Source organism: Gemmatimonadota bacterium (assembly GCA_026706345.1).
Taxonomy (GTDB): domain Bacteria; phylum JAAXHH01; class JAAXHH01; order JAAXHH01; family JAAXHH01; genus JAAXHH01.
The window spans coordinates 1-42,707 of the sequence record JAPOYX010000002.1 but is presented as its reverse complement, the minus strand read 5'-3'; the positions used below and the strand labels follow the sequence as shown (position 1 = coordinate 42,707).

38 protein-coding genes are annotated in these 42,707 nt (G+C 60.7%); 24 read left to right on the top strand and 14 right to left on the bottom strand.

What is annotated here, in order from left to right:
* Nucleotides 1–832, bottom strand: an 832-nt coding sequence (locus OXG98_00205) for a hypothetical protein (protein MCY3770435.1), incomplete at its 3' end; no start/stop codon positions are given.
* Nucleotides 833–1,054: 222 nt separating this feature from the next.
* On the opposite strand from OXG98_00205, the gene OXG98_00200 reads away from it, so the two are divergent.
* The 4 genes from OXG98_00200 to bshA are packed head-to-tail and all read left to right on the top strand — an operon-like array spanning nucleotide 1,055 to nucleotide 7,129.
* Nucleotides 1,055–3,595 (top strand): MMPL family transporter, encoded by a 2,541-nt coding sequence (locus OXG98_00200; protein MCY3770434.1) that lies wholly within the window; start codon nucleotides 1,055–1,057, stop codon nucleotides 3,593–3,595.
* Nucleotides 3,596–3,648: 53 nt separating this feature from the next.
* Complete coding sequence (gene bshC / locus OXG98_00195) at nucleotides 3,649–5,283, top strand: bacillithiol biosynthesis cysteine-adding enzyme BshC (GenBank protein ID MCY3770433.1); 1,635 nt, start codon at nucleotides 3,649–3,651, stop codon at nucleotides 5,281–5,283.
* Complete coding sequence (gene bshB1, locus OXG98_00190) at nucleotides 5,280–6,011, top strand: bacillithiol biosynthesis deacetylase BshB1 (GenBank protein ID MCY3770432.1); 732 nt, start codon at nucleotides 5,280–5,282, stop codon at nucleotides 6,009–6,011. The genes bshC and bshB1 overlap by 4 nt, the downstream gene beginning before the upstream one ends.
* Nucleotides 6,008–7,129 (top strand): N-acetyl-alpha-D-glucosaminyl L-malate synthase BshA, encoded by a 1,122-nt coding sequence (bshA, locus tag OXG98_00185; protein MCY3770431.1) that lies wholly within the window; start codon nucleotides 6,008–6,010, stop codon nucleotides 7,127–7,129. The genes bshB1 and bshA overlap by 4 nt, the downstream gene beginning before the upstream one ends.
* A 73-nt stretch (nucleotides 7,130–7,202) precedes the next feature.
* Here bshA and OXG98_00180 read toward each other — a convergent pair whose 3' ends face one another.
* Both OXG98_00180 and OXG98_00175 read right to left on the bottom strand, forming a co-directional pair.
* On the bottom strand, nucleotides 7,203–7,649 hold the full coding sequence (locus OXG98_00180; protein MCY3770430.1) for a rhodanese-like domain-containing protein: 447 nt from the start codon (nucleotides 7,647–7,649) through the stop codon (nucleotides 7,203–7,205).
* A gap of 100 nt (nucleotides 7,650–7,749) precedes the next feature.
* Entirely contained in the window at nucleotides 7,750–9,648 is a 1,899-nt protein-coding gene (locus OXG98_00175) for a hypothetical protein (protein ID MCY3770429.1), read from the bottom strand.
* 307 nt (nucleotides 9,649–9,955) lie between these two features.
* Between OXG98_00175 and OXG98_00170 the strand changes: the two genes are divergently transcribed.
* The 5 genes from OXG98_00170 (at nucleotide 9,956) to OXG98_00150 (ending at nucleotide 15,242) form a co-directional block, all read left to right on the top strand.
* Nucleotides 9,956–10,933, top strand: a complete 978-nt coding sequence (locus OXG98_00170) for an NAD-dependent epimerase/dehydratase family protein (GenBank protein ID MCY3770428.1) — start codon at nucleotides 9,956–9,958, stop codon at nucleotides 10,931–10,933.
* Nucleotides 10,934–11,028: 95 nt separating this feature from the next.
* Nucleotides 11,029–11,823 carry a phytanoyl-CoA dioxygenase family protein gene (locus OXG98_00165; protein MCY3770427.1) on the top strand — a complete coding sequence of 265 codons (795 nt, stop codon included), beginning with the start codon at nucleotides 11,029–11,031 and terminating at the stop codon, nucleotides 11,821–11,823.
* 307 nt (nucleotides 11,824–12,130) lie between these two features.
* Complete coding sequence (locus OXG98_00160; protein ID MCY3770426.1) at nucleotides 12,131–12,955, top strand: hypothetical protein; 825 nt, start codon at nucleotides 12,131–12,133, stop codon at nucleotides 12,953–12,955.
* A gap of 214 nt (nucleotides 12,956–13,169) precedes the next feature.
* Nucleotides 13,170–13,856 (top strand): hypothetical protein, encoded by a 687-nt coding sequence (locus OXG98_00155; protein ID MCY3770425.1) that lies wholly within the window; start codon nucleotides 13,170–13,172, stop codon nucleotides 13,854–13,856.
* A 132-nt stretch (nucleotides 13,857–13,988) separates the two neighbouring features.
* A complete protein-coding gene (locus tag OXG98_00150) occupies nucleotides 13,989–15,242 on the top strand; it encodes a DUF4097 family beta strand repeat-containing protein (GenBank protein MCY3770424.1) in 1,254 nt (417 codons plus the stop codon).
* A 37-nt stretch (nucleotides 15,243–15,279) separates the two neighbouring features.
* Here OXG98_00150 and OXG98_00145 read toward each other — a convergent pair whose 3' ends face one another.
* Together OXG98_00145 and OXG98_00140 are read right to left on the bottom strand one after the other, a co-directional pair.
* Entirely contained in the window at nucleotides 15,280–16,239 is a 960-nt protein-coding gene (locus OXG98_00145; GenBank protein MCY3770423.1) for a threonine/serine dehydratase, read from the bottom strand.
* Nucleotides 16,240–16,354: 115 nt separating this feature from the next.
* Nucleotides 16,355–16,645 carry a hypothetical protein gene (locus OXG98_00140; protein ID MCY3770422.1) on the bottom strand — a complete coding sequence of 97 codons (291 nt, stop codon included), beginning with the start codon at nucleotides 16,643–16,645 and terminating at the stop codon, nucleotides 16,355–16,357.
* 72 nt (nucleotides 16,646–16,717) lie between these two features.
* On the opposite strand from OXG98_00140, the gene OXG98_00135 reads away from it, so the two are divergent.
* Together OXG98_00135 and OXG98_00130 are read left to right on the top strand one after the other, a co-directional pair.
* On the top strand, nucleotides 16,718–19,138 hold the full coding sequence (locus OXG98_00135; GenBank protein ID MCY3770421.1) for a DUF5916 domain-containing protein: 2,421 nt from the start codon (nucleotides 16,718–16,720) through the stop codon (nucleotides 19,136–19,138).
* A gap of 156 nt (nucleotides 19,139–19,294) precedes the next feature.
* Entirely contained in the window at nucleotides 19,295–20,200 is a 906-nt protein-coding gene (locus OXG98_00130) for an outer membrane beta-barrel protein (protein MCY3770420.1), read from the top strand.
* A gap of 108 nt (nucleotides 20,201–20,308) precedes the next feature.
* On the opposite strand, the gene OXG98_00125 is transcribed toward OXG98_00130, so the two are convergent.
* From OXG98_00125 to OXG98_00100, 6 genes are all read right to left on the bottom strand, one after another.
* Complete coding sequence (locus OXG98_00125) at nucleotides 20,309–21,679, bottom strand: FAD-dependent oxidoreductase (protein ID MCY3770419.1); 1,371 nt, start codon at nucleotides 21,677–21,679, stop codon at nucleotides 20,309–20,311.
* Between the two features lie 108 nt (nucleotides 21,680–21,787).
* A complete protein-coding gene (locus OXG98_00120) occupies nucleotides 21,788–23,617 on the bottom strand; it encodes an aldehyde ferredoxin oxidoreductase family protein (GenBank protein MCY3770418.1) in 1,830 nt (609 codons plus the stop codon).
* A gap of 111 nt (nucleotides 23,618–23,728) precedes the next feature.
* Nucleotides 23,729–25,576 carry an aldehyde ferredoxin oxidoreductase family protein gene (locus OXG98_00115; protein MCY3770417.1) on the bottom strand — a complete coding sequence of 616 codons (1,848 nt, stop codon included), beginning with the start codon at nucleotides 25,574–25,576 and terminating at the stop codon, nucleotides 23,729–23,731.
* Complete coding sequence (locus tag OXG98_00110) at nucleotides 25,573–26,064, bottom strand: 4Fe-4S dicluster domain-containing protein (protein ID MCY3770416.1); 492 nt, start codon at nucleotides 26,062–26,064, stop codon at nucleotides 25,573–25,575. Before OXG98_00110 ends, OXG98_00115 begins: the two co-directional genes overlap by 4 nt.
* 271 nt (nucleotides 26,065–26,335) lie before the next feature.
* On the bottom strand, nucleotides 26,336–26,656 hold the full coding sequence (locus OXG98_00105) for a GYD domain-containing protein (GenBank protein ID MCY3770415.1): 321 nt from the start codon (nucleotides 26,654–26,656) through the stop codon (nucleotides 26,336–26,338).
* Nucleotides 26,657–26,941: 285 nt separating this feature from the next.
* Entirely contained in the window at nucleotides 26,942–27,172 is a 231-nt protein-coding gene (locus OXG98_00100; GenBank protein MCY3770414.1) for a hypothetical protein, read from the bottom strand.
* A 215-nt stretch (nucleotides 27,173–27,387) separates the two neighbouring features.
* On the opposite strand from OXG98_00100, the gene OXG98_00095 reads away from it, so the two are divergent.
* The 4 genes from OXG98_00095 to OXG98_00080 all read left to right on the top strand — a co-directional run bounded on the left by OXG98_00095 (nucleotide 27,388) and on the right by OXG98_00080 (nucleotide 30,824).
* Nucleotides 27,388–28,209, top strand: coding sequence for a class I SAM-dependent methyltransferase (locus OXG98_00095; protein MCY3770413.1), 822 nt, complete (start codon nucleotides 27,388–27,390; stop codon nucleotides 28,207–28,209).
* Between the two features lie 63 nt (nucleotides 28,210–28,272).
* Nucleotides 28,273–28,872 carry an adenylate kinase gene (locus OXG98_00090; GenBank protein ID MCY3770412.1) on the top strand — a complete coding sequence of 200 codons (600 nt, stop codon included), beginning with the start codon at nucleotides 28,273–28,275 and terminating at the stop codon, nucleotides 28,870–28,872.
* A gap of 192 nt (nucleotides 28,873–29,064) precedes the next feature.
* A complete protein-coding gene (locus OXG98_00085) occupies nucleotides 29,065–30,249 on the top strand; it encodes an ATP-binding protein (protein ID MCY3770411.1) in 1,185 nt (394 codons plus the stop codon).
* A 32-nt stretch (nucleotides 30,250–30,281) separates the two neighbouring features.
* Nucleotides 30,282–30,824: a rhodanese-like domain-containing protein gene (locus OXG98_00080; protein ID MCY3770410.1), complete on the top strand. Its 543-nt coding sequence runs from the start codon at nucleotides 30,282–30,284 to the stop codon at nucleotides 30,822–30,824.
* Between the two features lie 32 nt (nucleotides 30,825–30,856).
* Here the strand turns inward: OXG98_00080 and OXG98_00075 are convergent, their stop codons facing one another.
* Both OXG98_00075 and OXG98_00070 read right to left on the bottom strand, forming a co-directional pair.
* Entirely contained in the window at nucleotides 30,857–31,675 is an 819-nt protein-coding gene (locus OXG98_00075; GenBank protein MCY3770409.1) for a class I SAM-dependent methyltransferase, read from the bottom strand.
* Nucleotides 31,676–31,688: 13 nt separating this feature from the next.
* Entirely contained in the window at nucleotides 31,689–32,471 is a 783-nt protein-coding gene (locus tag OXG98_00070) for a class I SAM-dependent methyltransferase (GenBank protein MCY3770408.1), read from the bottom strand.
* Between the two features lie 257 nt (nucleotides 32,472–32,728).
* On the opposite strand from OXG98_00070, the gene OXG98_00065 reads away from it, so the two are divergent.
* Entirely contained in the window at nucleotides 32,729–33,694 is a 966-nt protein-coding gene (locus OXG98_00065) for a phosphoglycerate dehydrogenase (GenBank protein ID MCY3770407.1), read from the top strand.
* Between the two features lie 62 nt (nucleotides 33,695–33,756).
* Here OXG98_00065 and OXG98_00060 read toward each other — a convergent pair whose 3' ends face one another.
* Nucleotides 33,757–34,158, bottom strand: a complete 402-nt coding sequence (locus OXG98_00060) for a ferredoxin:thioredoxin reductase (GenBank protein ID MCY3770406.1) — start codon at nucleotides 34,156–34,158, stop codon at nucleotides 33,757–33,759.
* Nucleotides 34,159–34,517: 359 nt separating this feature from the next.
* Between OXG98_00060 and OXG98_00055 the strand changes: the two genes are divergently transcribed.
* The 8 genes from OXG98_00055 to OXG98_00020 all read left to right on the top strand — a co-directional run.
* Entirely contained in the window at nucleotides 34,518–35,186 is a 669-nt protein-coding gene (locus OXG98_00055; GenBank protein MCY3770405.1) for a cytochrome c3 family protein, read from the top strand.
* Nucleotides 35,187–35,212: 26 nt separating this feature from the next.
* Nucleotides 35,213–38,233 (top strand): TAT-variant-translocated molybdopterin oxidoreductase, encoded by a 3,021-nt coding sequence (locus OXG98_00050; GenBank protein ID MCY3770404.1) that lies wholly within the window; start codon nucleotides 35,213–35,215, stop codon nucleotides 38,231–38,233.
* Between the two features lie 13 nt (nucleotides 38,234–38,246).
* Nucleotides 38,247–39,641: a polysulfide reductase NrfD gene (gene nrfD, locus OXG98_00045; GenBank protein MCY3770403.1), complete on the top strand. Its 1,395-nt coding sequence runs from the start codon at nucleotides 38,247–38,249 to the stop codon at nucleotides 39,639–39,641.
* 1 nt (nucleotide 39,642) lies between these two features.
* Nucleotides 39,643–40,191, top strand: coding sequence for a DUF3341 domain-containing protein (locus OXG98_00040; GenBank protein ID MCY3770402.1), 549 nt, complete (start codon nucleotides 39,643–39,645; stop codon nucleotides 40,189–40,191).
* Nucleotides 40,175–40,783, top strand: coding sequence for a cytochrome c (locus OXG98_00035; GenBank protein MCY3770401.1), 609 nt, complete (start codon nucleotides 40,175–40,177; stop codon nucleotides 40,781–40,783). Before OXG98_00040 ends, OXG98_00035 begins: the two co-directional genes overlap by 17 nt.
* Nucleotides 40,780–41,991 (top strand): hypothetical protein, encoded by a 1,212-nt coding sequence (locus tag OXG98_00030; GenBank protein MCY3770400.1) that lies wholly within the window; start codon nucleotides 40,780–40,782, stop codon nucleotides 41,989–41,991. The genes OXG98_00035 and OXG98_00030 overlap by 4 nt, the downstream gene beginning before the upstream one ends.
* Before the next feature lie 24 nt (nucleotides 41,992–42,015).
* Nucleotides 42,016–42,441: a hypothetical protein gene (locus OXG98_00025; GenBank protein MCY3770399.1), complete on the top strand. Its 426-nt coding sequence runs from the start codon at nucleotides 42,016–42,018 to the stop codon at nucleotides 42,439–42,441.
* Between the two features lie 4 nt (nucleotides 42,442–42,445).
* On the top strand, nucleotides 42,446–42,707 hold a 262-nt coding region (locus tag OXG98_00020), incomplete at its 3' end, for a hypothetical protein (protein MCY3770398.1).

The following is a 42,707-nucleotide window of genomic DNA, read 5'->3' as shown; positions in this document are numbered from 1 at the left end:
CCAGCGGCGGGAATCCCTCGCCGAATACAATGGGCGGCGCCGACCCGAAATAGGGGAACTGGGGCACGACCGGGGTGAAGAACCCGACGATGTTGTACATCATCACGCAGAATGGGATGGAAAACCCGATCCAGAACCGCTTCTCCGAGAGAAAGGCCGGGATTCGGCTTGGCGATTCCATGCCCCGGGTGAAGGCGAGGGGGATCTGCATCATGGGGAAGACCAGTTTCTCGTGTTCCACCCACTGTCTCCGCAGGATGACCACGAGGCAGAGCCCCATGAAGATCAGCGGGACGATGAAGGTCAGCCACCAGAACAGCGGAATGCCCCACACGCTCCAGGGTATGGACGCGCCGGGCGGCATACCGTCTACCAGCCACGTGAGGGCGTTGCCCTGGTTCGTGACGGTCGCCCAGGGTTTCAGATACGGGTAGAAGTACTCGGCCCACTGGTTCTCGGGCGTCGCCAGCAGGTAGGGGGCCATCAGCGTGGAGATGAACGGGGCGCCCATGCCGTTAGTCGTCAACCCCGAAGCCGCCATGCCCATGGCCAGGGGGATGACGAACTCATAGGGTGTGAGGGCCCAGTCCTTTTTCCACCTCGCCAGCACCACATTGAATATGACCAGGTACGCAAAGGCCAGAAACAGCGCGCCGATGTGGAGATGATCCGCGCCTAGCTGGGACGAGGCCATGGTGTACTGGAAATAGGGGACGATGAGGGAAATCAGGACGACGCTCGCCAGCCCCAGAAGAATGGATCGCGGCGTAATTATCCGAGTCGCCTTCACGGGGACGGCGGAGGTGGAAACACTTTGCTGTACTGAGGCCATGGAAGAGGCTGGAAACAGATTATGCGAATTTCGAGCAATGGTTCTGCACGATAGAATGGGTCCAGAATATGTAAGGACGCGCATGGGATAAGTCAAAGAAAAACAGCGTCCCCGAATGTCCTGCAGCGTCGCTGTTTCAATGGTTTTAGTGGTTGACACCCCAGTGGTTTACGGGGATATTTCCATACCTTGGATGTGCCCGTTTCACACGAGGGGATCATAGTGAAGGCCGAAACCAGAGCCGCCATAGACCGCTTTCTGAACAGGTACATCGCCTTCATCTGCCGCCATCCGGCGAAGATCGTCCTTGGTGCGCTGATAACGGCCCTGCTTTCCGTCCACTTCGCCTCCAGGCTTCAGCTGAAAACCGACTTCGTCGAACTGCTCCCCGAAGGCTACCGAAGCGTCGACGACATACACCGGCTCACGGAGCGCGTCGGCGGCATCGGCAACCTGACCGTCGTCATAGAGACGGAAGACCTGGCCGCCGCCCAGCGGTACGCCGACGACCTCGCCGGCAGGCTCCGGTCCGATCTCCCGGAAGGGTATGTCCGCTACATTGAGTACAGGGTGGACGACGAGAAGCGGTTCTACGAAGACCACAAGTACCTGTACGCGAACCTGGAGGACCTGGAAGAGATCCAGAGCCGGCTGAGCCGGCAGATCCTGAAGAAGAAACTGGAACAGAACCCCCTTTTCGTTTCCGAGGAAGACCTCGGTCTGGAGGTGGAAGACGAGCCGTTCACGGTGAGCGACCTGGAGGAGAAGTACGAGAAACAGGCGTCGGAGAAGCTGGACAAGTGGGTCGACGGGTATTTCACGGGACACGACGACCAGGGGCAGTTTCTGGTCATGGTCCTGAAACCCTTCGGCTCGTCGACCGGCGTGTCCTTCTCCAGGGATCTGTGCGAACGGGTCATGGCCATCGCGGAAGGCCTCGACCCCGCGTCCTACCACCCGTCGCTGAAGGTCGGCCTCACCGGCAAGTACCGCCTGATCCTCGACCAGTATTCGTCCGTCCAGCGGGAGATCTTCTCTTCCGCGGCCTTTACGCTTACGCTGGTCGCCCTGGCCATATTTCTCTACTTCCGGACTATCGTCCCGGTCATCAACATCACGCTGGTCGTGGTCGTCGGCATCCTCTGGACGTTCTGCATTACCTTTTTCCGCATCGGCTACCTGAACATGCAGACCGCCTTCCTGGGCGCCATCATCGTGGGGAACGGCATCAACTACGGCCTGATCCTGATGGCCAGGTACAAGGAAGAACGGCTGCGAGGCGAAAACGCCAGGGACGGCGTGCAGATCGCCTTCCGAAACACCCTCACTGCGACCATCACCTCCGCACTGTCGACCGGTCTCGCCTACGGTACCCTCATGATCACCGATTTCCGGGGCTTCAATCATTTCGGTTTCATCGGCGGCCTGGGCATGCTGTTGTGCTGGTTTTCGACCTTTTCCATCCTCCCCGCGCTGCTGATGCTCTGGGACCGTACCGAGTTCGGGCGGAAGACCTGGACCCGGAGAGTATCCCGGGGCAGGGCGCTGACCCGTCTCGCCAACCTGGTCCAGCGGGCTCCCCATGCAGTAGTGGGCACGAGTATCTCCCTGGTCGTGCTGGGTGCCGTCCTGCTGGTGTGGTGGCTTCCGAATTCCTTCGAGTACGATTTCTCGAAACTTCGAAACGAGCCGCGGGGCGACACCTACGAGCGAATTCTCAACCACCGCGTAAATGCCCTGTTCGGCATATCGCAGTCGCCCGCGGTCATCCTGGCGGACCGGCTGGATCAGGTTCCGGGCATACGCCGGGCAGTACTGGGCAAGAAAGAAGCGGAAAAGGAAGTCCCGAACCCAACCATCGACCGCGTGCGGACCATTTTCGACCTGCTTCCGGAGGACCAGGAGGACAAGATCGACGTCCTCTGGGACATCGAATACATGCTCGACACGAATCCGCCCGACGAACTCGGCATTCCGCCCGATCAGCTCGCCAGGATCAACGATTTCCGCGACAACCTCAGTTTGGAAGAGATCACCGTGGACGACCTGCCCCAGGCACTTACGCGTCCCTTCGAGGAGCGGGACGGGACGGTGGGCAGACTGGTCTACGTCTACCCGAGATCGGACGCCGGACTCTGGAACGGCAGAAATCTGATCCGGTTCGCGGAAGTCGTCCGTTCCAATCGTCTGCCAGACGACGAAGTCATCTATTCTTCCGGCGAGGCCGTGGTTTTCGCCGACATGCTGAAGGCCGTGGACCGCGACGGCCCCATCGCCACGGTCGCCTGTTTCGTGGGCGTGATCACGCTCCTCGTACTGGCTTTCCGAAGCATCCACGCGTCGGTCGTGATCCTGGCATCCCTGCTGGGCGGCATGCTGGTCATGGGCGGGGTCATCGCCGTCTTCGACATCAAGGTGAACTTCTTCAACTTTATCGTCATACCTACAACGCTGGGGATCGGCGTGGACTACAGCGTGAACCTGTATCAACGCTACCGCCTTGACGGACGCGGTTCCATACATAATATGGTACAGCATACGGGCGCGGCCCTGGTCATGTGTTCGTCCACGACGCTGATCGGGTATACCTCGCTGATGCTGACGTCCAACCGGGGCCTGCATTCCTTCGGGATCATGGCCAACGTGGGAGAGATCGCCACGCTGACGACGGCCCTGATCGCGCTGCCGGCCTATTTGCTCATCATGGAAAAGCGGACGGGGAACAGGGTGCCGGAACCGCGTAAGCCGGTCCCCGCCGCGTGACACCGCCTTCGCTGCCGTACCGTCAGGGAACGAGTCGAACAAGGCCGGCCAACATGAACTCTTATGCAGTGGACTACTGCCAGGTGTTGCCTGCACCCCTGCTGCATGCCTTTCTCGACGATTTCGAGTCGTTGCGGCCGTTCTACGCCTACGATCCCCGCGATCCGGATGTCTGGCCCCGCGCGATCGAGGCCGTAAGGTCCCGCACAACGCCCCCGCCGCGAAAGGTCCTCTCCCGGATACTGGAGGAACAGAACACCCGGTACGGCGCGGACGAGACGGTACTCGACAACGCCCGGTCCCTCGCCGTGGACGATACCTACGTGGTTTCCACCGGACAGCAGACGGGACTGTTCACCGGGCCGCTCTATACCATCTACAAGGCCGTCACGGCCGTGAGGCTGGCGAGGCGGGTGTCGGAGGAAACCGGCGTACGGGCCGTGCCCGTCTTCTGGATGGCCGCCGACGACCACGACTACGCCGAGATCAACCACGTCCACGTCTGCCGGGCGGACGGGGAGGCGCTTCGGTTCGAATTGAGTCCCGACGACCCCAATGACCGCCGGTCCGCAAGCGACCGGGAGCTCGGTCCGGGGATAGGACCGCTGCTCGGGCGATTCGAGGAGGCCCTGCCTGACTCGGAGTACAGCCCCTCCGCTATCGACGCGCTTCGGCAGCACTGTACCGCCGAGATCACGCTTTCCGATGCCTTCGCCCGGCTCATGACACTGCTCTTCCGGGGACAGGGCCTGGTCCTCGTAGACCCCACCGACCCGGCGCTTAAATTCCATATGAGTCCCGTTTTCGAACGGGAAATCCGGGACCCGCTCGCATCCACGCGCTCGGTCCTGGCGGTTTCAGGCAAACTGGCCGAAGCCGGGTTCCAACCCCAGGTCTCCCGGTCCCCGGACGCGGTGAACCTGTTTCTGTACCAGGACGGGCAGCGCAATGCCCTGCGCTACGAGAACGAACGGTTCAGCAACCGGGACCGCAGTCTGTCCTTTACCGAAAAGGACCTGCTGGAATTGCTCGATGAGGCGCCCGAGCGATTCACCCATAACGTCATCACCCGGCCCCTGGTGCAGGACACGCTGTTTCCGACGCTGACCTATATCGGCGGTCCGGCGGAAATCGCCTACTACGGGCAACTCGGCGGCGTGTACCGCCAGTACGGCCTGCCCTTCCCCGTGGTCTATCCCCGCGCGTCCCATACGCTGGTAGGCGCGAGGACCGCCCGGGTCCTGGAGAAACACGGCCTGGCCCTTTCCCATTTCGTCCAGGGTATCGAATCCGTGGTCGACCGGAAACTGCGGGATGACATGCCGGTGCATATCACCGAGGGATTACGGGCCGCCCGGGGAGACGTGAAAGCCCACTACCGGAACCTGAAGGGACACATGACGACCATCGACCCCGGGCTGATCCGGATCGTCGAAGCCTCGGAGCGGAAGACCAACTTCGCCCTGGGAAGGCTGGAAGAAAAGACCCTCCGGGCCCTGAAGAAGGCGGACGGCGTCATGCGCAGCCAGATTATCAGGGCGGACCGCCAACTCTATCCGAACGGACAGTTGCAGGAACGGATAGCCAACATCTGGCAGTATGTCGCCCTACACGGCTTCGACGTCATGAGGACGCTCTTCGAGGCCACTGACGAGACCGATTTCAGACACAGGATCACGCTCCTATGAAACTGGACATCCTGGCCGTATCCCCCCATCCCGACGACGTGGAACTGCACTGCGGAGGCCTGATGATCCGTTTCGCCGACCTGGGGTATGCCACCGGGATCGTCGATATGAGCCGGGGCGAGAAGGGGACCCGGGGGACAGTGGACGAGCGGGCCCGGGAGGCTGCGGCAGCGGCGGAGATCCTGGAGCTGTCCGAAAGGCTGAATCTCGAACTGCCGGATGCCCGCATCGGCGCCTGCGAGACCCACCGCGACGCCCTCGTGGACGCCATACGCCGATTCCGGCCCGAATTGCTGCTCGTTCCCCACGAAATCGCCCGTCATCCCGATCACGGAGCCACCGCCCGGCTGGCGAAAGACGCGGCCTTCCTGGCCGGCCTGGAGAAGATCGAAACGGAACACCCGGCTTTCCGGCCCCGGTACCTGGTCTTCTACCTCACTCACCACCGCTACCAGGAGCCCCGTCCATCGTTCATCGTCGACATCACCTCGACGTTCGGCCGCAAGATCGAGGCCGTGAAGGCCCACCGGTCGCAGTTCCACGACCCGGAGTCCACCGAGCCCGAAACGTTCATCAGCCGTCCGGAGTTCCTGGAAGAGGTCGAGGCCCAGAGCCGCTACTACGGACAGTTGATCGGCGCCCGGTACGGGGAGCCCTTCGTCGTCCGGGAATACCTCTCGATCGACGATCCGCTGGCTCACTTCGCGGGTAGAGGCGAGATCAAATGAACATCGGCATTACGTGTTACCCGACCTACGGAGGAAGCGGCGCCATCGCCGCCGAACTGGGACAGGCGCTGGCCCGGAAGGGGCACATGGTCCATTTCGTGAGCTATTCGATCCCCTTCCGCCTGCAGGAGTACAGCCAGAACATCTCCTTCCACAACGTGGAGGTCATGCCCTACCCGCTGTTCAAGTATCCGCCTTACACCCTCGCGCTCGCGGCGAAAATGGCCGATGTGGCGTCCGAGGCGGAACTGGACATCCTGCACGTGCACTACGCCGTGCCCCACGCCACCTGCGCCTTCCTGGCGCGGCACATGCTGCGCGAGCGGGACATCAAAGTCATCACGACCCTGCACGGCACCGACATCACCCTCGTGGGCAGCGACAAGTCCTTCTACCGGGTCACCCGGTTCAGCATCGAGGAAAGCCAGGGAGTCACCGCCGTATCCGAGTCCCTGAAGCGCGACACGCTGTCCCTCTTCGATATCGAGCAGGACATCCGGGTGATTCCCAATTTCGTGGATGTCGACCGGTTTCGCCGGGGGGACGGCCACTGCGACATCAGCAACTTCGTCGACGAGGACGAGAAGGTCATCGTGCACGTCTCGAATTTCCGGCCGGTCAAACGTATCGGCGATATCATCCGCATGTACGCGGAGGTCCGGCGCAAGGTCAAGTGCAAGCTGCTGCTGGTGGGGGAAGGACCGGAGCGTATCCCCATGCAGGAACTGGCCGGGGAACTGGGACTTCAGGACGGCGTTGTTTTCATGGGCGAGCAGGAAGGGGTGGACCGGATCCTCTCCTGTTCCGACCTTTATCTGCTTCCCAGCGAACAGGAGAGCTTCGGCCTGTCGGCCCTGGAGGCGATGAGCTGCGGCGTCCCGGTGATCGGCGCCAACGCCGGAGGCCTGCCGGAACTCGTGCACCACGGGGAGACGGGATACATCACCGAAGTGGGCGACATCCGGCAGATGGTCCGGCACGCCACGGTCCTGCTGTCCGACGACGCGTTCCGCCAGACCATCGGGAGGCAGGCGCGGCAGCGGGTGCTGGACAACTTCGCGGAAGAGGCCGTCGTCCCGCAGTATGAATCCTATTACGAAGAGGTGTTGCGGGGATAGCCTGCCGCCGCGAAAACCCAAGGTGCCAAACGGGCTGTCACCAAACGGGCCGTTCTGTTTCCACGGCCACCCATCAGTCCTCTTCCGACTTCGCCTCCAGCGACGCGTAACTCACGCCTTCACCGCTCTCGTAGCTCACCGGCAGGGCCACTTCCTCCCAGCCGGGATTGACGACCTGGCCGAAGGGCGTCATCTCCCCGCTGAACCCGCAGCGCATGTTGACCACCGTCTGGTATCCCATAGACTGCAGCAGTTGGGCGGCGTGATTGGACCGCTGGCCGGTCCGGCAGCCCAGCACCAGCTTCGAATCTTCCGCATAGTTTGCCTTCACCACCCGGACGAAATCGGGATTCGGCGTCATCTGCCCGGTCTGCTCGTCCGCGTGCAATAGCGGGATGTTCACGGCCGGCGCGGGATGGCCCTGGTCGAATTCGGGAACGGACCGGACATCGATGTATGCGTACCCTTCCGATTCGACCAGCCTGGCCGCCTCGTCGGGCATGACCTGCTCCACGCTCATGTAAAACTCCTTTCATTTCAACTCATCAAAATGGCCATAGGTCGATGCTGTTGTTTTACCATCGTCGCTGTTGTCGTCCTCTTACGGGCGGAAAAGCCGGCTACCACGTCTCCACGATATGTCCCGAGGCTGGAAACCAGATCACATCGACGCAGTAGGAGAGCGCCACGCCCAGCACGTAGCCCACCAGCATGCCGATGAAGAAGGGCTGCGCCTTGCGGTATAGTGTCGTGCCGCCCAGTTTCAGGATCACGGCCTTGATGAGCCAGACGATGAAGATCGAAGTGGCGATCATCCCAATGGCCCAGGTTTTGGCGACGGCCCAGCCGATAGGATGCAGCGGCCACCAGTGAAAATTGTGGTGAGCCAGGATCAGCAGCCAGGCGACCAATGCGCCGATCCCGAGGCCGGCGTATTCGCCGCCGGTCAACTGCGTCTGGTTATTGATCCACGACGCGAGCGTCTCGTAACCTCGCTTTGCGTTGCCGAAGGCGTCCTCGAACCCATCTGCCCCCGTGGTCGCGTAACCCAGGAAGACGGTGTATACGACCGATATGACCGCGGCCATGAGAAGCGCCGACACAATGACGGGAAAGATGCCTCGCCGGGCGCCGCCGATCTCATCGCCGACCTTGTTGACGTGGGCCATGGCGCACATGCCCAGCGTGCGCCAGTTCCTCGAGAAGGTCTGTGAAAGGGTCAGAATGGTGAGGTCCGCCCGGTGCAGATTCGCCGATCCGAAGGAAAAAACCGTGAATTCATGGGCGTTGTACGGCAGATCCAGGTAGATCAGCCCCGCTTCCGCCACCACGCGGGTAACCCCGAGAAAGAGCAGCATGCAGGTGGCCAGCAGCGTGGCTGCGGCGGCAAGGGACATGCCCATGCTGATCAGGAAGAAGAACATGTACAGGATGCCGATCACCACGCCTCCCATGGCGGTCCTGTAAGAAAAGAACTCCCCTGAGTCATCAATGTCGTCGCCTCTGCCGATCGCCTTTCTCACCACGTCGTAGAGGTGGCGGCGGGCCATCCAGAGTCCGAAGAGGGTGAACATGAAGAATCCGCCCAGGTGTTGTGCCGTTACGATTTCGGCCGTCTTCGGAATGCCGAACCGGCTCATGATGCCGATCTGGATCGTGGCCAGTAGAAAGAATACCCAAATGCTGAACAGGATGTTCAATTCGGTAAAGAATCCAATGGCGATGAAAGCGAAACTGATCTTGAACTGAATCGGCGGGAAGGATTCGGCCAGGGTAATCGGTACGCGGTAATCCCCGCCCAGTTTGATGGGCGGCACGACGTCCCAGTACGAGACGATATTCCACAGGATGATGAAGAGGGGGATGGAGAAACCGTACCAGAATACCTTGGACCGGGCGATGCGGGGCAGCACGGAACCGCTTTCGTCTTCTTCGATGAGCAGCAGCGGCACGCGGGCCAGCGGAAAGGTCAGCCGCTCTCTTTCGATCCACTGCTTGCGCAGGATCACCATGAGCGATGCGCTGGCGAAGAAGAGGGCCAGAAAGAAGGTGCCCCACCAGCCCATGGGGATGATCCAGTCCCGCCAGGGGATCATGCCGCTGGATGGCAGCCCCTCGTAGAACCACTGTACCGCGTTCCGATCGTCCGGGACGATCAGCCAGGCAGGGAGGTACTCGAAGAACAACTCGACGTACCTGTTCTCGGAGTTGGCGTAGTAGTGGGGGATGGAGGGAATGGCGACCCAGTAGGTGGTAAAGGCCCACCCCGGAATGGCCGATGCCGTAAACACGGTGAAGAAGACGATGATCAGTTCCGGCGCGGTGAAGACCCTCGTGGGCGCGAATCGCTTCAACAGGCCGTTTATCACGAAGACGACCAGCATGAAGGGGAAGAGCGCCGCCATGGGCATGTGGGTAATGGAAAGGTAGGAGGAATGGGCTTCGAAGGCGGAATGCACGACCCACCATGCCATCGACGCGGACAGGAGGAGTCCGAGACCCACCGCCCGAAGGGTCATGCCCGAAGCAAGCCCACCGTTTCCGGCGGGAGAACCTCCAACGGGATAATGGGAATCCGGCTTCCCGGACAGCGGGGAAGACCGCGGTCGAACACTCATGATATAAACGCTTGTAGGGATGAAATCAGCAGGATTACGGGTCTTGTTCCGGTCGTCCCGGATGCGCACAATGTATTTTCCGGACGGGGTCCGATCAAGGACTAAAACCGCGGCCGGCAGGCGGCTGTTTCCCTTGACACCAGCCCCCACGCGCCATACAATGGACGAGATTTTCTGCCCTTGTTTCCCGTTCCAAAGGCCTGTCTTCATGCAGTATCTGCTCACCGGCGGATATGGTTGTATCGGTTCGTGGATCGTGAAGAACCTGATCGACGACGGACACGATGTCGCGATCTACGACCTGGCGGAACACACCGCCCGCATGGCGCTGATCATGGACGAGGAACAGATCGCCCGGGTCCGGTTCATCGAGGGCGACATCGCCGACGGACCCCACTTCACCCGGGTGGTCGGAGAAACGGGCGCGTCCCGCATCATCCACCTGGCGGGCCTGCAGGTGCCCGTGTGCAAGGCCGATCCCATCAAGGGCGCAACGGTTAACGTGATCGGCACCCTGAACGTCTTCGAAGCGGCAAAAACCCACGACGATATCGTACGACGCATCGTCTATGCGAGTTCCGCGGCTGTCTACGGCATGGAAGACGACTACGATTCGGGTCCGGTCGACAATGACGCGGTACTGCGGCCCGTTACCCACTACGGCGTCTTCAAGCAGTGCAACGAAGCGAACGCGCGGGTGTACTTTCTGGATCACGGCATTTCCAGCATAGGCCTGCGTCCATGGACCGTGTACGGACCGGGCCGGGACTTCGGGTTGACCTCCGATCCCACGAAAGCGGTCAAGGCCGCCCTGTTGAACCGTCCGTACGTGATCGGGTACGGCGGACGGAACAACATGCAGTACGTGAACGACACCGCCCGCACGTTCATCCGCTGCGCCGAGGCGGAAACCACCGGCGCCGGGGCCTACAGCGTCCGGGGAGACGTCGTTTCCATCGACGAGGTGATCGCGTCCATCGAGCGCGTCGTGCCCGGATCGGACGGACTCATCTCCCACCTGGACATGAACCTGCCCATCGCGCCGGACCTCGATGACCGCGCCATCCAGGAGGATGTGGGCGAGATCCCCTACACGCCGCTGGACGAGGGGATCAGGGAGACCTGGGACGTATTCCGGCGGCATCAGGAGGCCGGCACGCTGAGCACCGACGACCTGCAGGGTTAGATGTCCACAGTCTGCCGAACCACGCTGAATCGTATCTCAATAAACTATCCTTTCAGCAGTCCTTGACCTGTGGTCATCCTTAAAGGACAAACTGCATGACATTGGAGACGCTGAAACAACGCATGCATCTCGACGGCTGGTGCGTCCTGGACAACATTCTCCCCGGGGACAGGCTGGACGAGATACGCGACCGGGTCATCGCCTCCACGAACCGTCATCGGAATCCCGACGCACCCGCGAACATCGGCCATGTGAGCGGTTTCCTGAAGTACGACCAGTCGCTGGCGCCCTGGCTCGCGGACCGGCGTATCGTCGACCTGGCCGCCGCGCTGCTCGGACGCCATTTCCGCATCTCCTTCACTACGGCCACCATCAACGAGCCCGGGAACGACCGCGGGGGATGGCACGCGGACTGGCCCTTCAACCAGCGGAACGCGGGACATGTGCCCGCTCCTTACCCGGACGCGGTCATGCACCTCACGACCATCTGGATGCTCTCCTCCTTCACCGGGGCCAACGGGGGAACGCTCATCGTCCCGGGCAGCCACCGCGCCGCCAACAACCCGACCGGGCACAACGGGGTGCCGGCGGAAGCCCCCCATCCGAACGAGTTGAACGTGACCGGCCAGGCGGGAAGCGTCCTTGTCATGGACAGCCGGCTCTGGCATTCCACGGCCGCCAACACCTCTCAGGACCCCCGTGTGGCCGTCGTCGTCCGCTACGCGCCCTGGTGGCTGAACCTGAACGTGCTGAGGCCCGGCTCGGAAGACCGTAGGATCCTGGTGGACGAGACCGGCGGAACGGAAAACCTGGTCCCCACCCTTCCAAAGGACGTCTTCGACAGCCTGCCCGGTGAGTTGAAGCCCCTCGTGTCCCACTGGGTGGAGTAGGATTCCGTATACCCTTTAAGATCCTCCGATCAATTTCCATGGCGTGTTCAAGGTCGCATTGCATCTTCGGCATGGTGTTGACCTGAACCAGGTCTGCTCTAGCCGGATATACCTGCCTGGAAGAATCCAATACCTCAGTAGGACATTCCTCGGGACCCCGAAACATTATTCCCGTCGCATTAGTCTAATGTTTAAGAATCGCAGTACACTTTTCCGATTCTGAATATAGCGATTGGGGGAGATTATGAACCGGACTGGAGTTTTCGCGGTTTTATATGCATGTATCTGGATTTCAAGTGCGTGCAGCATGCAAGAGATCGAATTTGTTGAGCGCGACGGGCAAGAGATCGAATTTGAGCGCGACGGGCGGGACTATATCGAAAGCACCAGGCAGAAATACGAGGTGGACCCCGGTGGTACACTGGCGATCGTTGCCGCCGAATTGGGGGCAATTCACATCAGAAGCTCAAATAAGAATGAAGTAGATGTTCTGGTTAGAAAACGATTAAGGACAACCGATGCTGACCAGGCGCGTAAAGACTTCAGTAATGTTGAAGTCGAAATCAAAGAGACGTATAACGGGGTACGAATCGAAGTCGATCAGATCAGGAACGTCACGTACACGCGATGGTTCTGGCAGGACTGGCCGGATCGGGTTTCTGTAGATATAGAGGTTCTGGTGCCCGTGGAATACAACCTCGACCTCAGCACTATCATCGGTGATATCCAGACGGGGAACATCGCAGGAAACGTGACGGCTAAGACCCTTTCCGGGAACGTTTCGACCGGTCCAACCGAAGGTGACTTGAGCATAAAGACGAACAGCGGGAATATCGAGACTGGTCGCGTAGTAGGCAAGGTGCACATCATTACACTGAGTGGGAATACCGAGATCATCGGCCTAGTGGATGGTGATGTGACGATCCGTTCGAACTCTGGCAAAATAGAAACACGTACCATAGACGGAGACCTGCACGCCAAGTCCTTAAGTGGTAACATCAAGATCGGTCCCGTGAATGGTGACGCGACGGTCCGTTCGAACTCTGGAAATATCCAAACCGGTTATGTGCAAGGAGAATTGAAAACCACGACGCTCAGCGGCAACATCACAAACAGGTACCATAGACGGTAACGCCGTTGCCAGCACGGCAGAAGGAAACCTCGAGAGGCGACACAACCTTTTCCTCATCGCCGGAGTCTTAATCGCAGAACAGACAGCTTGATGGACATTAACCAAACCACACCAGGAATCGGGTCCCATGAATGCGTTTTGGAAGCTGACGGTCGCTAGCCTGTGCATAACGGTAATGTTGAATTCAGCCGCGCAAGATTCGCACGATACCGAGATGATGCGAACTGAACGTGGATTCGTGGAAAACATCACTGCGACGTACGCGGTCGATCCGGGCGGCAAGCTGACCATCGATGCCGACATCGGATCCGTTCGGATCGAGACCGCGACCACCAACAAATTGGAGATCCTGGTAGAAAAGCAACGGAAGGAAGGCACCGAAGACCAGGCACGCCGCGCCTTCGACGAAGTGGAGGTAACAACGGAACAGCAGGACAACGACGTGCATGTCCGCGTCGACAAATCGCGATGGTTCAAGCGCAACAGGGTGTCCATAGCGATTATAGTCCAGGTGCCCTATACATACAACCTGGACATCAATACGGCAGGAGGCAGCATCGAAATCGCGGACCTGGACGGCGAGATCATGGCGAAGACGGCAGGCGGAAGCATCAGGCTAGGCGCCACGAAAGGTGACGTGGACGCCAGGACGCTGGGTGGAAGCATCCGCATCGGCCCGACGGAAGGGGGCGTGTATGCGAAGACGCTGGGCGGAAGTATCGATATAGGTGACACGAAGGGGGATGTGGACGCCAAGACGCTGGGCGGAAGCATCAGAGTCGGACGTACAGAAGGTGACTTGACCGCCTACACCATGGGCGGAAACATCATCGTTGAAGCCGCTTCAGGGAAAGTGTCGGCCAAGACCCTGGGTGGAAAAGTCCGGGTCGGTTCTACGTAACAGGTCTTCGGCGATGACAATATCGCAAGTATTGACAAATCGGGAGGAATGATGCGTTTGTTATTGAACCTGGTCGGTGTCAGTCTGCTTGTTGCCTCGGCCTATGCATGCGGCGCGCAGGAGACCACATTTATGCGAGACGGATTCAGTTTCAAAGAAAGAACCCACCAGAAGTATACGGTGGATGGGGCTGGCACGTTGACTGTAGACGCCGACTTCGGTTCGATCCGGGTCGAAAGCTGGTCCAACGATGAAGTCGACGTCGAGATTGAAAAACGCCGGACGGGAATCAGCGAAGACAGCGCGCGCGATGCCTTCAGGGACGTTGCCGTGGATATCTCCCAACAGGAGAACGACGTAAACGTCCGGATAGACCGTGATCGGAATTACGGGTTCGACAACGTATCGCTGGATATACGGGTCAGGTTGTCGGAATCGTACAGCCTGGACCTCAAGACCTCGGGCGGCGACATCGATGTCGGAGACCTGCGGGGCGACGTGCTTGCCCGCACCTCGGGCGGCGATGTCAACGTCGGCAACGTAACGGACGCCGTGATCCGTGTTCACACGTCAGGTGGAGATGTGACCATCAAGGGGGGCGGAAGGGAGACGAAGGTGTCCACCTCCGGCGGGGATATCGAGATCCGGGACGCCCGGGGCGAGGTGGATGTATCCACCTCGGGCGGTGACGTCACGATCGGCGGCGCGGCAGGCGAAGTGACGGCGAAGACCTCCGGCGGCGACATCACAGTCGGCAGTACAGACGGCGAAGTGACGGTGAGAACTTCCGGAGGCGATATCGAAATCGATCAAGCCGGGGGAAACACAGAGGCGACTACCTCGGGCGGCGACATCAGGATAGGCCATACCACGGGAGAGGTGACGGCGAAGACCTCGGGCGGCGATATCACGATCGAGCGCGCCAATGGCGCGGTGGATGTGCATACCTCGGGTGGCGACGTCACCATCGACAGTGCTGAGGGAAGCCTGAAGGCGGGCACGTCGGGCGGCGATATCGCGATCGGCAATGCGACGGGCGGCGGTGTCACGGCGACTACCTCGGGCGGCGACATCGAAGCCCGTTTGAGGGCGACCGTAAACGCACTGGAAGAAGACTGGTTACTGCAGTCGTCCGGTGGGGAACTGACTATTCAGATTCCCGAGGATCTGCCGGCCACGCTTGAGGCGGAGATTCATCTTGAGCGGTCCTGGTTCGGCCGCGACAAGGAATATCGAATCGACTCGGATTTCGACCTGGAAGAACAGGAAGAGGAGACGCGGAATCGAAGGACGATAAGAGCCACCGGCGACATTAACGGGGGTGGCAATCGCATCAAGCTCGAAACCAGTGGCGGCGATATTCAGATTCGCAAGGTGTCGTCCTGAGCCATGCCACAACCGCGTGCAGCCTTGACTTTTCGGGTCAGGACGCGCCCAGGTACCCCGCGAGTTGCCCGGGCATGATGTTGCCACCGCTGAGCAGCGCCACGACCTTCTTGCCTTCCAGCGAAACGATGCCGTTCAATAGCGCGGCGACGCCGACTGCGCCTCCGGGTTCGACCACGAGTTTGGTCGTCCCGATCAGGTACTTTACCGCGTCGATCGCCTGCTCGTCGGAAACCAGCACCATCTCGTCCACGTAGGCCATTACGTGTTCGAAGGTCAAGTCGCCCGGGCGGGGCGCTACGAGCGAATCGCACACCGTGTCCGGTTCCGGCACCTCGCAGATCTCCTTCTTCAGAAAAGACTGGTAAACCGCCTGCGACCCTTTGGGTTGAACCCCGATCACCTTCACCGCCGGGTTCAACGTCTTCACGGCCGTGGCGATGCCGCCGATCAGGCCCCCGCTGCTCACGGGGACGATCACGGCGTCCAGGTCCGGCGCCTGTTCCATGATTTCGGCGCCTATGCTGCCATGGCCCCGAACGACGTTCTCGTCTTCCCAGGTGTTTATCGCGGTGATGCCCCGTTCCCTGCCCAGCTGTTCCAGCGTGTCCCACCTCGCCTGGTTGTGGTTTTCGCACATCACCGCTTCGGCGCCGTAGTCCACCGTGCGCTGCACCTTGTAGGGCGAGGTCTTTTTCATCATCACGATCGCCGTCGGAATCCCCAGCAGCGTACCCATGAAGGCGAATGCCGTCGCAAAGTTTCCGGAGGAGGAAATCGCGGCGCCCTTTTTCTTCTGGCCCTCGGAAAGGCGGTTCAGGATGGTATAGGCCGCGCGCGTCTTGTAAGATCCTGTCACCTGGAGGTTTTCCGTCTTCAACCAGACGTCCGCGCCGATCTGATCGGAAACCGCGGCTGACCGCAGGGCGGGCGTGTAGACGATTTCCGGCGGAAGCTCCTTCCGGGCCTGTTCTATTTCTTCCAGTGTGATCAGCATCGCTTTTCCAGTCTGATCCCTGCGCCCCTGATGGCGACATTCGGCCGATCATCGTTTGCGGACCGGTGATCCGCCCGTTTCCCTTCATCACAATCTGTTCTTCGAAGTCCCGGCGTCAAGCGATTTCAACTTCAACAGCACGCAGGATATCCGCCCCGGTTGTCAAAGAAAAACGGCTTACTGGACAACCCGGCCATGAATGCCTATATTCCGCCCGCCGTGAATCGAGGCGGATCACTTGAAGGTTTAGATTCGCTGGATTGTAAAAAGTAAGATGGAAGTAAACTTCTAAAGCCGTTGGATTTAAACGCAACGTTCGATGCTGGAGGATTAAATGTCGTTTCGCGTGTCCGCCCGGATATGTGGCGGTCTGTTCTGCGTCTTTGCCTGTCTGCTTTTGCTTCATGATATCGCGCGGGCCCAATCTCCGCGAGATCATGCCTCTGTTGAAACGACCATATCGGAAACTGAAGCGGCGATGTCGGAAGAAACCGACCGGACGTCGGACCCGCGACCGTTCAGCGTTCCCCTGCCCGTGTCCAAGACGCCCTTCGATTATCAGAACCTCGATCCTTCAGATTACATGCTCACGGCGGAACGAGTGGCTTCCTCCATTAAGGTGGACGGCCATCTGGACGAAATCGAATGGCAGCAGGCGGACGTTGCCAGCGATTTCTTCCAGCTCGAACCGGCCGAGGGCGACCCGGCGACCCATCCGACCGAGGTCCGGGTGCTCTACGATGACAAGAACCTGTACGTAGGATTCGTTTGCTTTGAACCTCACCCGGAACATATCATGGCGCCGGATATGAAGCGCGATACGCGAATGGGTTTTTCGAACGATATGGTCACGGTCGTGATCGCTTCGCTCGATCAGTACCGCGAAGCCTACGAATTCCAGACGAATCCCAACGGCGCGCGCTCCGACGCCTTCGTCAGCCGGGAGGGAAGTAACGACGACCGGGACTGGAACGGATTCTGGAATTCGGCAAGCCAGGTCTACGACTACGGATGGACGGCGGAATACGTGATTCCTTTTCATACGCTCCGCTTTCCGAAACGCGAGCATCAGACCTGGGGCATCAACTTCGGCCGGCGGATTCAGCGTATCCGCGAGGAATCCTACTGGGTTCCGCTGAGTCTGAAAGACGGCGACCAGGCGCTTTACCGTTTCGGCAAGGGGGGGCGGTTGACCGCCCTGTCCAACATCACCCCCGGTGGACGGGCCCAGATAACTCCATTCACCGTGCTTGGCGGCCAGTCCTCCCGTCACACCGATTCGCCGCCGACTCCAGCGACCCCGATCGCATCCACGCACACGGCCAACGACTTTTTGCGGCAATGGGGCGGCGACCTCAAGGTCAGCATCACGTCCGGCGTAACACTCAACACCACGATCAATCCGGATTTCGCCCAGGTGGAAGCGGACGACGAGGTGGTGAACCTGTCCCGGTTCGAGTTCCAGTTCAACGAGAAGCGGCCCTTCTTCCTGGAACGCAGCGATATCTTCAAGCTTAACCAGCAGCCACCGCGACGCGGACCCAGAAGGGGCAACAACGATCGGACGCCCCAGTTGTTTTTCAGTCGTCGCGTCGGCCGCCAGTTGCCGGATGGCCAGGTGGTTCCCATCGACCTGGGCATGCGTTTGACAGGCAAAATCGGGCGGACAACCGTCGGGTTCCTGAACGTTCAGACCCGGGAAACGGAGTACGAAGACGACGGCGAGATGGAGATCGAACCGCTCACCAACTGGCAGGCCCTGAGAATCTCGCGGGACCTCGGTACCCGCTCAAGCATGGGCATGCTGGCCACATTCAAGGAACCCAACCCCCGGTTCAACGACAAAGTCGGCATGGCCATCCCCCGTTACGCCAGCGAGGATTACAACCGGGTCGTGGGTTTCGATCTCAACCTGGCTTCGCAGCGGACCAACCACCAGGGGCAGATCACCTTTGCGAAGAGCTGGACGGATTCCCTGAGCACCGATAACCAGGACTGGACCTTTCGCATCATCGAGCGCTGGCAGAATCGATGGATGAGCTACGGCATGTCCTTTCTGGATATCGGCGACGATTTCATCTCCCACACCGGTTTCGTCCGGGAAACGGGCCTGCAGCGGATCGGGCTCGGGTTCAATACGAACAACTTCGTCCGCCGGTGGGGTATACGCAGGTTCAACGGGGGAATCCGCAGCAATTACATCACGAAGAAAGATACGGATTTCATGGATGCGGACTCCTGGTCCCTTTCACCCAACTTCTTCATGGAGTTGGAACGCGGGGTGTGGATCTCGGCTTCGTACGATATGAGATTCGATACGCTCGACAAGACCACGCGAATCGGAGGGGTCCATTTTCCTGCAGGTTCCTATTCGTATAACGCGGGGAATGTGTTCCTGTTTACAGACAGCGGAAGAAGGATCTCCCTTCAGGGTAATGTACGTTATGGGAGGTTCTACGGCGCGGACCTGCTCAGCCTTTCCAGCGAGCTCTCGATCAAGCCCACCCCCCGCTTCGCTTTCGAACCGGGTATCACCCGAAGTCGGCTCGACCGGGGAAGCCGCGCGGGTCTCGAGGCCGACGAGTATGACCACAACACGCGACTCATCCCCAGTGTTCGGATGAACTACTCGTTCACACCTAACCTGTCCTTCTCGTCCTTCATCCAGTTCAACGCCGACCGGCACGCGGAGGCGGACGACTATCATTTGAACACGGTCACCATGAATCTCCTGCTGGCTTACCGGTCGCCCTTCGGTCACTCGTTTTTCCTGGCCTTCAATCAATTCCGCGACGACGATCTGGATACCGATCTGTCTTTCGATCCCTTTGAAAGGACGCCGCTCAGGCTGCGGGATCAGCAGATCGTCGCCAAGGTTTCCTACCTGTTTAACCTGTAGGCTGCTTCCATCCGGGCGGGACCAGAATCATACCTGAGCATCAATCAAGCCAGGGAACTGAATAAAACCCGGCTCGTTTAAATGGGAAGGCAACTTTGTGCTTGCTTTGACCAACCTGCCGTCCAATCATAGTAAAACAAACCGGGACACATGATTATGAACGCACAAAAACCGATAGTTGTCGCGTGCGCGATGACGATCTGCCTGATCCTCGTCTCGGTTACCGAGGCGGCGGCCCAGGAGGCCCAGGATCGGAGGACTTCCGGCTGGTACGTTTCGGTCGGACTGGGCGGCAGCCTGGTCTCCGGGCTCGATCAGGTGGGCTGGAACACGGAATCCACGTGTTATCCCACCAGTGCCTGCTTCGATTTGATTTTACGCCCGGATATTCCCGGCTACCGGTGGCGTTACGACCCGTCCACCGACCGGGGTATCGGTTTCGACGCCGCTGTCGGACGGGTGTTCGACCGCACTCGCCTCGAGGTCTCATTCGCACATCGGAGAAACAACGTCGACCAGGGGGCGCTGATTGAGATAACCTACCTGGATGGCACGTCCGCGGGAGCCAGTTCTTCCCTTGGCCTGGCGCAGGCTGCCAGCACGAATTTCTTCGAAGACCTCGTGACGAGCAAGGTGACCCTGAACGCGTACTACGATCTTCCCTTTGGCCCACGCAGGATAACGCCTTACGTGGGCGTGGGAACCGGCATAGCGTTCGTGGAACTGACCCGGATCTTCTTTTCGATCGAATACAGCGATCCATCGGGATCCGGCACGCTCTACGACCCGCCCCTGTCGTTCTACAACAGCAAGCAGGATACCAGATTATCCGATACGGTATTCGCGGGGCATGTATACGCGGGAGCCGACTACAGCTTGAACGACCGCGCCGCAATAGGCCTCAAGGTGGCGTACTCCAGGGTGGACGATGTCGAGCACACCGGAACGTATGAATACCATCCCTACTTCGAGACGGACCCTTCTTTTACAAACCTAAACACGTTCAGCGCCACGAACCACTGGTCCCTGACGCTGAACGTGCGTGTTCTGTTTGGAAATTGACGCGAGATGGCGTTACGCGGGCCGGTTCGAAGTTGCTGGTCCGCTTGGTCCGCCTGGTCCGCCTGGCTCGCCGAACAGAATCGGTCAGCCCGGTCCGCCATCCCCGCCCTATCCCACGGAATCGACGAATACCTGGTGCGCGCTGCGGTCCTTTCCGGCATCCTTCGTATGCTGGTATGCGCGGTGCTCGGAGGGTTTGCCGAGCGAGGTAAGAGCCAGCATCTTCTCCGCGGTCTTCGTGGCTACGTAGGGCCGCCGGATATCCGTCGGGTTCGCCTGGATGTGCTGCTTCCACGCGCCCAGGTCCGTCTTCGCCTGGATCAACCCCTTGATCATCCCCATGTCGTTCAACATGGCCACGTCGTCCGCGGGTCCGAGCATGATGGCGCCGGTTATCGTGGAGCCGTCCCAGATAAGCTTGCGGTAGACCGGGCGGTTGGCGTTGATGACCTCGGTGACGTCGCCGTCGCCGGACCAGTCGCCGAAACTGGCGCACTGCAGCCCGCACACGTCCAGGATATTTATCAGCAGGCTGCCGGGATACTCCACGTCCTGACCGGCCATGTTCGCGCCCGCGATCCGGCCGTGGTCGACGGCGGTGGGCTGTATGGCGTGCACTGCCTGTCCGCCGGTGGAAAGGTCCGGTCCCTCGGCCACGTCGCCCGCCGCATACACGTTGGCTACGTTGGACTGGCACCGGTTGTTGACCAGGACGCCCTGGTTGGTCTCGATGCCCGATCCTTCGAGAAAGCCTATATTGGCCTTGATCCCCGTGGCCACGATGACCACGTCCGCCCGGGTGGACGAACCGTCGGAAAGCTGCAGGGTCTTGACGCCGTCGTGGCCGTGGTCGATGGCCTGGACACTCACGCCGGTGTGGACTTCGACGCCCTGGGACTCGAGCCAGGAGCCCACCAGGGAAGCGCCTTGGGCGTCCAGCATGCGGGGCAGCACCTGGTCTTCCAGTTCGATCACCTTCAGGCGGGCGCCGCGCTTATGCATCGCGTTGAGGATGATGAAACCGATGAACCCGGCCCCGATGAAGGCCACCTCGGCATCGCTGCCGAGGGCGCTCACGGTTTTTTCCGCGTCCGCCACGGTCCAGAGATTGTGGACCCCGTCGCCGTCCGCGCCGGGGATGTTCAGCTTCTGGGCGGACGACCCCGTGGCGATCAGCAGGTTGTCGAAGGGCACCATCGAACCGTCGCTGAGCGTGATCATGTTCGCGTAGGGGTTCACCTCGGTGACGCTGGCCCCGAAGCGGGTCTTCACTCCCAGCCCGCTGAAATAGTCGTCGTCTCCGGTATTGACCTGTTCGACCGGGATGTTCCCCGAGATGTAGTAGGGCAGGGCCATGCGGGAATAGGCCGGCTCATCGGAGATCAGGGTGATGGACGCGTCCGCGTCGTAACCCCGGATCGTTTCGATGGCGTTCATCCCGCCCGGTCCGCCGCCAATAATCACGTGTTCTGTAGCCATAATCCGCTCCTTCAGAGAAAGAATCCAAAAACGAAGTACGGGTCATCCGTGGTTTGGTTCGGTTATCGTCCTTTACGGTCTATTTGTTTATGCGTTGCTGGTGCTTCGTTACGCGAGTCCCAGCTCTATCAGCTTTTCCGTGGTGGGCCGTCCGTCCGCCGTCCAGCCCCGGGCCGCGTAGTAGTCCGGCAGCATGGCGTCGAGGTCGACGGTCACCCCCGCGGAAGGTCCTTCCTTATGGGCTTCTTCCATCAGTCTCTTAGGCAGCGTGTCATCGGCCGCGGTGAGGCCGGCCTTGAGATTCCACAGCCGCTCGATGTTCCATATCCGTTCGCCGATGTGCACGAAGTCGTCCATGGTGTAATCCACGCCGGTGGCCGCGGACAGCACGGGGATCAGGTCTTCCAGGGGCGCACCCGCCGTGGTGAACATGCAGATGCCCGTGGCGTCGTGGGCCGTGGTCCGGTTCTGCTCCTCGGCCACCCAGACCGATTTCCCGTCGGTACCGTGGGGATCGTATTCTCCGGAAGTCTCGATGCCGGGCGTCCAGGCCCTCAGGTGACAGGCGCCGCGGTTGCAGGTGGCGTAGGCCACGCCCATGCCCTGGAATCCCCGGGGATCATAGGCGGGGAACTCCTGTCCCTTGACGCCCATGAAGTATTCCGGATGCTCGAACTTCTCGGTCATCCGCCTGGAGCCTTCGGCCAGCTCGTCGCCGAATCCTTCCCGGAAACCCGTGGCTTCCGTCATGGCGATCAGGGCCTTGCCGTCTCCGAACCGGAGCGCCATGCCCGTCTGCTCATCGCTCAACAGACCCCGCTCGTACATCTCCATCGCCGTGGCCAGCGTGGCGCCCATGGAGATGGGATCCATGCCCAGGTCGTTGCACAGGTAGTTGGCCATGACGATGGCGTCCATGTCGTCCACGCCGCAGTCGGCCCCCAGCGACCAGAGGTTCTCGTACTCCGGTCCCTCCCCGGCTACCTTCCAGTTGCGGGGATGCATGTTGACCATGTACTTGTCGGCGTTGGGGGACACCTGGGTCACGCGGCCGCAGGCGATATTGCAGGCGAAGCAGGCCTTGTTGGCGATCAGCCAGTTATCCTTGATGCTCTCCCCGTTGATCGCCTCGGTGCCCTCGAACTGGCCGGCCGTGAAATTGCGTGTCGGCAGGCCGCCGAAGGTGTTGACCAGGTCGACCGTGGGCGCCGTGCCCAGTTCCGTGAGGCCCTGCCGGCCGGGACTCTCCGCCAGGTGATCATGGTAGGACCAGATGGCGGACATGTAATTCCGGGGACGGGCGATCCGCACGCCCTGGTTGCCGCGTACGGCGATGGCCTTCAGGTTCTTGGAACCCATGACGGCGCCGACGCCGGAACGGCCGGCCGCCCGGTGCTTGTCGTTGACGATGCACGCGAACCGCACCAAGTTCTCGCCCGCCGGTCCGATGCCGGCCACCCGCAGTTCGGGCATGCCGGTTTCGTCGCGGATGGCGTCCTCGGTCTCCGAGATCACTTTGCCCCACACGCCGCCGGCGTCGCGGATCTCGACGCGGTCATCGTCGACGAGGAGGTAGCAGGGACGATCCGCCCGGCCTTCCACGATCACCAGGTCGTAGCCGGCGAACTTGAGCTCCGGGCCCCAGTGGCCGCCTGAATTGGACGTCGTGATGGCGCCCGTGAGCGAACCCTTGGTCACCACCATGTAGCGGGAGCCGCACGAGGCGTTGGTGCCCGTGAGCGGTCCGGTGGCCATGATCAGCTTGTTGTCGGGACCGAGGGCGTCGACCGAGGGGTCCATCTCCTCGTAGAGGTACCGGGCGGCCAACCCGCGGCCGCCGATGTATTCCTCGGCCCAGTCCAGCCTCAGGGGCTCTTTGGTCGCCTTGCCCCGCGACAGGTCCACCCGCAGAATATGGCCGGCCCACCCGTGTGTCATGAAGAAACTCCATTCCTCGGCTCAAGCCGGGTGATGTGGGGTCGCGCTCCAGTCATCTGGCTTAAGAGCGCGCCCTGCGGAAAACCCAGGCTCCAAGAGCCGGATCGGGCGCTACGCCAGTCCCAGCGACGCCAGTTTCTCCTGCGTGGGTTCGCCTTCCGCGTTCCAGCCGCGGAGTTCGTAGTATTCCGGCAGCATCTCGCCGAGCCGGTTCACTTCGCCCTTGGTCGGGCCATCGGGGATCGGATCTTCGAGCAGCCGCTTCGGCAGCGTGTCGTCCTTGCCCGTGAAGCCGGCCCGCTGGTTCCACATGCGTTCGATGTTCCAGACGCGCTCCCCGACTTCCAGCAGTTCGGGCACGGTGTAGGAAATGCCGGTCACCGCTTCGAGCTGGGGCTGTATTTCGTCCAGTCCCACGCCGAAGGTGAGGAACAGGCAGAGGCCCGACGCGTCCACGGTGCAGGTGGCGTCCTGGAAGATCTTGGTGATCTCCGCCTTGCCTTCCGTCACGGCCGGATCCATCTTCTCCGGGATGCCCAGGATCTCGGGGGCGACCGTGTAGCTTTTCAGGTGGCAGGCGCCCCGGTTCGAGGTCGCGTAACCCAGACCCATGCCCTGGATCGCCCGGGCGTCGTAGGCCGGGAATTCCTGACCGCGCACGCCCATGAAGAACTCGGGCCGGTTGAACTTGGCGGTCATGCGCTTGGAGCCCTCGGCCAGTTCATCGCCGAAGCCTTCGCGGTAAGCCGCCTTTTCCGTCATGGCGACGAGCGCATCACCGCTCCCGAAGTTCAGCGGCATGCCGGTCTGCTCATCGCTCACGGCGCCGCTTTCGTACAGTTCCATGGCCGCGGCGAGCGTCGCCCCGAAGGAGATCGGGTCCATGCCCAGTTCGTTGCACATGGCGTTCGCCTTGATGAGCGCGTCCAGGTCGTTGATGCCGCAGTCGGCACCCATGGCCCAGGCGTTCTCGTACTCCGGTCCCTCCACCGCGATCTTCCAGTTGTGGGGCCGGGTGGTCACGGTGAACTTGTCCTGCGCCTCGCCCGGCAGCTGAGACACCCTGCCGCAGGCGATCGTGCAGCCGAAGCACGCCTTGTTGGCCACCAGCCGCGTATCGGCCAGGGTCTCCCCGCTGATGTTGTCCGCGCCTTCGAGTTGCGAGACCTGGTGGTTGTTCGTCGGCAGTGCGCCGCTCTCGTTGATGATGTTGACCAGCACCGCGGTGCCGTATGCGGCCAGACCCTCACCCGTTACCGGATGCTCGACCAGCTTGCTCTTCATCTCCCACATGGCCGACATGAACTTCTGCGGGTCGGCGATGGGCACGCCCCCGGTACCGCGTACGGCAATGGCTTTGAGGTTCTTCGAACCCATGACCGCGCCGACGCCGGATCGTCCGGCGGCCCGGTGCCGGTCATTGACTATGGCGGCGAAACGCACGAGGTTTTCGCCCGCCGGACCAATACAGGTAACGACCGTATCGTGTTGCCCCGACTCCTCCCGGACGATATCATCCGTCTCCCATACCGTCTTTCCCCAGAGGTGCTCGGCGGAGCAGATCCGGACGTCGTCGTCGCAGATGGAGATGTAGGACGGAACCGGCGCCCGGCCTTCCACGATCAGCATGTCGTAGCCGGCGAACTTCAGTTCCGGTCCCCAGTGGCCGCCCGAGTTGGACGTGGTGATGGCGTTCGTCAGCGCCCCCTTGGTGACCACCATGTAGCGTGAACTCGTCGAGGCGTTCGTGCCGGTCATGGGACCGGTCGCGAAAATCATCTTGTTGTCCGGGTCCAGCGCGTCCGCCGCCGGGTCCATCTCTTCATAGAGGTACCTGGCCGCGAGACCGCGCCCGCCCACGAAGGACTTGGCCCAGTCCATGTTGAGGGACTCTTTGGAGATCCGACCGGTGGTCAGATCGACGCGCAGGATCGTGCCTGTCCATCCGCCATTGCTCATGCCGCGTTCCCTCCCTCGATGGATGCCAGGTAGGACTCGTTGACCTTCTCGGCCCAGCCGCCCAGCCAGTCGGCCGACTCGCTCTCGGTATACTCGATGGCGCCCGTCGGGCAGGCGACCGCGCAGGCGGGATTGCCGTCGCACAGATCGCACTTGAAGGCCTTCTGCGTATCGGGATTGTAGAACACCGTGCCGAAGGGACAGGCGATGGTACACAACCCGCATCCCACGCAGTTGGCATCGCCCACGACCTTGGCGCCGGTATCCGCGTCGATGCTGATGGCGTTCACGGGGCAGGCCGTCATGCACCAGGCTTCGTCGCACTGGAAGCATGTGTACGGCGCGTAGCTGGCCTGCTCGTCGAATATGTTCACGCGGATCAGCGACCGGGATGGTTGAAACATGCCCGTCTGCACCCAGGAACAGGCCAGTTCGCACTGCATGCACCCGGTACATTTTTCGGGAATGATGCGTAGAGATTTAGCCATACCGACTCCCTTCTGTAACGATAAGCTGGGCTTGGAGGCCTTTCTTCCTGAAAAAGTCCTAAAAACAAAAACGATAGCCTGCTTGACGGGCCTTCACCGAAGGGTCCAACCCGCCATCGAGAAGCGCAGCGATGTGGTGCTTTATTATGATGATTGCCTAAGAAACTACAGGGGTTACCAATCAGTATAATGCCACGAAAAAGGATTGGCAACAGCAAATCTATACGATCGTTCGATTTATCGGTTACCGGCGAAGTCCGGCCGGACTTTCTCAGGCGCCGGGCAACCGGTAGGATACGCCCTTGCTTACCGCTTCGTCGATCGTTTCCGGTGAAATCAGGACCGTGGTCGAGACTTTCAGCGCGCCCGCCGCGGCCACGTTGAGGGCGATCGCCGTCGCGGTCGCTTCGTCGGGAATCTCGGCGATCAGGATGAGATCGTCGTCCCCCATGGCGTAGTAGAATCCTTCCAGGGCGCCTCCCATCCCTTCGATCGTCTGCGTAAGGGCCGCGCGCCTGCCCGTGCCGCCTTCCTTCAGCAATCCCTGCAGGCCCGACTGCGTGTACTTGGTGCGATACATGTACTTCGCCATGACACTTCCTCCCACGGAAGTTGTTGTATGGTCCGTGCCGCGCCATCCTCCGGAGTAGACTCCGGTTTATGACAAATACGCTTGTACGTTTAACAAGGCATGATCGCGCGGTGACTGTCAAGCGGATTTTGAAGTCGTGGAACAGGACGCCGCCTGCGTAAACTGAATGCCGGCATCCATTTTACATTAATATTGAATTTATGTGTCTATATTCGCTGACTTTTGTCGACTACTATGGGAAGTGGTGGATCAGGACAGGTACGCCTCCCTTTGCCACAGGCGGACCTACGCGATGGGATCGGGTTTAATACCATGGAACGCAAAGACTGGATCATGATCGGCGGTTTCGTCACTACGATGGTATTTACCGTGGGTTTGTTCTTTCAGGGTATGCAGTCCATTAACAGCCGGTTCGATTCGATCGATCGCCGATTTGACGCGGTTGACCTCCGGTTCGACGCGGTTGACCGCCGATTCGAATTGATCGAGGCTCGTATTCTTTCCATCGAAGAGCATTTGCGCTCATCCGAAGAAGCCGCACAGAATAAGTAACCGGCGGCCCACTATGAAGTCGTGGAGCAGGGTCTGGTCTTCATGCCGTGGATGTGCCGGAGGATCGGTGGATCTGCACACTTGCGCCGGCGATCCACGCTGGCCTATATTAATCGAAACGCTTCCTGTTGTTCTACCATCCTGGTCCGCGGTTCCGCGATCCTGACCGGGTCTCGCCTATGCCCCCGCCATCCGATCCGACGACTAGTCATCCACACGAATCCAATCGCCGTCACTGGGACGCCGCGGCCGGGTGGTGGGCCGAAAAGCGCGAGCGGGACGGTCTGTGGCGCCGTTGTCCGGAGGAACCCGAACTGGGATTCGCGGGCGGCGCCTTCGAGTTGATCGGCTCCTTTATCGGCAACGTAAAAGGGAAGCAAGTCTGCGTCATTGGCAGTGGGGACAATTATGCCAGCTTCGCCCTCGCAGGCATGAAGGCCCATGTCACTTCCACAGACATTTCCGAGCGTCAACTCGAAACCGCTTCACACAGGGCGAAACAACTGAATCTGGAGATCGACTTCGTCCAGGCGGACGCGATGGACCTTGAGCCGCTTGGTGACAGCACGTTCGACCTGGTCTGCTCGACCAACGGCTTCTTCGTCTGGATCGCGGATCTCCGTGTGGTTTATGAGGAGATCTTTCGCATACTGAAACCGGGTGGATACTACGTCTTCTACGACGTCCATCCGTTTCAGAGGCCCTGGAAAGACGGGACCCGATCGGTCGAAGTCGGCAAGCCTTACTGGCAACCCGGACCTTTTCGAGACGAGAAAGATGGGACGTTTGAATTCAACTGGACCCTCGGCGACATGCTGAACCCGGTTGCCGATGCGGGATTTCTCCTTCGCCAAATCCTGGAACGTCCTGCCGGTGATGAGAATTACTGGGAGGGATCCTCATTTCTGTCTTGCAACGACAAGCGACTTCTTGATTGGAAGGAGAATCCGAGGGCCGCCTTGCCGGTCTGGCTCTCGGCGGCGCTACAGAAACCGGCGTGATTCCGGGGTAGTTCGTCGGGTCCGACGACCGGAAACAGGCCTATCCCTCACTCAGGGACGGTAATGGACAGTGGTGCTCGAGCGACTTTTCGCGGTGTCCCCCTTGGGAGCAGGATCCACGTCACCGGCAACAGTTGTTCCGGTAAAAGCACCCTGGGCCGACGGATTGCCTCCGCGCTTGACGTCCCCCACGTGGAACTGGACGCCCTCAACTGGGAACCTGGATGGGTCAGCCTCGCCGAAAGAGCTCCCGAAGAGCTGGAGCGGCGAATCTCCGACGCGACGTCGGGTAACGCCTGGATAGTCTCCGGCTCCTACATGGGGTTTTCGCGGAAGGTATTCTGGCCCAGGGTGGAAACGGTCGTCTGGCTGGATCTGCCGAGATACCGGCTTATCTGGCGCGTGCTGATTCGGAGCTGGAAACGGTGGCGGTCGAAGGAGTTGCTCTGGGGAACGAACTACGAGCGATTCTGGCCCAACCTCAAGGTATGGAACCGGGAAGATTCGCTCTTGTGGTGGGTCGTCACCCAGCAGGCGAGAAAGCGCAGGCGCATGCGCTCGTTGATGGAGGATCCGGCCTGGAAGCATATCACGTTCATCCGGCTCCGGTCCACGACGGAGATCTACGCGTTTGCAAGGGAGTCGGGACTTGCAGACGATTGAACGGAAATCTCCGATCCTTCTCAGACGCCGATGTAGACAATACGGCTCTGTCAGCGTACATATCCATCGGCTCCGCGCCTGCCTTTCAAACCGCATAAGCCTGTCTGTCAGATACGAGAAGAACGGAAACAAATTAGGCTAATTAAAAATCAAATCTTGATTTAGCCTGATTCAATGTCTAAATTGCAATTTATGATCAAACGAGACCTTGCCGAGGAATTGACGAAAGCGGCACGCCAGTTCCCTGCGATTACGCTTACCGGGCCTCGGCAAAGTGGCAAGACTACACTGTGCCGAGCACTATTTCCAAGTCATCCCTACGCAACCCTCGAAGCGACGGACGTCCGCTCTTTTGCAAGGGATGATCCCCGGGGGTTCCTGGCTCAGTTCGCCGGAGGCGCGATCATCGACGAGGTGCAGCGCGTCCCTGACTTGCTGTCCTATTTGCAGGGTGTTATCGACGAAGAACCAGTGCCCGGCCGCTGGATCCTCACGGGATCGCAGAACCTGTCTTTGCTCGAGTCGGTCAGCCAGTCGCTTGCCGGCAGGACGGCCGTACATCATTTGCTTCCTTTGAGCCGCAGTGAGGTCGTACGTTTCGACCGGTACCCTGCCACGCTCGAAGAGACGCTGGTCGCCGGGACGTACCCCCGGGTTTTCGATCGCGGACTGGAACCGGTGGATTGGTTCAGGTCCTATGTTGCCACATACCTCGAGCGTGATGTGCGGTCCATCAATAACGTAGGTAACCTGACGACGTTTCAACGATTCGTGGAGTTGTGCGCGGGGAGAACGGCGCAACTGGTCAATTACTCGTCACTGGCCAATGACTGCGGCATATCACAACCAACAGCCAGGGCGTGGCTCAGCATACTCGAGACCACTTTTCTCGTGTTCCGCCTGCCGGCATTTCACTCGAATCTGCGAAAGCGACTTGTGAAGATGCCCAAACTGCACTTCTACGATACGGGTCTGGCCTGTTGGCTTCTGGGAATACGTACGCCCGAACAACTGCGGAACCATCCTCTGCGCGGACCGATCTTCGAAACCTGGGTTGTCTCGGAAATCACGAAACACAGGCTCAACCGCGGCGAGTCGCCGAGGCTCAGTTTCTATCGCGACCGCAATGGCGCCGAAGTCGATCTCATCGTCGAACAACCTTCTCATAGAACCCTCGTCGAGGCAAAGTCTGGCGAAACGGTATCATCGAATCCGTTCGCCGGGGCGCAAAGGGTCCAAAGACATATTGCCCGATCAGCCGGCCCGGATTCCATAGCCGTGGTGTACGGCGGCGATCAGCTCCAACATCGTACGCCGGGGTGGCTGGTACCCTGGACCGGGCTTCACGAAGCGGATTTCTGGAAAACGGGGTCCTGATGCGTCGGGTGGGTTTGCCGGGTCCCAAACCTGTGTTTCACCGTATCATGCAACTGGCGGTCTGCGTCGCCGCTGTGGTATCCGCACCTGCCGTCACCGCCCAGGAAGAAGCGGAGGACAACACCATGTTCTGGTCGACGACGCTGAAGATGATCCGTGCAAAATTCCCCGGAGTCGCCCAGCTTTCCACCGACAGCCTCCAGACCTGGCTGGACGAATCCGGGCAAGCGGAGCGCCCCCTGCTCCTCGACGTGCGGGATCGGGAGGAATACGAGGTAAGCCACCTGCGGGACGCCGTCCCGGCTCCATCCAGAGAAGAAGCGCTTAAGGCGGTGGAAGGTTCCTCAACGGACCGCCCGGTCGTGCTCTATTGTTCCGTGGGATACCGCTCCTCGGAAATGGCGGAATTCCTGGCGAAGCAGGGATTCAGGAAGGTCTACAACCTGGAGGGATCGATCTTTGCCTGGGCAAACGAGGGACGTCCGGTGTTTCGCGGGGACGAGCAGGTACAGACGGTCCATCCCTACGACCGGATATGGGGCAAGCTCTTGAAGAAGGCCCTGCGGGCAAGGTAAGCTGTAAACCTGTACTGCCGGTCAGCGCGATCTCACGGCGCGACCGGTTTCTTCCGCCCCACCAGGACCAGGTTGGTCGGCATGTTCTCCAGCGGTGCGTCGCCCTCCCAGGGCTGGCGTCCGTCCCCGTACTCCTCCATGGCCAGGAGTTCGCATCCCCCTTCAAGCAGCGCGCGGGTCATCTCCGAAACCGTCCAGTGGAATTCATAGCTGGGGAGCGGCTCCGTACCCTCGGGCAGTTCCTCGGACCGGTCATAGGTAAAGGGACCGCAGTCGAAGTAGGGGTATTCCTGCTTAAGCGGACCGGCCGAATGCTTCCACAACCGGCGGAACGGATGGTACTCGTTGACCATGAAAAGACCGCCGGGTTTGAGAATTCGGATTCCCTCGCTGTAGTAGCGCCACAGGTCGGCCACCCATACGGCGACGTGGCCGCCCGTGTACACGATGTCGAACCCGTCATCCGGCGGACCGCCTGGACTTTCCGGACTGATCGGACCGCACAGTCCGCCCAGATCGGCCACGTCCGCCCGGTGAAAGACGATAGCAAGACCGAGTTCATCGGCTCTTCCGGCGGCGATGTCCAGTTGGACCTCTGAGATATCCACGGAAGTGACCCGGGCCCCGGCGGCGGCCAGGGCGAAGGCGGCAAGGTTGTCCCCGCTGCCCAGCACACAGGCGGACCGGCCGGACACGTCTCCGAGGTATTTCAACTCTACGTCGTCCAGAACCAGTTGGATATTGGCCGGGATGCTTCGCCAGTCCACTCTGGCGTCGATCTCCGCCTGCCATCCGGCGGAAACGGCGTCCCAACCCCTGCGATTCGCCTCGTGCATGGGATGTTGACTCATGCCATATTTCCTCTCAGGCTTTTCTAACCACCCATACCTGCTCGTTACCATGCTGAAACGGTCCGCGGCGGAAGTTCCCGTAGAGCGCCCCGACTTCGAAACCGCAGCGTTCGAGGAGGTACTGCATCTCGAATCGGTGCACGTAGCGTAAATATACCGGGGTAGTGGTTTTTGCAAGCATCCGGCCCTCGTCGTCCACTTCTTCGAAAAACCGGTGTTCCTCGAGGGTCTGCTCCGCCGGATCGTACCGGCGCGTACCCGATACCATGACGCGGCGTCCCGTTTCGGGATGCGTGAACGACCCCATGTGACATATCGCATTGCCGAGTGGTTTCATGTAGGCGGCGATGATCTCGATACTGGGATCGAACACGTTGAAGACAAGTTTGCCCCCGTCCGCCAGATGTTCGCGTATCTGTGTAAAGGCCCGGCGCTGGTCGTCGGCGGTCATCATGTGCAGAAACGCGCGGTACGGGATGATGGCCAGCGGGAAGCGCCGTTCCAGGCTGAATGTCCGCATATCGCCCTCGACGATCTGGATACGCTGTCTCGTTTCCTCCGGTAGTCCGGCGATCTTGCGGTGGGCAACCTCCAGCATGGCCGGCGCCTGGTCGAGTCCGACGATGGGCACGCCGGCTTCTGCGATCGGCATCGTGATCCGGCCGGTTCCACAACCAATCTCCAGCACGGGGCCGTCCGCCTTGACGGCTTCCTCCACGTAGAATGCCTCGTCGCCGTCGAGTCCAGTCGAAAAGCTGTCGTATATACCTGCGTCCGTCCTGTCATATTCCGACACGTGATCACCTCCTCTGAGAAAAAAGCCCTGTGTTTTGCACGCATGCATACTACGGCCCGCGGGTACTACGATCCGCGACAACACACCGGGGTGGATGCAGCATGTCCCTTGTGCGCCATTCATCAATACACAATACAATCAAATATGGATATTATATCGGTTGATTTCGCTATTGTCCCAGTTTTACTTCATTCATGTTCGTCCAACTGACCTCAACAGTCATGCCACTATCTCACGCCACTGTCTAAGGACTATGCATGCCAGACCACTTACGTATCGTCATTCCCGGGGACGATCCGCCGCAGATGCAGGGATCGCCCCACCTGGAACGGCTTGAAGCCCACGGTGAAGTCGTCCTGTACACCGACCGCCCCGAAACCGCGGAAGATAAAATCAAACGGGCGAGGGGCGCGGCGGTGATGATCAATTCGCGGGGACTCGTGAAGTGGCCCGGGGACGTCCTGCGGGCGCTGCCCGAGCTTCGCATGATCGCGACTTGTTCGATCGGCGTCGACAGTTTCGATCTCGTGGCGGCACGGGAATGCGGGATCGTCATCTCCAACCAGCCCGGACGGACGGCGCCTGTCGTGGCCGAACACGCCTTCGGCCTGATGTTCGCCCTCGCGAAAAGGGCCGCGTACTTTACGGCTTCCATGAAAGCCGGGCAGTGGCCCCGGTTGGACGCTTATTACCTCCGGGGCAAGACGCTCGGGGTCATTGGTACCGGTCCCATCGGGTCAGAGATGGCGAAGCTGGCGGGAAGCGTGGGCATGGACGTGATCGCATGGACGTACAACCCGTCGGATGTGAGGGCTAGTGAGATCGGGGTTTCCTACGTGGAACTCGACGAACTGCTCCGGAGGTCGGACGTGGTGTCGCTGCACGTCATGCTGACGGACGACAGCAGGCACATGATCAATCGTGAATCCCTGGCAAGCATGAAACCGGGCGCGTTGCTGATCAACTGCGGCCGGGGCGGCCTGGTGGATACGGACGCGCTGGTGGAAACGCTTCGGTCGGGGCGTCTGGGCGGCGCGGCCCTGGATGTCTTCGAGGAGGAGCCGCTGCCCGCGGGCAGTCCGCTGCTCGAGATGGAACACGTCGTCCTGACGCCTCACTGCGCGGACATGACGCCCGAAGGTGTGGAACTGCTCAACGAAGGGGCGGTGAACAACGTCATCGCCTTTCTCGAAGGCCGACCGCAGAATGTCGTGAAGATGTAGCGCATACCTTGTGGTGAAGTAAGCCACGTGGCGGGCCTGAACCCGGATCACGCCGGCCAGGGTCACGCCGGCGCGCGGTGCCGCGCCTCACGCCCCTTGTCGGGCGTTGGGTCCGTGACCAGGCCGTACATCTGCCGGCCCTCGTGGTCTTCCGGGAGATATTCGGTGATCGGCAGTCCCTCGGGCGTCACGAACAGGAGGCAGTGGCAGTACTTCCAGATCTTCATCTCGTCGCAGGCGCAGACCCATTCGCGGCTTCTTTCCAATTCGGCCTTTTTGTCCGGATAGAAATTGCACGGACACAGAGGCCGGCCCAGTTCGTCCACGTGGGCGGCGAGGCCCTTGACTACCGAGTCCGTCACTTCGGCGTTCGGATGGGGCGAGGTGCCCGTCTTCTCCCAGTACTTCTCGCAGTACTTTTCCATGCGCTGCATGCTTTTTTCTGAAGGCTGCTGTTCGTTCATGGACCACTCCTTGGTATGGGTACCGGCTCCGGTCATTCCCTCGTTGTTTACCGACTCTGTCATCCTGACCTTAATCTATCCATAACGGTCCTCCATGTCAATCGGTCCGTGTCCGGATCCGGACACGTCAGACGCCCGGAAACAGCGCGGTGAAAGGCGAAAACGCCCGGCTGGTCAGGGCGCCGTGATGACGTCGCCTTGCGGGAAATCCACCTCGCCGGACTGCCTGTCAAAAAATCGCTTCCATTTGCCGATTTATATTGACTTTGCTTGTGGAGTGGTATATCCTCACTGACTGTTGTTGAAAATCCGGAATATAAGGGTGAAGCACGGATAATAGAGAGACATAACGAGTTCATATGCCACAGATTTTCTCCCCCGCCGCGAACACCTGGCTCAAGGCGAGTATCGTCGGCGGGGCGCTGCTTCTGGCAACCACATTAGGCGTTATTCTCTACCTCGGTTCGACTTCCTACGTTACCCGGCAGCATCAGGTAAGACCCCAGCCCGTTCCTTTCAGTCACAGGCATCACGTCAATCAACTCGGTATCGATTGCCGGTACTGCCACGCATCGGTGGAAACGAGCGCCTTCGCCGGCCTGCCGCCGACCAAGACATGCATGAGCTGCCACTCGCAGGTGTGGACGGACGCGCCGATGCTCGAGCCGGTGCGGACCAGTTACGCGACCGGGGTGTCGCTTGAATGGACCCGGGTGCACGATCTGCCGGACTACGTGTATTTCAATCATAGTATTCATGTAAACAAGGGTATCGGCTGCGAGTCCTGTCACGGCGCCGTCAACGAGATGGCCCTGATGTGGCAAGAGGAATCGCTGCAGATGATGTGGTGCCTGGAGTGCCACCGGGACCCCGAATCTTTCATTCGGGAACGGGCGGACGTATACAAGTTCGAATCACAGCCCGATTACGCGCCGCCGGCCGATCAGATGGCCCTGGGCGCGCAACTGATCCGGGGCTACCGGGTCAACAAGGATCAACTGGAAGACTGTTCCATCTGTCATCGGTAGCGGAACGGGTTCACGGTAACGGACTTATGAATCATACCTTAGAGCGGAAAATCACGGAAGCGGGTGAATCGAACGCGGGGAAGAACGGCGCGCCCGAGTACTGGCGCAGCATGGATCAGCTGGCCGATACGGACGAGTTCCAGGCTTTCATGCAAAAGGAATTCCCGCAGCACGTGGAAGAGGTCAAGGCCAATCCCGTCAGCCGCAGGAAGTTCCTGAAGCTTATGGGCGCCTCGATCGCCCTGGCCGGCGCCACCGCCTGTACCCGCCAGCCGTCCGAGAAGATCATCCCCTACGTGCTTCCCCCGGAGGAAATCGTCCCGGGCAAGCCCCTGTACTACGCTTCGGCCTACGTCCATGACGGGGTGGCGAACGGCATCCTGGTGGAAAGCCACATGGGCCGGCCCACCAAGGTCGAGGGCAACCCGGAACATCCCGCCAGCCTCGGGTCGACGGATATATTCGCGCAGGCTTCAGTCCTGACGATGTATGACCCGGACCGGTCTCAGTCGGTGATCAGGCGGGGCCGGATCACCACCTACGACGCGTATCTGAACGAACTGAACGAAGCCCTGTCCAACCAGGTGGAAAAGCAAGGCGGCGGCGTGCGGGTACTGACCGGCACCGTGACCTCGCCGAGCCTGCATGGGCAGTTGGAGGCCCTGCTGGCCCGGTACCCCGGAGCCCGGTGGCACCAGTACGACCCCATTTCCCTCGACAACGCCCGCGAAGGTTCCCGACTGGCCTTCGGCGAGGTGCTGTCCCGCCGCTGTCATATCGAGAAGGCGGACGTAATACTCTCCCTCGACGGCGATTTCCTGTCGGACGGTCCCGGCGCAGTGCGGTATTCCCGGGACTTCGCCTCTCGCAGGGACGGGAATGATCCCGACAACATGAACCGGCTGTACGTCATCGAAAGCACGCCGTCACTGACCGGCGCGCAGGCGGATCATTTGCTCAACCGCCGCGCGGGTGAGATCGAAGGAATAGCCCGGATGATTGCCGCGGGGCTGGGCGCATCCGTATCGGCCACGGCCGGCGCCGAAGCTGACACGGACACGCAGCGCTGGATATCCGCGGTGGTAGACGATCTCCGCGCCCATGCCGGCGCCTGTCTCGTGGTCACGGGCGATCACCAGTCGCCCGCTGTGCATGCCCTCGTCCACGCCATGAACGACGCGCTGGGTAATACGGGCAATACCGTCACCTACACCGAGTCCATCGAAGCATCGCCGGTCAACCAGACCGAATCGATCACTTCACTGGTCAACGACATGCGGAACGGCGAGGTCGACCTGCTGGTCGTGATCGGAGGCAATCCCGTCTACGACGCGCCGGCGGACCTCGAGTTCGCCGCGGCCATGGAAAGCGTGGCCATGCGCGTACACGCCGGCCTGTATCACGACGAGACGGCCGAACTGAGTCACTGGCATCTCCCGATGGCCCATGACCTGGAAGCCTGGAGCGACGCGCGGTCCTACGATGGCACGATCACCGTCGTCCAGCCGCTCATCGCCCCGCTGTACCGGGGCAGGAGCGCGCACGAAATCGTGGCGGCGCTGACGGGCAACGCCATGAAAAAAGGGTACGACATCGTCCGCGAGCACTGGCAGGCGCGGGCGTACAATGGAACCCGGCCCTTCGATACCTTCTGGCAGACTGCGGTGCACGATGGGTTTATCGGCGATTCCGCGCCGGCGCCGAAGGCCGTGTCGGTCGGCGACATCGCCGCGGCAATCGGCGAAGATACCGGTCCCGAAGCCGGCACGGAGATCATATTCCGGGCGGACCCGACCGTATGGGACGGGTACTACGCCAACAACGGCTGGTTGCAGGAACTGCCCAAGCCGCTGACCAAGCTCACCTGGGACAACGCCGCGCTGATGGGTCCTTCCATGGCGAAACGACTGGGCGTGGAAAACACCGACCTGGTCGAACTGGCTTACCGGGACCGCAAGGTGAACGCCCCCGTGTGGATCCTGCCCGGCCACCCGGACGCCGCCGTGACGGTGCATCTCGGCTACGGCCGGCGCCGCGCGGGCCAGCTGGGCACGGGCGCAGGGTTTGACGCCTATGCCATACGACCGTCCACGAGTCCTGATTTCGGCGGCGGGCTGGAGGTGAACCCCACGGGAGACATCTTCGACATCTACAGCACGCAAGACCACCACGCCATGGAGCTCGAGGGCATGGGCAGCATGTCCCGCGACCGGAACCTGATCCGCGTGAGCGATATCGAGACCTTCAAGGACGACCCCCACGTGATCCAGGAGATGTGGGAGGAACCCGATCCGGAACGCAATCTCTATCCCGACGACCACGCGTACGACGGGTCCAACGCCTGGGGCATGGTCATCGACCTGAACAAGTGCAACGGCTGCAATACGTGCACCATCGCCTGCCAGTCGGAGAACAACATCTCCGTCGTGGGCAAGGAAGAAGTGGCCAACGCCCGGGAGATGCACTGGATCCGGATCGACCGCTACTACCGGGGCGACCTCGACGCGCCGGAGACCTTCCACCAGCCCGTGCCGTGCATGCAGTGCGAGAACGCGCCCTGCGAACTGGTCTGCCCCGTGGGCGCGACCGTGCACAGCAAGGAAGGGCTGAACGACATGGTATACAACCGCTGCGTCGGCACGCGCTACTGTTCCAACAACTGTCCCTACAAGGTCCGGCGGTTCAATTTCTACCTGTACGCCGACTTCGAAACGCCGAGCCTGCAGCTGGGACGGAACCCGGACGTGACGGTGCGCAGCCGCGGGGTCATGGAGAAGTGCACCTATTGCGTCCAGCGCATCAACGTCGCCCGGATCGAGGCGAAGAAGGAAGACCGCGACATCGCCGACGGCGAGATCCTGACGGCCTGCCAGCAGGCCTGCCCGTCCCAGGCGATCACCTTCGGGAACACGAAGGACGAGGATAGCAAGGTTTCCAGATTGAAAGCCAGCCCGTTGAACTACGGGATGCTGACGGACCTGCTCACCAAGCCGCGCACGACGTACCTGGGTCGGATACGCAATCCGAACCCGGTCCTGGAGGCGTGAGAGGAATAGCTCCTTGTCGCAACAGGAACAGGCAGTCGACATAGAAAAGGTCGATAAGTACACGGGCGACGGTTTCGTAGCTCCCGAGTACAACAACACCACCGTCACCCAGAAGATATCCAATATCGTCCTTAGATCGGGTTCGCCCTGGGGCTGGTACCTGGCCGTGGCGGTCCTGCTGCCCATCGTCGGCATGCTGGGCATCTCCATCACCTGGCTGGTGCTGATCGGAACCGGCATCTGGGGGCTGAACGTGCCGGTCGGCTGGGGATTCGCCATCATCAACTTCGTCTGGTGGATCGGGATCGGACACGCCGGGACGCTCATCTCCGCCATCCTGCACCTGATGCGGCAGGACTGGCGCAACTCGATCAACCGGTTCGCGGAAGCCATGACGATCTTCGCCGTGATGTGCGCCGGCATGTTTCCGCTGCTCCACGTGGGCCGTCCCTGGCTGGCCTACTGGCTGCTTCCGCTGCCCAACACCATGTCCCTGTGGCCGCAGTGGCGCTCGCCGCTGGTCTGGGACGTCTTCGCCGTATCCACCTACTTCACCGTTTCCCTGATCTTCTGGTACATGGGGATGATCCCGGATCTCGGCACCCTGCGGGACCGGGCGAAGCATCCTGTAGTCGCGCGGATCTACGGCATATTTGCCATGGGCTGGCGCGGCGCGTCCTCCCACTGGGCCCGTTACGAGAAGGCCTACCTGATCCTGGCCGGCCTGTCCACGCCCCTGGTCCTGTCCGTGCACTCCATCGTTTCGCTCGACTTCGCCGTCTCGCTGATCCCGGGCTGGCACACCACCGTGTTCCCGCCCTACTTCGTGGCCGGCGCCATCTACGCCGGATTCGCCATGGTGCTGACGCTGACCATCCCCGTGCGGCACTGGTTCGGCCTGCAGGGACTGATCACGACGCGCCACCTGGAGAACATGGGCAAGGTGACCCTGGCGACGGGCTTCATCGTCGTATACGGATATGCCATGGAGGCCTTCATATCGTGGTACAGCGCGAGCCCGTACGAAGGGTTCATGATGTGGAACCGCATGACCGGCCAGTACGCGCCGGTTTACTGGGCGCTGATCTTCTGCAACGCCGTCAGCATCCAGATTCTCTGGTGGAAGCGCGCCCGCCGAAGCCCCCTCGTGCTGTTCATCGTCTCCCTGATCGTCGGCGTCGGCATGTGGCTGGAAAGATTCGTCATCGTCGTGACCAGCCTGGCCAACGACTACATGCCTTCGTCGTGGGACTACTACGCGGGCACGATCTGGGACTGGAGCCTGTACATCGGCACCATCGGTTTCTTCCTTTTCATGATGTGCCTGTTCATCCGGTTCCTGCCCATGATCCCCATGTCCGAGATGAAGATGATCATACCGAAGCACCGGAACAAGAAGGACGCATGAGATGAATCACGGACCCGCCCAGCCCGAACTGCGCGGCCTCGTGGCCGAGTTTGAAAACGAGGAAGCCATCGTGGAAGCCACGCAGAAGACCGTGGACGCCGGGTACCATCATATCGAGACCTACACGCCCTACCCCCTCGACGAGTTGCTGGACATCCAGCACCTCCACAAGAACAAGGTGGCGCTGGTGATCCTGATCGGCGGGCTGACCGGATGCGCCGTGGGTTTCTTCATGCAGTGGTTCGCCTCCGTGATCCATTATCCGATCAACGTGGGCGGCCGGCCCCTGAACAGCTGGCCGGCCTTCATCCCGGTCATGTTCGAGTGCACGGTCCTGTTCGCTTCCTTCGCCGCGCTGATCGGCATGATGGTCATGAACAAGCTGCCCCGGCCAAACCATCCGCTTTTCGATATCGAGCGGTTCCGGTACGCCACGCAGGACCGGTTCTTCCTGTGCATCGAGGCGGAAGACCCGTACTTCGAAAAGGATGCGACCCGGCAGTTTCTCGAAGAGTTGAACCCGCACGAGGTGAATGAAGTTGAAGCGTAGCCCCATGGCCCTCATATACGCCGGTTTCCTGTGCGTCCTGTGCCTGGCCGCCGCGTCGGCCTGCCGGCAGGACATGCACGACCAGCCGCGCGCCGAGCCCTTCGAGGAAAGCGATTTCTTCGGCGACCGGCGGTCGGTGCGTCCCGCGGTGGAGGGGACCATACCCCGGGGCCACCTGCGGCTGGACGAGCATTTCTACACGGGCAAGATCGACGGCGCGCTGGCGACGACTTTTCCGAACACGGTGACCATCGGGATGCTGAAGCGGGGGCAGGAGCGGTACGACATCTACTGCGCGCCGTGCCACAGCAAGACGGGCGACGGACTCGGCATGATCGTGCAGCGGGGCATGAAGCAGCCGGAGTCCTTCCACAGCCAGCGGCTTCTCGATGTCGAGGTGGGGCACTACTTTGACGTGGTGACCAACGGTTTCGGCAACATGTACAGTTACGAGGAGCGCATCGACCCGGCCGACCGGTGGGCCATCGCCGCCTATATCAAGGCGCTGCAGATGAGCCAGGGCGCCAATTTGGCCGAACTGCCGGAATCGGATCAGCAACGTATTCAACAAATCGTCGAAGTGGAAGAATGACAACGATTTCCAACAATCTTTTCTCGCAGCTCAGCAGCGTTCAGTCCCGGGCGTTGACCGTCGGCGTCATCCTGGTGCTGGGCGGACTGCTCTACGCCTTCGCTATGGGCGAGATGTCCGGGTTCTACCAGGCCTACCTGGTGGGCTACATGATCTGCGCGGGCATCACCCTGGTGTGCATGGCCTTCACCATGCTGCACCACCTCATCGGCGGCCGCTGGGGCTTCGTCATCCAGCGCCTGCTCGAAGCGGCCATGAGTACGCTGCCCGTGCTGCTCGTCCTCTTCATACCCATCGTGCTGGGCATGCACGACCTGTACCACTGGACGCACGCCGAAGTGGTGGCCGTCGATCCGATCCTGCAGCACAAGGAATCCTATCTCAACGTGCCTTTCTTCCTCGTGCGGACCGTGTTTTACTTCGCCATCTGGATCACCGCTGCCTTCCTGCTGATCAAGTGGTCCACGGCCCAGGATACTTCGGGGGATCCGAGGTTGACGGACAAGATGCGGAACGTCTGCGGACCCGGCGTCGTGGTTTTCGCGCTGACCATGACCTTCGCGTCCTTCGACTGGATCATGTCCACCGACCCGCACTGGTTCTCGACGCTCTACGGGGTCATGATGATCGTGAACGCCGGAGGCGCCGCCCTTTCGTTCATCGTGATCATGATGACCTGGCTCCGGAAACACGAACCGATATCGGAACTGGCCGACGCGGACCGGTTCCACGACTGGGGCAAGCTGCTGCTGGCCTTTACGCTGCTCTGGTTCTACATGATGCTGTCCCAGTTCCTGATCATCTGGGCGGCGAACCTGCCGGAAGAGAACCCCTGGTACGTGCACCGCGTTCACGGCGGATGGGAAGTCCTATCCGTCGTCCTGGTGCTCTGCCGGTTCGTGATTGCCTTCTTCCTGCTCCTGTCCATACCGCGGAAGCGGGACCCGCGCCGACTGGTGCGCGTGGCCTGGTTCATCCTGGTCATGCACCTGGTCGACATCTTCTGGCACGTGGCGCCCAATTTCCGCCCTGACGGATTCGCCGTCAGCGTGATGGACGTGATCGTCCCGTTCGGGCTGTTTGGCATCTGGTTCTTCTTTGTGCTGAATCGACTGAAGAGGAATCCGCTGATCCCGCAGAAGGATCCGCGATTCGAGGAACTCGTGGAATCCGTCGCGAAGGCATCGGTCTCGAAGGCAAAGGCATAGGAACGCGTATTATACGAGGATGGCATGAATCACGGCAAAAACCATAGCATCGTGGACCAGGCCTCGGTCGAGCGGGGACACGAAGTATTCGAAACCAACGTGCCCCTGGTCATCAAGTTCGGCATCGGCCTGACGGTGCTCGCCGTCATTTCCATGGTCTTGATGTGGCTGATGTTCATTGTGATCGAAGATTACAACGCGATGACCTTCGAAACGCCGTCGCCAATGATCGAAGAAAACGTGCTTCCGCCCGAACCCCGGATCCAGGTCATTCCCGAGGAAGACCTGATTGCCCTCCAGGAGGCGGAAGCGAAGAAGCTGAACAATTACGGGTGGGTGATCCGGACGGCGGAAATCGTCCAGATTCCGATCGAGCGGGCCATGCACCTGATCGCGACCGACGACCGGTACAAGCTGCCCTCGGCGGAGGGAACCGGGGAAGGACAGTAGGACTATGGCGAGCAAACCATACAAATATACCGTATACGCCGCATGGCTCATTGCGGTTTCGGTCCTGCTTGCGTCGCCTGGCGGGGTATACGGACAGGAAGGCGAAAGCGGCCCGGCGGTCATGAAGGATATCGGAGCCGGTCCCGGCCTGGACGCGAGCGCCACGCCCGAAATCCTCAAGCATGTGGGCATCAAGCAGAAGATCGGCGCCCCGCTGCCCTTGGATCTTGAATTCATAAATGAATCGGGTACGCCGGTAAGACTGG

Bases quoted from the DNA above. Each gene is read 5' to 3' on its own strand.
- bshC (MCY3770433.1), top strand. From the start codon at position 3,649: ATGAACTCTTATGCAGTGGACTACTGCCAGGTGTTGCCTGCACCCCTG.
- bshB1 (MCY3770432.1), top strand. From the start codon at position 5,280: ATGAAACTGGACATCCTGGCCGTATCCCCCCATCCCGACGACGTGGAA.
- bshA (MCY3770431.1), top strand. From the start codon at position 6,008: ATGAACATCGGCATTACGTGTTACCCGACCTACGGAGGAAGCGGCGCC.
- OXG98_00180 (MCY3770430.1), bottom strand. From the start codon at position 7,649: ATGAGCGTGGAGCAGGTCATGCCCGACGAGGCGGCCAGGCTGGTCGAA.
- OXG98_00175 (MCY3770429.1), bottom strand. From the start codon at position 9,648: ATGACCCTTCGGGCGGTGGGTCTCGGACTCCTCCTGTCCGCGTCGATG.
- OXG98_00170 (MCY3770428.1), top strand. From the start codon at position 9,956: ATGCAGTATCTGCTCACCGGCGGATATGGTTGTATCGGTTCGTGGATC.
- OXG98_00165 (MCY3770427.1), top strand. From the start codon at position 11,029: ATGACATTGGAGACGCTGAAACAACGCATGCATCTCGACGGCTGGTGC.
- OXG98_00160 (MCY3770426.1), top strand. From the start codon at position 12,131: ATGCAAGAGATCGAATTTGTTGAGCGCGACGGGCAAGAGATCGAATTT.
- OXG98_00155 (MCY3770425.1), top strand. From the start codon at position 13,170: ATGATGCGAACTGAACGTGGATTCGTGGAAAACATCACTGCGACGTAC.
- OXG98_00150 (MCY3770424.1), top strand. From the start codon at position 13,989: ATGCGAGACGGATTCAGTTTCAAAGAAAGAACCCACCAGAAGTATACG.
- OXG98_00145 (MCY3770423.1), bottom strand. From the start codon at position 16,239: ATGCTGATCACACTGGAAGAAATAGAACAGGCCCGGAAGGAGCTTCCG.
- OXG98_00140 (MCY3770422.1), bottom strand. From the start codon at position 16,645: ATGAAGCAAAAGCAGACAGGCAAAGACGCAGAACAGACCGCCACATAT.
- OXG98_00135 (MCY3770421.1), top strand. From the start codon at position 16,718: ATGTCGGAAGAAACCGACCGGACGTCGGACCCGCGACCGTTCAGCGTT.
- OXG98_00130 (MCY3770420.1), top strand. From the start codon at position 19,295: ATGAACGCACAAAAACCGATAGTTGTCGCGTGCGCGATGACGATCTGC.
- OXG98_00125 (MCY3770419.1), bottom strand. From the start codon at position 21,679: ATGGCTACAGAACACGTGATTATTGGCGGCGGACCGGGCGGGATGAAC.
- OXG98_00120 (MCY3770418.1), bottom strand. From the start codon at position 23,617: ATGACACACGGGTGGGCCGGCCATATTCTGCGGGTGGACCTGTCGCGG.
- OXG98_00115 (MCY3770417.1), bottom strand. From the start codon at position 25,576: ATGAGCAATGGCGGATGGACAGGCACGATCCTGCGCGTCGATCTGACC.
- OXG98_00110 (MCY3770416.1), bottom strand. From the start codon at position 26,064: ATGGCTAAATCTCTACGCATCATTCCCGAAAAATGTACCGGGTGCATG.
- OXG98_00105 (MCY3770415.1), bottom strand. From the start codon at position 26,656: ATGGCGAAGTACATGTATCGCACCAAGTACACGCAGTCGGGCCTGCAG.
- OXG98_00100 (MCY3770414.1), bottom strand. From the start codon at position 27,172: ATGCTCTTCGATGGAAAGAATACGAGCCTCGATCAATTCGAATCGGCG.
- OXG98_00095 (MCY3770413.1), top strand. From the start codon at position 27,388: ATGCCCCCGCCATCCGATCCGACGACTAGTCATCCACACGAATCCAAT.
- OXG98_00090 (MCY3770412.1), top strand. From the start codon at position 28,273: ATGGACAGTGGTGCTCGAGCGACTTTTCGCGGTGTCCCCCTTGGGAGC.
- OXG98_00085 (MCY3770411.1), top strand. From the start codon at position 29,065: ATGATCAAACGAGACCTTGCCGAGGAATTGACGAAAGCGGCACGCCAG.
- OXG98_00075 (MCY3770409.1), bottom strand. From the start codon at position 31,675: ATGAGTCAACATCCCATGCACGAGGCGAATCGCAGGGGTTGGGACGCC.
- OXG98_00065 (MCY3770407.1), top strand. From the start codon at position 32,729: ATGCCAGACCACTTACGTATCGTCATTCCCGGGGACGATCCGCCGCAG.
- OXG98_00060 (MCY3770406.1), bottom strand. From the start codon at position 34,158: ATGAACGAACAGCAGCCTTCAGAAAAAAGCATGCAGCGCATGGAAAAG.
- OXG98_00055 (MCY3770405.1), top strand. From the start codon at position 34,518: ATGCCACAGATTTTCTCCCCCGCCGCGAACACCTGGCTCAAGGCGAGT.
- OXG98_00050 (MCY3770404.1), top strand. From the start codon at position 35,213: ATGAATCATACCTTAGAGCGGAAAATCACGGAAGCGGGTGAATCGAAC.
- OXG98_00040 (MCY3770402.1), top strand. From the start codon at position 39,643: ATGAATCACGGACCCGCCCAGCCCGAACTGCGCGGCCTCGTGGCCGAG.
- OXG98_00035 (MCY3770401.1), top strand. From the start codon at position 40,175: ATGAAGTTGAAGCGTAGCCCCATGGCCCTCATATACGCCGGTTTCCTG.
- OXG98_00030 (MCY3770400.1), top strand. From the start codon at position 40,780: ATGACAACGATTTCCAACAATCTTTTCTCGCAGCTCAGCAGCGTTCAG.
- OXG98_00025 (MCY3770399.1), top strand. From the start codon at position 42,016: ATGAATCACGGCAAAAACCATAGCATCGTGGACCAGGCCTCGGTCGAG.